This is a genomic window from Streptosporangium sp. NPDC000239 (genome assembly GCF_040300765.1).
Lineage (GTDB): Bacteria > Actinomycetota > Actinomycetes > Streptosporangiales > Streptosporangiaceae > Streptosporangium.
Map to the genome: position 1 here is coordinate 1,089,318 of NZ_JBEPEI010000001.1, position 55,685 is coordinate 1,145,002.

Sequence of the window (55,685 nt, forward strand, 5' to 3'; positions counted from 1 at the left end):
CGTCCTGGCGGGCGGCACCGCGATGGACTCCAGGATCAGTTCCCGGGGCCCCTCCTCAAGGGAGAGGTGGGAACGCAGGAGACGGCCCAGCATCGGGACCTCGATGATGCGGGCCTTCCAGTCGGAGGGGTGCAGCGGCGCCACGATGTCGTTCCACGACCACACCTCGTCGAACCGGGGACGCAGCGCGGCGAAGCCGGGGGCCTGGTCGAGGGAGGGGGTGATCTCCGGGATGGCCGCGTTGTTCGAGACCAGCAGGATCCTGCGGCCCGGGTGCGGGCCGAAGAGCCCCTCGTCGATCGCCGCCCCGAGCGTCATCGCGCCGAACAGCGTCGAGGCGTAGAACAGCTGTGTCATCGGGTCTCCAGCAGTGTCTGCAGGATCTGGTCGCGCTCCGGCTCCAGCCGGCCCGCGGCGAGCAGGTCGGAGGGCAACCGCCTGAGGGCGTCGGCGCCGCGCTTTTCGAAGCGGGCGCGCAGGTCGGGGGAGAAGCGGTCGGCCAGCTCCAGATGGTGGGCGAGGAGGGCGCAGAAGGTCCGCACCGCCTTCGGGGCGAACTCCTCCTCCAGGTCGGAGAGGACCAGGTCGAAGGCGTCGAAGAAGTGCAGCTGCCTGGCGTCGCCCACCTGGGTCAGCGAGCCGGCGACCATCCTGCGGTAGAACAGGCCCGCGAGCGAGACCACCGCGAACGAGCCCGCCTGCCGGTGCAGGCGCCAGATCCACGGCCGGTCCTCGGCGGTGTGCAGGTGCCCGGGGAAGGTCAGCAGCTCACCCAGGTCGCGACGGTAGATCCCGGCCCACGCGTAGGGGTAGTCGACCATCGTCTTCACCCCGGTGGGCAGGATGTGGTCGCGGGGCTTCAGCACCGTCTCCCGTACGGCGAGCGGCGCCCGGTGGATCACCCGTTTGCGCCCCTCGGCCTGGACGTGGTCCACCCGGACGAAGTCACATCCGAGCCGTTCGATCGCCCCGGTCAGTTCGGCGAGGTAGCCGGGCGCCAGCCAGTCGTCGCCGTCCATGAAGGTCAGGTAGCGCCCGGAGGCCAGCGAGGTCCCGAGGTTGCGGGCGTCGGCGAGCCCGACCGGCCTGTCGTTGTGCACTACGACCAGGCCGGGCAGCTCGTCGCGGAAGTCCTCGATGATCTGCCCGGTGGCGTCCGTCGATCCGTCGTCGACCACGATGAACTCGAAGTCCCTGCGCGCGTTCCTGACCAGGGAGGTCAACGCGTCGGAGATGTAGAGCTCGGCGTCCTTGACCGGGACGACGACGGACAACGTGATCAAGTTTTCCCTTTTCTGTTTTCTCTGGTGATTCGACCCCCACGCGGGGACTTCCCAAGCCCTACACGTGAGGTTTTTGATCTTGTGCTTTACCGGCCCCAAGCGTGAGGAGTTTCGGCTTGGGCGCGTCGGTGCTTGGACTGAGGAACGCAGGAGCGCAGCGACGGAGTGACGAGGGAAAGCACCGACTCGGGGCGCCCAAGCCCGCGACGCCGCCAGGCGGAGCAAAGGAACACAGTTCAGACCCGCACCCTCCGCAGCCGGGCCTTCGGGGCCTCCTCGCCGGGGAAGACGCGCTTGACGCCGTCGCCGAGGGCGGTCTCGATGATGCGGATGTCACGGACCAGGTGCTCCAGGCCCGAGGGTTCGAGCGAGGCGGCGTGGTCGGAGCCCCACATGGTGCGGTCCAGCGTGATGTGCCGCTCGACGGTCACCGCGCCCAGCGTCACCGCGGCCAGGGAGATCTGCAGGCCGCGCTCGTGGCCGGAGTAGCCGACGGGCACGCCGTAGCGCTCCTGGAGGGTGACGATCGTGCGGAGGTTGGCCTCCTCGGGCGGCAGGGGGTAGGTGGAGGTCGCGTGCATCAGCACCAGCTTGGAGGTGCCGAGGATCTCCACCGCCCTGTCGATCTCCTCAAGGGTGGACATGCCGGTCGAGAGGATGATCGGCTTGCCGGTCGCGGCCAGGGCCTGCAGCAGCTCCACGTCGGTGACGCTGGCCGAGGCGACCTTGTGCGTGACGACGTCCATGGCCTCGAGGAACTCGACCGAGGGCACGTCCCACGGCGAGGCGAACCAGTGCAGGCCGCGCTCCTGGCAGTACCTGGCGATCTCGGTGTACTCGTCGAGACCGAACTCGGTCCTGACCTTGTACTCCATGTAGGTCATCTCGCCCCACGGCGTCTGCCGGATCTGGTCGCGCTGCTCAAGCGGCACGCAGATCTCCGGGGTGCGCTTCTGGAACTTGACCGCCTGGCAGCCCGCCTCGGCGGCCACGTCGATGAGCCTGCGCGCGATGTCGATGTCGCCGTTGTGGTTGATGCCGATCTCGCCGATCACGTAGACCGGCTGGCCCGAGCCGACCAGCGCGTCGCCGATCTGGACCGGCTTGGCGACCGGGGAGAGCCGCAGCTCGGTCCTGGGGGCGGGGGTCACGGCCGTCTCCGTCGCGGGGCGCGCGGCCAGGACGCGGTCGCACAGTTCCCGTACGGCTCCGGCCCCGCCGGGCCTGGTCAGCACGGTCCTGGCCGCGGCGCGGACCTTGGGGTGGGCGTCGGGGACCGCGACGGGCCAGCCGACGTCGCCCATCGGGCCGAGGTCGTTGACGTCGTTGCCGACGTAGGCGACGCGGGAGGGGTCGATGCCCTCGATGGCCAGCCAGTCGCGCAGCACGGTCCGCTTGTCGGTCAGCCCCTGCAGGACGGGCACGCCGAGCTTGCGGGCACGGGCGGTGACCACCGGGTTCTGCTCGGTCGACATGATCATCAGCTTGACGCCCGCCCTGCGCAGCAGGGAGATGCCCATGCCGTCGGAGCGGCTGACCGCGACCGTCTCGTGGCCGTCCTGGTCCACGTAGGCGCGGTCGTCGGTGTGCACGCCGTCGAAGTCGGTGATCACCGCGTCCACGTCGATGGGCTCGGGCAGGTCGACGAACGGCGCGAGGGCCCTGACGATCTCCAGGTCCTCGGGAGAGTCGATCTCCAGGGCGTGCCTGGCGGGGACGGGCTGCACGGAGACGGCGCCGAAGAAGCGGTGACCGTGCTCGCGCAGGCCCTCGGTGCGCATCACGTAGAAGGCGCCGGTCTCGCGGTAGTCGGGCTCGCGGTCCTGGCGGCGCGGCCGGTGCGCGGGGTCGTGGTTGATGCCCGCGCCCGCCGAGCTCCACAGGAACTCGTGCGTCTCCAGCCCGGAGAACACCACGTCCGCGGTGCCGTCGAGGACCTTGACGATCGCGCCGTCCAGGTCGGCCGGGTCGATGAACGCGCTGGTGCACTGCACCAGGACGACCACGTCCGGCACGTCGGACAGGTGGTCGAGGACGTGCAGGACGGCCGACTCGCTTGAGGCGGTCGCGCCGCTCAGCTCCTCGGGGCGTTCGATCACGGTCGCCCCCGCCTCACGGGCCGCCTCGGCGATCCCCCTGTGGTCGGTGCTGACCACCACCTCGTCGATCAGTTCGGCCCGCAGGCAGGCCTTGACCGCGCGGGCGACCAGGGGAGTGCCGCCGACCGCGGCCAGGTTCTTCAGCGGGACGCCCGCTGATCCTCCACGGGCGGGGACAACGGCCAGGACTCGCAAGGTTGCTCCTCGTGACATGCGGCAAATGCCCCTGAGCTGGGGCGTTTTAGGAACGCTAGTCACGGGGGTGACCGGACAGGGGTGACTGAGCTGAACGCCCAGAGTCGGTCGTCTTAACTTTCCGGAGAGCCGGGGGCTCCAACACGGAGGGCAGTGTGGGGCATACCGGATGTGTCGCCGTGCGCGGTCAGGCGCTCGCGCCGATGGAGTCCATGAGCATGGGCAGCGCCCGTTCCAGGCTCTGCCGCCAGTACGGCCAGCTGTGGGTTCCGGGGCCGTAGAAGTCGGTCACGACCCGCGCGCCGTTCGCCTGGGCCCGGTTGACGAAGGTCTGCGCCTGACGCAGCAGAGTGGCCTCCCCGCGGTCGGGGGCGGTGCCCAGCGGGTCGAGAGACCCGGGTGTGCCGTCTCCGCAGGAGACGAAGAGCCGCACCCCGCGCAGCCCGGCGGTCAGGTCGGCCGGGTTGTGCGCGGCCCAGGCGGGGTCGCGGTGGCCGCCCCACAGGTCGGCGGAGTCCTCGCCGTACTCGTTGAGCAGCCAGTCGACGCCGTTGTTGCCGTCGAGGGTGTTCAGCACACCGGAGAAGGAGGCCGCCGCCCGGAACATCCCCGGGTGACGGGCCGCGTAGGACATCGCGCCGAGCCCGCCCATGGACAGCCCCGCCACCGCCCTGCGGTCCCCGGCGCCGTAGTCGCGCTCCAGGACGCGGCGGACCTCGGTGAGGTGGAAGGTCTCCCAGGCGGGGCCCTCCCGCCAGTCCGAGTAGAAGCCCACCTGGCCCCCCTCGGGGATGACCACGATCACCGGATAGGCCGAGGTGAGCCTGGCCGCCTCCCCCTGGGTCGTCCACGCGTCGTACTCGGACTGGCAGCACCCGTTGAGCAGGTACAGCACCGGCCACGGCCCCGATCCGGGGCGCCACCCGCCGGGCAGCAGCACCCGGACCATGCCCTCGCGTCCCAGCGCGGCCGAGCGGATCGTGAGCTCGTGGTCGCGCTCGCTCAGCCGGTTGACGTGGACGCTTCCCGGCCCGGAGCCGAGCGGGGACATCTCCGGGCCACGCGGTGTCCCGCCGGAGGAGAAGGGGGTCAGCAGCGCCAGGAGCACGGCCGCCACGGCCGCTCCGGCGAGCAGGAGGACTCCGAGGCGTGCGGCTGTGCGGTTCACGGGACCAATCCTGGCGAAACTTCGCGATCACCGGAAGTGCCGGGCGGCGGCGCGCCGTGACGTAATGGTTCGTCATGGCCTGCCGGGGTACGGCCGTTCCGCAGGGGTCGGGGACATCCGGGGGAGAGGGGACGGCGGATGCGCGGGCTGGTGTGGATGAAGGACGGGGGCGCCGAGTACGCCGAGGTGGACCTCGGGGCGGAGCTGACGGCGGTCGGGGTGGCGATCGGCACCGACCCCGTGCCCTACCGCCTTGAGTACACCCTGCGCACCTTGACCGGATACGTCACCGAACTGCTGTCGGTGCGGGTCCACGGAGCGGGCTGGCACCGGGCGCTCGACCTGCGCCGCTCCGTGCACGGAGCCTGGTCCTGCGAGACCAAGGAGGAGGGGAACCTGGGCGGGCCGTCCCCGGGCGGCGACGTGAACGCCCTGGGCGACGCGCTCGACTGCGACCTCGCGCTGTCTCCGCTGACCAACACCATGCCGATCCTGCGCCACGGCCTCGACGCCAACGACGGGCGGATCGACCTCGTCACCGCCTGGGTCGGGGTGCCCCACCTGCACGTGACCCGTCACCCGCAGCGCTACGTCCACCTGGCACAGGGCCGGGTGCGCTTCGAGGGAGAGGGCTTCGGCGCCGACCTCACCCTCGACGGGGACGGCGTCGTCGCCGACTACCCGGGGCTGGCCAGGCTGATGAGCGGGGACGCCTCCCCGGCCTGGTGACCCCTCTCAGGGCGCGGGCCGTACGAAGACGGCGACCGTGCGGGCGGGGACGCTCAGCGTGCCGGTCGCGGGGTCGAAGCCGGACCTCCGGACGACGGGGTCGCCGCCGCCTGCCTGGACGGGGTGCAGTTCCACCCGGGCGCCCGCCAGCGCCGCGACGGCCTGCGTCACGGTCCCCGGTGTCGCGTTGAAGACGACCGTCAGCGACGTCCGGTGCGGGTCGAGGCCGTCGGAGTCCAGATGCATGGTCACCACGCCGGGGATCTCCCGCGGCCCGGCGGCGGGGAAGGACAGGCGCGCCTGCACCTCGTCGAGGGAGCCGAGCGCGAAGGCGGGGGACGAGGCGCGGATCCTCAGCAACTCGCCGTACCTCGCCCTGGCCGAGCGGATCGCCGCGCGGCCCGGCCTGAGGGCGGGGTCGGCCAGCAGTGGCCTGGCGTACTCCCACCTGGCCTCGTTGCCCGCCCTCGGGGGGAGGCCCGCGCCGAACCCGTTGCCCAGCGCGGGGTCCCACAGCAGCCGGTTGAACCAGTCGCCCGAGTCGTAGGAGTTGCGGTCGAAGGACTTCGAGCGGAGCCGTTCGCTGCCCGCGTGCACGAACGCGAGGCCCTGCCCGAGCAGTACGGTGGCCAGCGAGAGCGTCTGCATCCGCACCCGGTCGGCCATCGTCGTCGACCTGGGCAGCTTGTAGGCCAGCGCGTCGAACAGCGTCTCGTTGTCGTGGGCGTCCACATAGGTGACGACCTCGCCGGGTGAGGCGGTGTACCCGGCGGGGGAGCCGTTGTAGCCGATCTCCGAGGCCCGCGTCCACCTGCCGTCCGAGGCGGTGAAGGCGTAGTCGCGCAGGTTGCCCGCGAGCCCCGCCTTGATCAGGTCCTGGTAGTACAGCAGCCGCCCCCGCCGCTGCTCGGGCGTGCCGTTCACGGGTGAGTCGTCGGGCGGTCCCGCCAGGCCGGAACCGAAGCCCCGCACCCTCGGGTCGGCGTCGAAGGGGCCGCCGCCGCGCACCGCGTCCCGCAGCCGGTCGCTGAAGGTGGCGATCCCGGTACCCGCCATGGCGGTCTGGGTCGCCTGCTCGAAACGGGCGCCGCCCGCGACCTCGCCGAAGTCCCAGCCCTCGCCGTACAGCAGGACCGAGGCGCCGTCCACGCCGTCGGCGCCGGGGGTGAGCCGGTCGAGGGCCTCGCGAACCGCCAGGAGGTTCGCCTTCGGGTGATGGCCCATCAGGTCGAACCTGAAGCCGTCCACCTTGTACTCGCGGGCCCAGGTGACGACGGAGTCGACGACGAGTCTGCCCATCATGAGGTGCTCGGGGGCGGTGTTCGCGCAGCAGGTCGAGGTGGCGACCGTGCCGTCGTCGAGCAGCCGGTGGTAGTAGCCGGGCACGAGCCGGTCGAGCACGGCCGAGGGGTGCTGACCGCAGGCGTAGGCGTGGTTGTAGACCACGTCCATGACCACCCGCAGCCCCATCCGGTTCAGTTCGGCGACCATCCGCCGCAACTCCACGATCCGTGCCGTCCCGTCGGGGTCGGAGGCGTAGGAACCCTCGGGCACCGTGTGGTGCAGCGGGTCGTAGCCCCAGTTGTAGGAGTCCCGCGCCGCGGTCAGGGCCACATGTTCCTGCTGCAGCTCGGAGTCCGGCGGCATCGAGGCCAGGTCGCCGTCCGGCTCGGTCCGCTCGGACCGGCGGTCCGGGACGGTGGCGAAGTCGAAGACCGGCAGCAGGTGCACGTGGGTCAGGCCGTCCCGGGCCAGGGAGCGCAGCTCCGCCGTCCCCGCCGAGTCCCGGGCGAAGGCGGCGTAGGTGCCCCGCTCCTCCTCGGGGACCGACGGGTCGCCGGCGGAGAAGTCGCGCACGTGCAGTTCGTGGATCACCGGCCGGTGCCGGGTGACGGGGGGCTTGCGCAGTTCGGCCCAGCCCTCCGGGGCCAGGGCGGGGTCGGCGAGGTCGGCGAACTGGCTGCGCGTGGAGCCGGCCGACAGCGACAGGCCGTAGGGGTCGGTGACCTCGTTGACGACGACCTTTCCCGCGGCCGGGGCGTAAACCGTGACCAGGAAGGTGTAGTAGCGCCCCCTCCACGACGGGTCGCCGGTGACCGACCAGACGCCCGTCCCGTCGTCGCGCCGCATCGGACGCACGGTACGGCCCGCCCCGGAGGGGGTGTCGTACAGCGCCAGCCGTACCCTCCCGGCGGTCGGGGCCCAGACCGAGACCCTGGGGACGCCGTCCTCCCAGACCGGGCCCAGCTCGGCGTCGGCCGCCGCCCGGTAGAGGTCGTCGAGCACCCCGGCGATCTGCACCCCGGTCGCGGCCAGCGGCGCCCCCGCCGGGTCCCGCCGCACGGCGACCACCTGGCCGCGCAGTGCCGAGGGGACCAGGCCCGCGTCACGCGGATCGACCGTGAAGGCCGTCCGCCCGGCCAGGTGAGGCCGTACGGCCAGCTGCGCGGCGGTGAGCGAGCCGGGGGACAGGCGGATGACCCCGAGGGCGCCGGTCAGGTCCCCGCCCGTGCGGGCGATGCCGCCCTCGCCGGACAGGAGCAGGCTGTGGCCGAACCCGGCCGGGTCCCCGTCCAGGTCCCAGACGACCGTCCCGCCGTCGATCCAGTGCGCCCACGCCCGGCCGGGATCGATGTCACCCCCTGCGCCGTCGTGCTCCGTTGCCTGGCTCACGTTCGCGGTCTCCTCGCCTCACGGGCACGCTTTCCTGACCTCCTCGTTCCCCGCGAGGCGACCGTGACGCAAGCGGTTACGGGGGTTTCATCGGAAGTCCTCGGTGCCTCCGGAGTGAGAAACATGCAGCTAGACGGATATATGGTGACTTTTCTGGTGGGCGCTCCGGGCCCTGTCTTGACATCTTCCTGTAACAAGTTTGCAGAAAGTTGCGGCAAATTCTTTCGCTTCGGCTTACCGCCGCGTAACGTCCGGCGTATCCTGCCCGGCCCGGTGGTCCGTCCCCGGCCGCGGCGGGGACCGCCATACCGTGGGCCCGCCGGGCGTCACGGTCTGACAGTCGTCTGATCGGGGGACCCCCATGACCGAACTCGCCCAATCCCACCGCCCCGGCGGAGCAGACGGGACGGCCACCCGCTGGTGGCGCGACGCGGTGATCTACCAGGTCTACGTGCGCAGCTTCGCCGACGGCAACGGGGACGGGATCGGTGACCTGCTCGGGGTGCGCGGGCGCCTGCCGTACCTCGCGGACCTGGGTGTCGACGCCCTCTGGCTGACCCCGTTCTACACCTCGCCGATGGCCGACTTCGGCTACGACGTGGCGGACTACCGGGACGTCGATCCGATCTTCGGGACGCTGGCCGACGCCGCCGCGCTCGTCGAGGAGGCGCATCGGTACGGGCTGAGGGTGATCGTGGACGTCGTGCCCAACCACACCTCCGACCGGCACGCCTGGTTCCGGGAGGCGCTTGAGGCGGGACCGGGCAGCCCGGAGCGGGAGCGCTACGTCTTCCGCGAGGGCAGAGGCGAGAACGGGGAGCTGCCGCCGAACGACTGGGAGTCGATCTTCGGGGGGCGCGCCTGGACCCGGCTGCCGGACGGCGAGTGGTACCTCCACCTGTTCGCCCCCGAGCAGCCCGACCTGAACTGGGAGAATCCCGAGGTCCACGCCGAGTTCGAGTCGGTCCTGCGCTTCTGGCTCGACCTGGGCGTCGACGGCTTCCGGGTGGACGTGGCGCACGGCATGGTCAAGGCGCCGGGGCTGCCCGACGTCGGCCATCCCGACCAGATCCGGATGATCGGCACCGACGTGGTGCCGTTCTTCGACCAGGACGGCGTCCACGACATCCACCGGGCCTGGCGCAGGCTCCTGGACTCCTACCCCGGCGAGCGGATCGGCGTCGCCGAGGCGTGGGCGCCCTCCCCGGGACGGCTGGCCCGTTACGTCCGCCCCGACGAGCTGCACCAGGCCTTCAACTTCCACTTCCTGGGCACCCCGTGGGAGGCGGCGGCCTTCCGCGCGGTGATCCAGGAGTCTCTGGACACCGCCGGGTCGGTTGGCGCCCCGACCACCTGGGTGCTGTCCAACCACGACGTCAAACGGCACGTCACCCGCTACGGCGGCGGCGGGACGGGCCTGCGCAGGGCCCGCGCCGCGGCGCTGCTGACGCTCGGCCTGCCCGGATCGGCCTACGTCTACCAGGGGGAGGAGCTCGGCCTGCCCGAGGTCCTCGACCTGCCGGAGGAGTTCCTGCACGACCCGCAGCGGCTGCGCGACCCGGAGGCGGGCAGGGACGGCTGCCGGGTGCCCCTGCCGTGGAACGAGGCCGAGCCGCACCTCGGCTTCGGCCTGCCGGGCGGCGAGGACCCCTGGCTGCCGATACCCGCTTCGTGGGGGCCGCTCAGCGTCGAGTCGCAGCTGGCCGACCCCTCCTCCACGCTCAACCTGTACCGGCGGGCCCTGGAGGTCAGGCGCGCCCGGGGCTCCTTCGGTGAGGACGCTCTGGCGTGGCTGCCCTCCCCGGAGGGGACGCTGGCCTTCGCCCGTGGCGAGGGGTTCGCCTGCACGGTCAACCTGACCGGTGAGCCGGTCGAACTGCCCGCGCCGGGACGTGTCCTGCTGGCCAGCGAGGAGCCGGTAATCGAGGGCGGCCTGGCGCGGCTCGCCCCCGACTCCGCTGTCTGGTGGGAGCGCGAAGGCGCGTGAGAGCGCCGTTCGCCGGGCAATGCCCACCTCAACGCCGGTGAAAGAGTTGTAACGGTTCGCTGGGTGCCTGCCGCCCCCGATGGTCCGGCGGGGGCTCCCTGTGCCAGGATCTCCGCTGACCGTCACTCAGCGATGGGACGTGCCTACATGGAGTCGATCATTCCGCGGTGGACCGTTCCCGCTCTCGCGGTGTTCACCGTGAGCGGTCTCCTCGTCGCGGTCCCCGGCCCCGCCCAGGCGCGGGCGGGCGGCGTCTACTACGTCGACTCCGAGAAGGGCGACGACGCGGCCGCGGGCACCTCGCCGGAGAAGGCGTGGCGTTCCCTGGGCAGGGTCAACGACGCCAGGTTGCGCCCCGGCGACGTGGTGCGGCTCAGTCGCGGCGGAGTGTGGCAGGGACCGCTGCGGCTTCGCGCGAAGGGCACCGCGGCGCGGCCCGTCGTGGTCGAGCCGTACGGCACGGGCTCGGCGCCGAAGGTCGGCGGCGAGGGCACGGAGAGCTGCGTGGTGCTCGGCGGCTCCCACCTGCGGGTGACCGGGGTGCGCGCGAGCGGCTGCCAGTGGGCGGGCTTCGAGGTGACCGGAGACGACAACGAGCTCGACGGCGTCCTGGCCGACCGCAACGCCAGCGGCGTCAACCTCGTCGGAGCGCGCAACGTCCTGAGGAACAGCGTGCTGACCCGCAACGACCGCATGAGCGTCAACGACAACGGCGGTGACAACGACTCCGGCGCCTTCGGTGTGCTGCTCAACGGCGACGACAACCTGGTCTCCGACAACGTCATCACCGGCAGCTACGCCGCCAGCCAGGACTACGGCACCGACGGCGCCGCGGTCGAGGTGTTCAACGGCGACCGCAACCGGGTGGTCAGGAACATCGCCCGCGACAACGAGACCTTCGCGGAGCTGGGCGCGCGCAAGGGCAGGACCGCGACCGGGAACGTGTTCGCCTTCAACGTGGTGACCTCCTCACGCAAACGCGGCTCCTTCCTGATCACCCGGGGCGCCGGTCATGTGGTCGGGCCGGTGCTCGGCACGGTGGCGGTGCAGAACTCGGTGTACCTCCCCGCCCGCGACACCATCGGCTGGTCGTGTCACGACGGCTGCTCCCCGGCCATCCTCAAACTGCGCAACAACGTCATCGTGGTCGGCGGCCAGATGGGCTACGAGGACGGTGCGGGGGCCGACGAGGGCGGCAGCGTCTACCGGGGCAGGTCCCGCGGGTTCAAGCTCGGCTCGCGGTCCGTCGTCGCCGATCCGCGCTTCAGGGGTGGGAACGACCTGCGCCTGAAGCCGGGCTCCCCGGCCCTCGGCCGGGGCCTCAAACTCAACCCTGCCTGGTACGGCGGCGCCTCCCAGGCCCGTGACCTGGCGGGGAAGGCCCCTTCGGTGGTTCCCGACGCGGGCGCCTACCAGCACTAAGCTTTCCGAATTTTTCGGATTTAAGGTCTTATCTTGGACATCTCCCCGGAACATCCGTGAAACCTGTCTAGGACACCCTGTGTTCGGAGAGGGGGGATCGACGATGATGTTGCGACTGCGGGTGTCCTTTCCCGACAGGCCGGGGGCCCTGGGCCAGGTGGCCCGGGTGCTCGGCACGCTGGGCGCCGACATCCTCCAGGTGACGGTGCTGGAACGTGAGGCGGGGCGGGTCGTCGACGACTTCACCGTCTCCTGGCCGGGACCGTTCGGCCCGGAGGGTGTCAGGGACCGGCTCTCCGCCGTGCCGGGCATCCGTGTCGAGGCCGTCTGGCGGACCAGGGAGATCCCCGGGACGTCCCCCGACTACGACCTGCTCAGGCACGTCGTCGCGGAGCCGGGGCGGGCCTTCGCCACCCTGGTCGACGCCATCCCGGACCTGGTGAGCGCCGAGTGGGCGGTCGTCGTCTCCTCCGAGAGCGGCGAACTCGTCCACCGAAGCTGGCAGGCGCCGGAGTCCCTCGACGAACGGGGAGGCCTGTCCGGGATCGGATCGGCCGACCTCACCGCCCTGCGCCCCTGCGCGCTCACCGGGGGACGTCACCGCTTCATGAGCGTGCCCGTCCCCGGCGCGGGACTCCATCTGGTCCTCGCACGTACGGAGGGACCTCCGTTCCACCGCGCCGAGCTGGACCGCGCGGTCCGTGTCGTGGAGATCGTCTCCATCATCGGCCGCAGCACCGCGCCGCAGACCCCTCAGGGCGTCTGAGGCCGTTCATCCGGGCCTTGCCGTGATCCGGGGCCCCCGGGTCCGCCCAGGGCGCGTCCGGTCCCGCTCAGCGACGGGGCGGGTCGATGCGCGAGCCGTCCACGGTGAAGAGCATCAACCGGCTGGCGTCCACGCCGACCCTGGCGGGCTCCCCCGCCCGCCAGACGGGACGAGCGCCGAGCCGGACGATGAGGTCGGCCCTGCGATGGGTCCCGCTCGCCTGCTCGTTTCCGTACTCGGTCTCGGCCTGTGCGGACCGGCCGGGCAGCAGCCTGCGGATGGCCGCCATCGCACGGCCACCGGAGGCGGCCATCGCGTGGGCGTTGTGGCGCGGGTCGGGCGGCTCGGGGACGGCGACGGACTGGATGCCGCTCTCGACGTAGGCGAGCCACTCGTGGCCGTGGTACTCAAGCGCCCTGACCCGGCCGAAGAAGACCGGGCCCTCGAACGTCTCCGGCACCGGGGCGAGGCAGTCGGGACGCAGGCCGACGATGATCTGACGGCCGACGTGCTGGGAGATCACGTACGCCCTGGGATCGGTCCAAGGAATGGTGATCTGGTGTGGCCCGAAGTCCAGCATGATGAACTGGTTCTGCGGGGTCTTGACCACGGCCGACAGCAGGTTGAGCTGCTGGGAGCTGAGGAAGGCCGCGGTGAAGGCGGTCGCCGGGTCGTTGTAGACCTGTCCCGGGGTGCCCAGGTCCTGGAGCACGCCGCGGTTCATGATGGCGATGCGGTCGGCCAGGGTCAGGGCCTCGACCTGGTCGTGGGTGACGTAGATGGTGGTCACGCCGAGGGAACGGACCAGCGAGGAGATCTCCATGCGCATCTCGGTGCGCATGCCCGCGTCGAGGTTGGACAGCGGCTCGTCCATCAGGAACAGCGAGGGCTGGCGGACGATCGCCCTGCCCATCGCGACACGCTGGCGCTGGCCACCGGAGAGCGTTCCAGGACGGCGGTCGAGGGTCTCGTCGATGTGCAGCGCCTTCGACAGCTCGGTCACCCGCTCGCGCACCAGGGCGGGGTCGGCCTTGGCGATCTCCAGGGGGAAGGCCATGTTGCCCCGCACGGTGCGGTGCGGGTAGAGCGCGCCGTTCTGGAAGACCATGGCGACGTCACGCTCACGCGGCGGCAGGTCGTTGGCGAGGGTGCCGCCGAGCCACAGGTCGCCCGAGGTGACCTCCTCAAGCCCGGCGATCATCCGTAGCAGCGTGGACTTACCGCATCCCGAGGGCCCCAGCAGGACAAGGAACTCCCCGTTCTCGGCGCGCAGGTTGATGCGGTCAACCGCGAGGTACCCGCCGGGGTAGACCTTGGTCACATTGTCGAGGACGACGGTACTCATGCGCGCTCGTTCCTCCCGGACTCCGCTGCCCGGATCCAGCCGTGTGATTGATGAGGTAGTACATCGCGACATTCACCTGTGTGTCCATAGATGTGGTTAGAAATCGCTTGCCTTCGGGCCACTTCCGGAGCCCGGCTCCGGGTGGCCGATGTCGCGACGACAAGGGTTCAGGTGCTGATCGTGATGACGGTCGCTGAATGTTACAGTTTGCGAAAAGTTGTGCGAACCCTTTCACGGGGGCCGGATGCCGTCTGGCTTGCGCCCCGCTCGGCCGCATGGTGGGGTGCTTGTGATGGACGGCGAACTCCCGCGGGTCCCCCGGCCCCGCCTCGACGGCGCGGGCGTCAGACTGGCCGACATCGCGGCGCGGGCGGGAGTGAGCGAGGCCACGGTCAGCCGGGTGCTCAACGGCAGGCCGGGTGTGGCGGTCACGACCAGGCAGGCGGTGCTGGCCGCGCTGGACGTGCTCGGCTACGAGCGCCCGCAGCGCCCGCGCGGGAGCAGCAACGGGGTGGTCGGCCTGGTGATCCCCGAGCTGGACAACCCGATCTTCCCCGCGTTCGCCCAGGCTCTCGGAAGAGAGCTGACCCAGCACGGCTACACCCCGGTGCTGTGCACCCAGCTTCCCGGCGGCGCCCCCGAGGACGAGTTCACCGAGATGCTGACGGAGCGGGGGGCCAGCGGCATCGTCTTCGTCTCCGGGCTGCACGCCGACACCACCGCCGACGTCGAGCGCTACACCCGACTGGTCGGCCGGGGCCTGCCGATCGTGCTGCTGGACGGCTACAGCGACCGGATCGAGGCCCCCTTCATCTCCCCCGACGACAGGGCGGCGGCGTGGCTGGCCGTGCAGCACCTGGTGGACCTCGGGCACGAGCGGATCGGCATGGCCCTCGGGCCGCGCCGGTACGTGCCGGTGATCCGCAAGATCGAGGGTTACCGCCAGGCGATGGCGCACCTGCTCGGCGCGGACGAGACCGACGAGCTGATCTCGCACTCGCTGTTCTCCGTCGAGGGCGGCCAGGCCGCCGCGGTCCGGCTGCTCGAACAGGGTTGCACCGGGATCGTCTGCGCCTCCGACCTGATGGCGCTCGGCGTGATCAGGGCCTGCCGGGAACGGGGGCTGTCCGTGCCCGAGGACGTCTCGGTGGTCGGCTTCGACGACTCGCCGCTGATCGCCTTCACCGACCCGCCGCTGACCACCGTCCGCAAGCCCGTCGCCGCGATGGCCGCGGCCGCCGTCGCGGCCCTCATCGAGGAGATCAGCGGCACCCGGGGCAGGAACGTCGAACTGGTCTTCCAGCCCGAGCTGGTCGTACGCCGCTCGACCGGCTCCGGCCCGCTGGTGAACCGTTAGACCCGCCGGATGCGGGCCGCCTCTCCGCACCGGGCGCCGTTGACCGGTGCGGAGGGTCTCGCGGCCCCGGCTCAGCCCCGTTCGGGGGAGCCGGGCCTGCGGCCGCCGGAAAGGCGGCCGAGAAGGGAGGCGGCGGAGGCCCGGTAGGCGGCCACGTTGCGCATCTTGACGTGCTCGTAACCGCGCACGACGTCCGGCAGTTCGGCCAGTTCCAGAACCGTCGCCGCGGTCTCGGGGGTCAGGTGGGACAGGGCCCGCCGCACGTCGCGGGTGTACTCCACGACCAGCGCCCGCTCGGTCCTGCGCACCCCGGCCATGCCGAACGGGTCCAGCCGGGTGCCGCGCAGCCCGCGCATGCCGTACAGCAGGCGGAAGGCGGGGTCGAACCAGGTGCCGAGGCGGATCTTGCGGTTCATGCCCATGGCACGCAGCACCGGCGGGTGCAGGTTGTAGGAGATCTTCGCACCCGGCCCGAACTCGGCGGCGATCCTGGCCCGCTCGGCCGGGTCGAGGTGCAGTCTGGCGACCTCGTACTCGTCCTTGTAGGCCATGAGCCGGTGCAGGTGACGTGCGTAGGCCTCGGTGATCGGCAGCGAGTCCCCGGAGGTCCCCCTGGAGGCCTTCTCCTCCTCGGCCTTGACCGCGCGCACCGCCTCGGCGTAACCGGCCGCGTAGCGCGGGTTCTGGTAGGCGGCCAGGTCGGGCACCCTGACCGTCAGAAGGCGGTGCAGTTCGGTGCCGGGCTCGGCGATCGAGCCGACGAGCCGGGCGAGCTCCGGGTCGGGACGGGAGGCGGGCGGCGCGGGCGGGCGGGCCGCCTCGGCGACGGCCTCGGGGGCGGCGACGACGGCCCTGCCCCAGTGGAAGGCGGCGAGCGTCAGGTCGGCGGTCTTGCCCCCGCTCTGCCGTACGGCCCGCTCGATCGACTCCAGGCTCAGCGGGATGAGCCCGCGCTGCCAGGCCGCGCCGACCACGATCGTGTTGGCCGGCATGTGGTCGCCGAACAGCGCCTGGGCCAGGTCCTCGGCGTCGAGGTAGACGTTCAGTTCGCTCCTGGTGCGCGACTCGAGCGCGCCGATCGGTGAGCCGAGTTCGGTGACGTGCCTGGACGGGTCGACGACCATGGAACCGGTGGGGACCAGGCTGGTCGAGACCACCGCGACGGTCCGCCCGGGGTCGGCGGCGCTCAGGTGCTTGGGGTCGGTTGCGCCGAGCAGGTCGAGCGCCAGGTAGGCGTCGACCGCGCCGGTGCCCGCCCGCGCGGAGCGGTCCTCGCCGTCCTCGAAGATCCGGACGTCGGAGACGACGGTGCCGCCCTTCTGGGCCAGGCCGGTCTGGTCGAGCCCGCGTGAGCGCTTGCCGTCCAGCATCGCCGCGGTGCCGAGCATCTGCGCCACGGAGACCACTCCGGTCCCGCCGATGCCGACCAGCCTGATCGTCGTCTCCCCGGCGCGCGGCTCGGGCGCGGGCAGCGCGGGCGGCACGGGTACGGCCCGGCGCCGCCGGGTGTCCTTGCCGGGCACGACGGTCACGAAGGACGGGCAGTCGCCCTCGACGCACGAGTAGTCCTTGTTGCACGAGGACTGGTGGATCTCGGTCTTGCGGCCGAACTCCGTCTCGACCGGGAGCACGGACAGGCACTCCGACTTCTGCCCGCAGTCGCCGCAGCCCTCGCACACCCGCTGGTTGATGGCCACCCGCCTGACCGGGTCGGGCAGCTCGCCCCGTTTGCGCAGCCGCCGCTTCTCCGCCGCGCACTGCTGGTCGTGGACCAGCACGGTCACGCCGGGGATCGAGGCCAGCTCCCGCTGCGCCTGTTCGAGCGCGCTCCGGTCGCGGACCTCGGCGATCCGGGAGAGCCTGACCCCCCGGTAACGCTCGGGCTCGTCGGTCGTGACGATCACCCTGCGCACGCCCTCGGTCTCCAGCCAGCGGGTCAGGTCGGCCACCGCGAGCGACGGGGTGATCGTCTGCCCGCCGGTCATCGCGACCGCGCTGTTGTAGAGCAGCTTGTAGGTGATGTTGACCCCCGCGCCGACGGCCGCCCGTACGGCCAGCGAGCCCGAGTGGTGGAAGGTGCCGTCTCCCAGGTTCTGGAAGATGTGCGGGGTGTCGGTGAAGGGCGCCTGCCCGATCCACTGCGCCCCCTCGCCGCCCATCTGGGTCAGGCCGGTCAGCGTGCCCTTGCCCTCGCGGTTGATCACGATCATCGTGTGGCAGCCGATCCCCGCGCCGACGGGGGCGCCGTCGGGCACCGCGGTCGAGCGGTTGTGCGGGCAGCCGGAACAGAAGAAGGGGGTGCGCTGCGGGCCGAGCAGCTTCAGCGGCGCCGGACGGGAGATCACCGCCAGCCCCCTGTCGACCCGGTCGCCGGCCGCCGGGTCGAGTCCGGCCCTGCGCAGCCGGAAGGCCAGCGCCTTCGCCGCCAGGTCGGCGTCGACGCCGCCGCTCCTCGGGATCAGCGGGGCGCCGTTCTCGTCGAGCTTGCCCAGCACGCGGGGGGCGTCGGCGGTGCCGTACAGGACGTCCTTGACCAGGCCCTCAAGCAGCGGGTCCTTCTCCTCGACGACGAGGATCTCCTTGAGCCCCCTGGCGAAGGTCCTGACGATCTCCGGTTCGAGCGGCCAGATCATGCCTATCTTGAGGACGCGGACGCCGAGCTCCGCCGGGTCGACGCCCAGCCTGCGGAAGGCCTCGCACACGTCGTAGTAGGCGGTGCCGGAGGCGACGACGCCGAGCCAGGCGTCCCGGGGGTCGACGGTGACGCGGTTGAGGCCGTTCTCCCTGGCGTAGGCACGGGCCAGGTCGAGGCGCGGGCCGGTGAGGGTCCGCTCCATCTCCAGTGACCACGGCGTGAGCAGGGTCGCGTCGGGCGTGTGCCGGTACGGCCTGCCCTGGTACTCGACGACGGGCGTGACCGGGACCACACGGCCGGGTCCCACCTCGACCGTGCCGCTGGCGTCGACGACGTCGGTCACCGTCTTGACGGCAACCCACAGGCCGCTGGCCCGGGAGGCGGCGATGGCGTGGCGGCCGAGGTCGAGCAACTCCTGGACGCTTCCCGGATGGACGATCGGCATGCCGAAGGAGGCCAGCGTGCTCTCCGTCGCCGAGGGGAGCGTGGAGGACTTGCAGATCGGGTCGTCCCCGCACAGGGCGATCAGGCCGCCGTCGGGGTGGGCGCCGACGAAGTTGCCGTGCCGCAGCGCGTCGGCGGCGCGGTCGACACCGGGGGCCTTGCCGTACCAGACGCCGAGGACGCCGGCCTTGCGCGGCCGGGGCAGGCCGGGGACGAGCTGGCTGCCCCAGACGGCCGTGGCGCCGAGCTCCTCGTTCTGGCCGGGACGGTGCACGACGTCCAGGGGCTCGGCGTGCCGCCGCGAGCGGGAGAGTTCGAGGTCGAAGCCCCCGAGGGGGGAACCGGGGTAGCCGGAGACCATGGCGCCGGTTTCGAGACCGGCCGCGCGGTCGGCGCGCATCTGGTCGAGGATCACGCGGACCAGGGCCTGCGTGCCGGTCATGAACACCTGGCCCTCTTCGAGGGCGTATCGGTCGTCGGGAGCCGTTGCGCGGGTTTCGGCGGAGATCGTCATGATCGGTGGTCCCGTCTTGCCGTGGTGCACTTTGGTTGCCGCAAGGTTATGTCAGGCTGTCCGAAATATGATGTCAATATTTATTGTCCACTGCTGAGTGGATAGCATCCGATGCCATGGATGCCACAGATCGCGCAATCATCGGCCTTCTCCAGGTGGAGGGCAGGCTCAGCAACCTCGAACTCGCCGAGCGGGTGAGGCTCACTCCCTCGCCCTGTCTGCGCCGGGTCCGCAACCTTGAGGAGTCGGGGGTGATCAGCGGTTACCGGGCCGTCATCGACCCGGCGGCCGTCGGGCGCGGCTTCCAGGTTCTGGCGTACGTGGAGCTTGAGGGCCAGGACGCGGAGACCGTCACCGCCTTCGAGGCCGCGGTCCTGGAGATCGAGGACGTGGTCGAGTGCCTGCGCATGTTCGGCCGCCCCGACTACGTGCTGCGGATCGCGGTGCCCGACATGGAGGCCTACAGCCAGCTGTGCCTCGAACGGCTCGGCAAACTGCCCGGCCTCGACAAGCTGACCTCCCAGATCGCCATGAAGGCCCTCAAACCCGGTGGCGTCCTACCGCTGTGACCTCCGCGGCGCGGCGGACGGGGCGGGAGCCCCGGAGGGCGACGGCTTGGACGACGGCTTGGACGACGGCCTGGGAGAGGGCGCGGGCGGGGGAGGGGGCGGCGTCCTGGGCAGGTCGATCAGCGCCTGCCTGGCCCGGGGCGCGCCGTCGAGGGAGAAGTAGGGGTTGATCCGCAACGCCCTGGCCAGGTGGGCGCGGGCGGCGGCCGTGTCGCCGAGGGCACGCGCGATCTCGCCCCGGTGGTAGGCGGCCTGCGCGTTCCGGGAGCCGGGGGGTTCGGCACGGGCGGCGTACCCGGCCGCCTCGGCGTCGTGGCCGGCCCGGTGCAGCGCCCACGCCAGGGCGTCGGCGACGTCCGCGCCGCCGTGCCCGTTCCACTCGGCCCGCAGGCGCCGTACGGCGGAGGCGGGGTCGCCGTGGTCGGCCTCGAACCGTCCCGCCCTCAGCGCGTCCACCCTCGCCAGGCCGTGGGAGGTGAACAGGGCGTACTGCCGCGCGGCCCGCTCCGGCCGCCCGAGGTACTCGTACAGCTCGCCGAGGTCGGCCGTGTAGCCGGGGTCGCGGGCCGCCGCGGCGCCGTAGTCGCGGATCGCCGCGCCGGTCCAGCCGAGCGCCGCCTCCGCCCTGGCCCGTCCCGCGTACGAGGGGGCGTGCTCGGGGTCGGCGGCGAGCGCCCTCCCGTAGGCGCGTACGGCCCGCCGCGGCCGTCCCAGACTCCATTCGAGCTCGCCGAGCCCGTGGGCCTGGCACGCCAGCTCCGCGGGGGAGGAGGCCGCGAACCCGGCCCTGCGGAGCACGGCCCTGGCCCGCCCGCTCTCACCGCGCAGCCGCAGCAGGTCGGCGGCCCGGGTGAGCGAGGCCACGTCCGGGGTGCCGCCGAGCATCCGCCTCAGGGCGAGGTCCGCCCTGTCGTACCGGCCGAGCCCGGTGTAGGCGTCGGCCAGCACCGTGTACAGCGGCCAGCGGCGCGGCGCGGTCCTGCGGGCCCGTGTTCCCCAAGCACGGGCGGCGCCGTGGTCGTGCCTGACGTTGGCGATCACCCCCATGCCGATCATCGCGTCGGCCTCGGGGGACAGGCTCAGCGAGTACCTGAAGGCCGAGCGCGCCAGGGCGTAGTGGGCCGGGTCGCCGGTGCGCCCCGCCGCGTCGAGATGGGCGTCGCCGAGCGCCGTCCAGGCCCGCGCGTCGGCGGGATGCTCACGCAGGCGGGCGCGCGCGTCCGCGACGGGGTCGGTCCGCGTCCGGGAGGTCCGTGAGCCTCCGGCGGAGGACCCGTCAGGTCCGGTCGAGGCTCCGGGCGGTGTTCCGGGACCGGGTGCCGGATCACCGGGGCCGAACAGGGCCAGCAGGACGCCGCCCGCCGTCAGGCAGCCGAGCAACGGCAGGAATCTGCGCACGCGTCTCGCCTCCGCGCTCTCAGAGGTGGCCGGGCCACGGCGGCCCGTCGTTCCGCGTGGAACGGTGGGGAACGGGAACCGGCCGGCGGCACATTATCCGGATTTTTCCGGAAATGATCTCTCGGGAAACGCGGCGAAACCGGGTCGAGTACTGCGTGAAACCCACGTTCGGCGTCCTTTTCGAAAAGCCCCCGTTCAGGTTCTCGATCATGAGAAAGCTAGCACCGCGGGCACGAGCCCCTCGGGGAGCAGCCGGTCAAGAAACCCCAAAAACGGGAGCGAAAAAGCACGAGGCCCCCGCCGGAGCGGGGGCCTCACGGACCTGTGTCAGACCACGCCGGTCTTGACACGCGTCAGGAAGTCGGCCCAAACCTGGGGGCTGAACAGCAGAGCCGGGCCATCGGGGTTCTTGCTGTCGCGAACCGCGATGACGCCGGGGAGGTTGTCGGCCACCTCCACGCACTCGCCGCCGTTTCCGTTGCTACGGCTGCTCTTGCGCCACTGTGCGCCGGTCAGGTCCATGAATGCATCCTTTTCTCGATGAAGGCCGCCGATGCGGCCTGGGGTAGGGCATATGAGCGCAGGGCGTCGAACTGGGCCGATAGAGGGTCGACCCGCGCTGGATCGATCAGAAGCTGTGCGGCTTCCGCGTTCTCCATGTACACGATGTCGGGGGCGCCTTTGAAGGACAGGACCAAGATGGGCCCTGCGAGCCCGGCATAGGCGCCCACGTCGAAGGGGATCACCTGGATGGTGATCCGCGGTCGCATCGTGGCATCCAGAAGGTGTTGCAACTGCGCGCGCATGACCGCGCCGCCACCGATGGGGCGGGTCAGCACGGCTTCGTCCAGCAGGACGAAGAGGATCGGCGGGTCCGGCCGGTCGAGCAGTCGCTGGCGTTGCATACGCACAGTAATCATCTCCTCAACCTCCTTCTCGGTGTCGAACGGCCTTCCCGCCCGGGTCAGCGCCCGTGCGTAGTCCTCGGTCTGTAGCAACCCGGGAACCACCGACAGCTGATAGTTACGCAGCGTCCTTGCCTCCCACTCCAGCTCGAACAGCGAGCGCACCCACGCGGGGGAGGACTCCCTGCCGATCAGCGGCCAGAGCTTGACGAGGGTGCCGCCGGTCTCCAGGACCTCATCGCATCTCTGTGCGAACTTCCTGGTGGGAGCACGTGCGGCGGTCTCGATCAAGCCGACCAGTGAGGTGGAGTACGAGGTCCGTCTGGCCAGCTCCTGCTGGCTCCAGCCCATCGCCTCGCGCAACCTGCGCAGCTCGGAACCCCAGTAAGCGCTGACGCTCGTGCTGGGGTCCAGCTCTTTGGGGGCGGGCATGGGGGGCTCCCGTCTTTCTGGGTCCTACAGGGGTCGGGGTGGAACCTACAGCCGACCCGAACCGAGGTGCATGTACCTCTTCGTAGTCGAACATCTACAGAAAGTAATCACTCCTGTTCACTCTGGGAAGTGGAAACGAAGAATCGCTTGCATCGATTACCGAGAGGAGGTGGACGGTGGTGACGATCGTCCACGGCACATCCGCCTGGACGCCCGCCGTGCGTGCCGCAGGTCTGCTCAATGACGAGCTGGCCAGTCGGGGAGTCAAGGGTGACGTCCACGGGGGTTACGGTCTGGCGCTGGTCTCCGTGCACGGAGACCTGGTGGTCTGGACGGACGGAACGGTCTACCGCTGGTGGGCCGGACACCTGTCGCGGCGGACGGGACGGCGGCTCTACGCCGTCTACGGGGTGGACAACCCCGCGACCGTCGCGCGTGGGGTGATGCTGCGTTACGTCGAGCTGGACGGCGGACAGGACGGTGAGTACGGCGGCGGGTACGGAGGCGAGCGCGGAGGCGATCACAGCGGCGAGCACGGCGACGGGCAGGCAGGGCGGCCGGGGGAACGCCGCCCCTCCTTCGCGCCTCCGCCGGACAGGACGGTGCCGCCGCCGGGCAGGGCGTTGCGAGGGCCGGTCACGGGGGACCGTCCTGAGGAGCCGCCTTCCCCCGCCCTGTCGCGGCCGCCGGCCGTGTCCGGGGTCATGCTCGCGGCCGGGGTCGCGCCGGGCGTGACGGACGGGAGCCGTCCACGCCCGGTACCCGTCCGGTAGGCCAGAAAGAGACGCCCCTTTCCGCCTGGTCCTGCCGGGCGGGGCGGAAAGGGGCGGACGGCGGTAGAGTCGTCCGCCCGGCCACCGAGTACGGCGGACCCGGGGCGTGGACCGTTCCGCGCGGCCCCGGATCCCACGGCGGGGCCGTACGCGCGGGCCCGGCCGTCGAAGGGATCTCTGGAACGTCATGGCGCAGCGGTTTCGGGGCGGGCTCGTCGCGGCCGCGGGCACACTGACCGCCCTCGTCCTCGCCGGGCACCAGCTGGTGCCGAACTGGCGGGGATGGGGCAACACGCTCGACAGCGCCCTGCCGTGGTTCGGTCTCGTGGTCCCGCTGCTGGCCGTGGCCGCTCTCGCCAGGAGGTCACGGCTCGCCACCGCGGGGGCGCTGGTTCCGGCCGTGACGTGGGGGGTGATGTTCGGGCCCGCGTTCGTGCCGGTCGTCCGGGCCGGGCAGCCGGACCTGCGCGTGGTCCACCAGAACGTCAACATGGCCAACCCCGACCTCGCCGGGACCGCGAGGGCTCTTCGCGCGGCGCGCCCCGACATCCTGGTGGCGGCCGAGCTCTACGACGACCCGGTCCTGATGAACGGGACGGTCGATCCCGCCTTCGCCGCGGAGATCGACCCCGGCCTGCCCTACCGGTTCCCCGACAACCCCGGCATCGCGGTGTGGAGCAGATATCCCTTCGTGGGCAGGCCCAAGTCGGTGCCCGGGGTGCCGCGCTCCCGGTGGGCGACCATCCGTACCCCGCACGGCCGGGTCAACCTCTACGCCGTGCACCTGGCGTCCTTCCGCCCGGGGGAGCGGTGGGTCATCGCCGAGCGCAACGCCCAGGTCGAGGCGCTGGCCGCGGCGATCAGGGCCGATCCGAGCCCCCGGATCATCGTCGTCGGCGACCTCAACACCGCCTCGACCGACCGGGAGCTGCGCGCGCTCACCGAGACGCTCTCACCCGCGGCCGAGCGGGCGGGCTCCGGCCTGCAGTTCACCTGGCCGGCCACGCTGCCCCTGGTGCGCCTCGACCACGTGCTCACCCGGGGGTTGGAGGTGCTCGACAGCCGGGTGCTGCCCAGGTCGGTCAGCGACCACCGGCCGATCCTGGCCGACCTGCGTTTCCCCTCCGGGAGGGAGGCCGGCGCGGGCCGGTGAAGCGGATCGCGCCGACCCGGTCCGCCGCCGGCCTGTCCAGCAGGGTCACACCCGCGGCGGGCGGCAGGGGGCCGCGCCGGGCCCGGCCGACCAGGTCCCGCCAGCGGCGGCGGTGCCTGGCGAAGGTCGTCGCGGTGACCGTGCGCCCCCGAGCGCGCTGCCCGGCCCGCGCCGTCTCCGGGTCGACGTCGAGCAGGACGAGGTGGACCTCGCCGCCTGCCCTGCGGGCCAGCCAGGCGAAGCCGTGCAGAATGTGCGGCCAGGTGCCCCGGGTGTGCGCGACCACGTCGTGCCCGCCGAGCACCGCCCGTGCGATCCGCCACACATGTGTGGCATGCACGAGCGGAGTGCGGGCCCGATGTGGGACCGGCCCGAGATAGCGGGCCCACCAGTTGCGTGACTGCCGTGAGTCGATCACCCGGGTACCACCGGCGGCGACCGGCTCCCGTTCGTCGCCGCTGAGGCCGTACAGCCGGTCGAGCAGAGTGCTCTTGCCCGCGCCGGGGAGACCCGCGAGCAGGACCAGGGAACCCGGCGGATAGGTCAGGACCGTCGCGGCCCCTCCCCCGAGAGGAAAGGAGGGCGTGTCGCCGGTGGGGGAGGGGAGGGTGGGCATGGCGACTCCTCGAATGACGCGGTCATCCGAGGTCTCCTTCACCCGCGCCGTGCGGGCGGCCGCCCGGGGACGCCGTGGGACGTCCGTACTGACCGGGTCGGCTCTTGGGAAGTACTCCCCTCGCCCCTACAGGGTAAAGGAACGGTGCTCCCGGCTCCACCCCGTGAACGCCGCTCAGCGGAGAGCGGCGGCCTCCGCGGCCAGTCGCTCGATGCGGGAGTAGTCACCGGAGGCCAGCGCGTCCGCCGGGGTGAGCCAGCTGCCGCCGACACACCCGACGTTGGGCAGCGCGAGGTAGGTCGCGGCCGTCGCGGGCTTGATGCCGCCCGTCGGGCAGAACCGCACCTCCGCCAGCGGTCCGGCCAGCGCCTTCAGGTACGGCAGCCCGCCCGCGGCCTCGGCGGGGAAGAACTTCATCTCGGTCAGGCCGCGCTCGGCCAGCGCCAGAACCTCGGAGGCGGTCGCGACACCCGGCAGGAACGGCACGCCGCTGTCCCGCATGGCGTCCAGCAGCGAGGGCGTGGAACCGGGGCTGACCAGGAACCGGGCACCGGCCTTGACGGCGGCGTCCACGTCCGCTCCGGTACGGACGGTCCCCGCGCCGATGACGGCCTCGGGCACCTCGGCGGCGATCCGCTCGACGGCCTCCAGCGCGCCCTCGGTGCGGAGGGTGACCTCGATCACGGGCAGGCCGCCCCGGACCAGGGCACGGGCCATGGGGACCGCGGTCTCCGGGTCGTCGATCACGACGACCGGGATCACCGGGGCGATGTCGAGCAGACTCATCGATACTCCATGTTGGACAGGCGCTGGCTCAGCCACGCCGCCGCGCCGACGAGCGCGGGCTGGGGCGCCACGATCAGGTTCGTGGCGATGCCGGAAAGGTAGTCGTTCAGCATGGGGGTGCTCTCGAACCGGCGGCGGAAGCCGCTGGAGAGAACCCGTCCCACCATACGGGGCAGCACGCCGCCGCCGAGATAGACGCCGCCCCTGGCGCCCAGGGTGAGCGCCACGTTCCCGGCGAAGGTGCCGAGCATGCAGCAGAACACCTCGACGGTCTCCGCGCACAGCGAGTCGTCCATCCTGGCCACGATGTCGGCGGCGGTCAGGCGCGGCGCGTCGGTCCCGCGCACCAGTGCCAGGGCACGGTGCAGCCGGGTCAGGCCGGGGCCGGACAGCAGGTGCTCGGCGATCACGTGTTCGAGCCCCTCGGAGCGCAGCGCGCGGACGATCTCGTGGTCGCGCTCGTCGAGGATCGGCACGGTGACGTGGCCGCCCTCGCTGGGGATCGGCACCCAGCCCTCGGCCGCGGGCGCCAGACCCCCGACGCCGAGGCCCGTTCCCGGCCCGAGCACGGCCTTGATGCCGTGCGAGGGCGCGGGGCCGCCGAGCGAGACCAGATCCTCCCCGCCCAGGTGGGGCAGGGAGGCGGCCAGGGCCTCGAAGTCGTTGAGCAGTTCGGCGTTGGGGATGCCGAGGGCGTGCACGGAGCCCGACCAGCCCGCGTTCGTGAGCCGGTAACGGTCTCCCTCGACGGGACCCGCGATCGCGATACAGGCCGCTCCCGGCTGAACTCCGCCCGCGTGTTCCGCGAGATAGGCGGCTACGGCTTCGGGAAGCCCTTCGTGATCGGCGCCGGCCAGCACGGCCACCGCCTCGGGGGCGCCGCCCGGCTCGGTGACCAGGCCGAAACGGGCGTTGGTTCCCCCGACGTCGGCGACAAGCCAGGGGAGCCAGGGCAGGCTCACCATCGCGCGTTCCTCATGCCCCGGCCTCAAGGCTCTCCGCGTGGCCGTTCAGGGCGAAGATCCCGGCGCCGCGTTCGGCGGGGCCCGCCGTACGGCGGAAGGCGGCGAACAGCTCACGTCCCGTGCCGACCCACCGGGCGTCGGTGAGCGGGGCGCCCTGCGGGGTGCGGGCCGCCAGCTCCTCGGCCGGGACGAGCAGCTCAAGGGTGCCTGCCGTCGAGTCGAGACGGATCGGGTCGCCGTCCCTGACCAGTGCGATCGGCCCGCCGTGCGCGGCCTCGGGCGACAGGTGGATGGCCGCGGGAACCTTGCCGGAGGCCCCGGACATGCGGCCGTCGGTGACGATGGCCACCCGCTGCCCCCGGTCGAGCAGCACCGCCAGCGGCGGGGTGAGCTTGTGCAGTTCGGGCATGCCGTTGGCGCTGGGTCCCTGGTAGCGGATGACGGCGACGAAGTCCTGGCCGTCGAGCTCGCCCGCCTCGAAGGCGCGCAGCAGTTCGAGCTGGTCGTCGAAGACCTTCGCCGGGGCCTCGACGACCAGGTGCTCCGGCTTGACCGCGGAGACCTTGCTGACCGCGCGGCCCAGGTTGCCGTCGAGCATGTGGATGCCGCCGTCGGGGGAGAAGGCCTCGGAGACGGGACGCAGCACGTCGGGGTCGGTGCTGCCCTCGGTGCGCTCCTCCCACAGCAGCTCGCCGTCCGCGCCGTCCTTGAGGACGGGGGCCGAGCGGTAGTGGTCGAGGCCGTGTCCGGCGACGGTCAGCACGTCGGCGTGGAGCAGCCCGGCGTCGAGCAGGTCGCCGATGAGCACCTGCATGCCGCCCGCGGCCTGGAAGTGGTTCACGTCGGCCTGGCCGTTGGGGTACATGCGGGTCAGCAGCGGCACCACCTTCGACAACGCGGCCAGGTCGTCCCAGAGCAGCTCGATGCCCGCTGCGGCGGCGATGGCCACCAGGTGCATCGTGTGGTTGGTCGAGCCGCCGGTGGCCAGCAGTGCCACACAGGCGTTGACGATCGCCTTCTCGTCGACGACCCGCCCCACGGGGGTGTACTCCTCGCCGTGCACGGTGATCTCGACCGCCCGCCTGCCCGCGGCCTTCGTCAGGGCCTCACGCAGCTCGGTGCGCGGGTTGACGAACGTCGAGCCCGGCAGGTGCAGGCCCATGACCTCGATCATGACCTGGTTGGAGTTGGCGGTGCCGTAGAAGGTGCAGGTGCCGGGCGAGTGGTAGGAGCGCGACTCGGCGTCGAGCAGTTCCTCCCTGCCGACCTTGCCCTCGGCGAAGAGCTGCCGGGTGCGTGCCTTGACCTTGTTGGGCAGGCCCGAGGTCATCGGGCCCGCGGGCACGAACACCGCGGGCAGGTGGCCGAAGTGCAGCGCGCCGATCAGCAGGCCCGGCACGATCTTGTCGCAGACGCCCAGCATGAGACCGGCGTCGAACATGTCGTGCGAGAGCGCGATCGCGGTGGACATCGCGATGACCTCGCGGCTGTAGAGCGACAGCTCCATTCCCGCGCGGCCCTGGGTGATGCCGTCGCACATGGCGGGCACGCCGCCGGCGAACTGCGCGACGCCGCCCGCCGCGCGCACGGCCGCCTTGAGGATCGGCGGATAGGTCTCGTACGGCTGGTGCGCCGACAGCATGTCGTTGTAGCTCGACACGATCGCGACGCCGGGCTTGACGTTGGCCATCAGGTCCGGCTTGTCCCTGCCGGCGGCGGCGAAGCCGTGGGCCAGGTTGGCGCAGCCGAGATGTCCGCGCGCGGGCCCGCGCTCGCGGGCCGTCCTCGCCTCGGCGTCGAGCCGGGCGAGGTAGGCGCCACGGCTGGCGCGGCTGCGCTCGGCCAGGCGGTCGGTGATCTCCTGGATGGCGGGGTTCATCCGGCCTCCTCGTCGGTCGTCGTGGTCTGCGGGCTCGTTCACTCCGAGGCCTCCTCGTGCCAGGTACGGCCGCTGCGGCCGAGGAGCTCGTGGGCCCCCGCGGGACCCGAGGTGCCCGCGGGGTACGGCTCGGGCAGGGTGCCGTGCGCCTCCCACTCGCCGAGGATCGGGTCGATCCACCGCCAGGCGGCCTCGACCTCGTCACGCCGCATGAACAGGGTGGGGTTGCCGGTCAGGACGTCCATGAGCAGCCGCTCGTAGGCCTCGGGCACCCGGGTGGTGAAGGTCTCGGCGAAGCTCAGGCTGAGCGGAACCGGCTTGAGGGCGACCTCGCCGGCGCCCGGCTCCTTGGCCATGATGTGCAGCTGGATGCCCTCGCTGGGCTGCAGCCGCAGCACCAGCCGGTTGGGCGCGCTGCCGGGGAAGATCGAGTGGGGCACGTCCTTGAACTGCACCACGATCTCCGAGTACCGGTGGGGCATGCGCTTGCCCGTGCGCAGGTAGAAGGGGACGCCCGCCCAGCGCCAGTTCTTCACCTCGGCGCGGATCGCGGCGAAGGTCTCCACCCGGCGCGAGGTCTCGGTCGGCGCGGTGCCGTCCGGCTCGTCGAGGTATCCGGGGACCTGCTCGCCGCCGGACTCGCCCGCGGTGTACTGGCCGCGGACGGTGAACCGGTCGACCTCGCCGCCGACGATGGGCCGCAGCGCCTGCAGGACCTTGACCTTCTCGTCGCGGATGGCCTCGCGGTCGTTGCGCGAGGGGGGCTCCATCGCGACCAGGCACAGGAGCTGGAGCAGATGGTTCTGTACCATGTCACGCAGCGCGCCCGCGTGGTCGTAGTAGCCGCGCCTGCCGGGGGTGCCGACGGTCTCCGAGGCGGTGATCTGGACGTGGTCGATCCACAGGGAGTTCCAGATCGGCTCAAGGAAGGCGTTGGCGAAGCGGAGCACGAGCAGGTTCTGCACGGTCTCCTTGCCCAGGTAGTGGTCGATGCGGTGGATCTGGCGCTCGTCGAAGATGGCGCCGACCTCGTCGTTGATGCGCCGCGCGCTGGCCAGGTCGCGGCCGAGCGGCTTTTCGAGCACCACCCGGGAGGCGGGGGTGACCAGCCCCACACGTTCGAGCTGCCTGCAGAAGGGGCCGAACGTCATGGGCGGGCTGGCCAGGTAGAACACCCGGGTCCGCTGCTCGTGCCCGGCGAGCATGGCGCCGAGCCGCTCCCAGCCGGCCGTGTCCTCGCCGCCGATGTCGACCGAGACGTGGTGCAGCCTGCCGAGGAAGCGTTCCCAGACGTTCAGGTCGTCGATCGGTACCGCGCCGCGGACCTGGGCGTCCACCTTGCCGCGGAAGTCGGCGTCGTCGAGTCCGCCCCGGGACATCGCGATGATGCGGGTCTCGGGGGAGAGACGGCCGTCACGGTCGCAGTGGTACAGCGCGGGGAGAAGTTTCCGCATGGAGAGGTCGCCTGTACCGCCGAAGACGATCAGGTCGGCGGACTGCGGGAGCTCGGACATGGGGAGTACTCCGTGGTGATCTACCGGAATTAGGGATAGATCGGACACTATCCGGATCTTGCGCTCTACACAAGCGGAGTTTTGTCATCTTAGATGAGAAAGTTTGAACTTTTCATTTCCTAAGCGGGTGTGGTTCACTTAGCGGATGCCTCGTCGTCCCGCTGCCGCGCTCGCCACCAGCGGTGAGGTTCTGCGCCTCATTCGCACCGGTGAGGCGATCACGCGCGCGGACATCGGCCGGGTCACCGGCCTGTCCCGGCCCGCCGTCTCGCTTCGGGTCACCGAGCTGCTGGACCGCCGCCTCGTCATCGAGGACAGCGACGGCCCCTCCACCGGAGGCCGCCCGCCGACCCGCCTGGTCTTCAACGCCTCGGGCGGCGTCGTGCTGGTCGGCTCCCTCGGGGCGAGCAAGACACAGATCGCCGTGTGCGACCTCGCGGGCGGAGAGCTGGCCCGCGCCGACCTCGCCATCGACGTCGAGGAGGGGCCGGACGTCGTCCTCCCCCTGGTCATGCGGACCTGGGGCGAACTGCTCGGCGACCGGCCCGTCTCCCAGGTGCGCGGGGTCGGCCTCGGGGTGCCCGCGACGGTCGAGTTCGCGGCGGGCCGTACCGAGAGCGCCCGCATCATGGCGAGCTGGACCGGTGTCACGATCCCGCCGATCATCGCGGACCGTTTCCCCGCCCCGGTCTTCCTCGACAACGACGTCAACGTCATCGCGATCGGCGAGCACCGGGCCGTCTACGCCGGGCAGGCCGACGACCTGCTGTTCATCAAGGTCTCGACCCGGATCGGCTCCGGCATCATCGCGGGCGGCGAGATCCTGCGCGGCGCGCTCGGCGCCGCCGGGGAGATCGGGCACATCCCGGTCCGCGACGGCGGCGGGGTGCTCTGCCGGTGCGGCAACGTCGACTGCGTCGACTCCGTCGCCAGCGGCACCGCGATCCTGCGTGACCTGCGCGCCAGGGGCCACGAGGTGAGAACCCTTGCGGACGTGGTGAGCCTGGTGCGGGCGGGCGACGCCGAGACCATGACCGTCGTCCGCAACGCGGCCAGGATGCTCGGCGAGGTCGTCGCCACCGCCGTCAACCTGCTCAACCCCGCCGTGGTCGTGCTGGGCGGGGACGTGGCCGAGACCTTCCAGCCGCTGCTCGCCGGGGTGCGCGAGGTCGTCCACCGGCGCTCGACGGCCCTGTCGACCCGTAACCTGCGGATCGAGCGGAGCAGACTCGGCCCCGGCGCGGGCATCGTCGGCTGCGCGCACATGGTCCTGGACCACATCCTGTCGCCCGAGGCCGTGGACGCCCCCTCCTGAGGGCCGGTGCCCGGCCGCGCCCACGGGGAGCCTTTACTCCCGAGGGCCGTGCCTGCGGGCGGCGGTCCTCCAGGAAGGGCGCTCAGCCCGCCTCGGTCGTCGTGCCCTTCCTGGCGTGCGACTGGCGGCGGACCGCCAGGGCGATGTCGACGACCGCGACGACGACCGCCAGTGCCATCACCACGGTCAGCCAGGTCAGACCCGCCACGAAGCCGAGCACACCGATGCCGACGGCCGCGATCAACGCGAACGAGCCGAGCCTGATGTGGACCACGTCGCGGGGTGTCGCGCCGACCATGGGCTTGCCGTCCGCGGACATCCGCTCCGGCTGTTCCTCGGGTGTCATCGTCTCCTCCTTCGGGCGGGGTTCTCCGGCGGGTGTGGCCCCGCGCTCAGTCCTCCCAGGGCGGTGTCTCGTGCATCTTGGAGTAGTACCTGGCCAGATGGGACTTGATCGGCCCGACGTCGCCACCGGGGACGTCGACCCCGCCTCTGGCCCCTTCGACGACGCCCGCGGCGGCGTGCAGCGCGCGCGGGACGGCCTTGAGCTCACCGTCGACCACGTCGGCGAAGGGCAGTTTGTAGCTTCCGAACTCGTCGGGCTCGCCGCCGTCGTACCAGAGGTGGGCCTCGCGGTACTTGGCGTTCGGCCTGTGCTGTGCCCCCGCCCAGGCGCGTACGCGTCTCTCGGCGGCCTCCTTGTTCCAGCGTCGCCTGGAGTCGGCCAGCGGCAGGTCATGGAACCGCGTCACCGTCATGCCGGTCCCCCTTCCTCGCGGACCTCGGGTCTCGCCGGGCCTCGTACGGCACGGCGAGACCGGTGGAATCAGTCCTTGAAGGCGTCCTTGACCTTCTCGGCGCCGTCCTTCAGCTTCTCGCCCGCCTGCTTGAGGTGGCTCTTGCTCTGGTCGGCGCGACCTTCGGCCTCAAGCCGTTCGTCGTCGGTGAGGCGCCCGGCGCCCTCCTTGACCTTGCCCCCGAGCTCCTCGGCCTTGTTGGAGACCTTGTCTTCCGCACCCACGAGTGATTCATCCCCTTACATCCTCTATGTGGAGTTTCCCCGCACAGGGATATCCAGTGTCCGAGGACGAGGGAGATAAACATGGGCCTGCGGGAAAGGGGCTACGCGGGGGTGATGAGCCGTTCCATGGAGAGCATGCGGAAGGAGCGGTGGTCCTCGCGCTCGACCTCGGTGTAGCCGAGACGGCGGTAGAGGCCGATGACCTGGTGGCGCTGGGGCATGACGTCGAGGACCAGCCGGGCGAAACCCCGCTGCTCGGCATGTCTGTGCGCGTGCTCCATCAGCAGTTTGCCCGTCCCGCCACGGTGGCCGGGACGCGCGTAGAGACGGCTCACCTGGACGGCGTCCGTCCCGGGGAGGGGCTTGAGACCCACGCCGCCGATCGGCCTGTCGTCGTGGCAGGCGACGAGGAACACGCCGGGGTCGCGGTAGACGGACCCGGGGTCGCGGCATTCGTTCTGCATGCGGGCGGGCAGCTCGTCGAGGGAGACCGGGACGGGGAGACCGAGCTCCGCCTGGGTCGCTCCCATGTACTCGAAGATCAACGCTCCGACGTCCGCCCAGCGGTTCGTGGTGTGGGCGTCCAGGACACGGATGGGGGAGTTCATGACACGCTCCGACGGTCGCGCTCCGGGCGGGTTCGCCCGCCCCGGCGTTCGGGTGAGATCGGTCGCATCCCCATATCTTGAACGATGCCTTGATCCTTTGATGAGGCAGGGGTGGAGGTTTGTCTGTCACCCATGGGAGCCGCTCCCAGGTGCGCTGTGAGCGGAAAGCGCTCACAGCGAACGGCGCGGGAACACCGGCCCGGGAGCGTTATGGTCGCGATGAATCGTCATTCGTAAATTCAGCTCCGGGGTGGGTGAAAGAGATGACCAATTCGCGGCCCGTCGCCGAGGATCAGCTCTACCAGCGGCTTTTGCGTAAACGGATCGTCGTCCTCGGCACGGAGGTGAACGACGAGGTGGCCAACAGGATCTGCGCCGAGCTGCTCCTGCTGTCCGCGGACGACGACCGGCGTGACATCTGGCTCTACATCAACTCGCCGGGCGGCTCGGTCTCGGCGGGCATGGCCATCTACGACGTCATGCAGTACATCCCCAACGACGTCGCCACGGTCGCGATGGGCATCGCGGGCTCCATGGGGCAGTTCCTGCTGTGCGCGGGGGCGCCGGGCAAGCGCTACGTGCTGCCGCACGCCAGGATCATCATGCACCAGCCCTCGGGAGGCCTGGGCGGCACCGCAACCGACATCGCCATTCAGGCCGAGCAGATGCTGTACACCAAGCAGCTCATGCGTGAGCGGATCGCCTTCCACACCGGCCAGACGCTGGAACAGATCGAGGAGGACTGGGACCGCGACCGCTGGTTCACCGCGACCGAGGCCAGGGACTACGGGCTCGTCGACGAGGTCATCCGTACCACCAGGGAGGTCGTCCCCGAGAGCTGAGACAACCCCTCTCCCCGCGCGTCCCGTGAACGGACAGGGGCGCGGCCGGGGAGAACGGGAGCAGGCCGGGCTCGTCAGCGGTGACAGAGCAGGCAGCGCAGGGCGCGCTCAAGGGACCCGGCGTCGGAGACGGGGACGGGCCAGGGCAGACGGATCAGCGTCGGCTCGTCGACGCCTGAGCGGACGGTCGCGCCGAACCTGTCGAGCTCCCAGAGCCATACGTCGGGGACGGGCCCGTCGAGCAGGCAGGCCAGCGCCGTCTCAAGCTGGTCGCGGTGCGTGCCGTTGACATGGCCGAGCAGGCGTTCGGCGACGTCCATCAGGGGGTCGGGGCGGGCGCCGAGATACTCCTCACCGTCGAGCACCCCCGACTCCGGGCCGGTGAGATAGATCACCTGGCCGACGTCGATCCGCAGCAGCCGGGGGCCACGGCCCTCAAGAGCCTCGAACAGCGCCTCGTCGGGGCAGCGTTCGGCGATCGCGATCGCGGCCTGCCGCGCCTCCCCATCGGGTACGGCCTGCGCCCACCCCTGCACCTTGAGCAGGCCGCGCGAGGCCTGGACGGCTCCGAGACTGCGGCTGGCCGTCAGGTCGACGGTCACCACGGGTTCGTCGAGCGCGTCGTGGAGCGGATCTCCCGGCATGACCAGCAGCACCGGGCGGCCCCGGTCGTCGACGCCTCCCCTGGCGGGCGAGGCGGGTAGGCGGGTCCCGGTCAGGGACACGTGGGTCGGGACGGCCGTGGCGGCGAGGGTGCGGACCCGTTCGGGGATCGGGGGAGCGGTGACGGGCTGCATGAACAGGCTCTCCTTGAGATCGGGGGATCCTTGACCTAAGGTAAGGCTTACCTCACTAAGGCAAACCTAATCACAGAGGAGTGACCGTGCGCTACACCGGGCCCAAGGTGCGGCTGTCCCGCAGGGCGGGCGTCCCGCTGACCCGCAAGGCCGTGCGCTACTTCGAGGAGCGGCCGTACCCTCCGGGCGAGCACGGGCGCAAGACGAACAGGCGGCAGACCGGTGACTACGGCCTGCGGCTGATGGAGAAGCAGAAGCTGCGCTGGTACTACGACGTCTCCGAGCGGCAGATGCGCCGCTACTGGGACATGGCGCTGCGTGGCACCGGCCGTTCGGGAGCCGAGCTGGTCGTGCTGCTGGAGAGCCGTCTGGCCTCCCTGGTCCTGCGGGCGGGTCTCGCCCCGTCGATCTACGCGGCCCGTCAGTACATCTCCCACGGCCACATCACCGTGGACGGCCGCAAGGTCGACATCCCCAGCTACCTGGTCAAGCCCGGCCAGGTCATCGCGGTCCGTCAGAGGTCCAGGACGATGCAGCCGTTCGTCGCGGCTGCGGAGGGCGTCTACGCCGACGACCGGATCGCCGCCTACCTCGACGTCAGCCACACCGACCTGAGGTTCACCCTCGTCGGCCGCCCGCTGCGCGAGCAGATCGTGATCCCGGTCGACGAGCAGCTCGTCGTGGAGTTCTACTCCCGCTGAGGGCTCACCGCTGGCGCCCGCCCACCGGTCAGCGGCCGGCGGGCGTCACCGGGACCCGGTCCCGCAACTCGCGGATCTCCGCCCTGAGCGCGGTCAGCTCCGCGAGCACCGCCTCGTTCGTCTCCCTGACCGTCAGGGCCTCCTGGGCCGCGGCCTCGGCCGACTGCTCGGCGTGCTCGTCCTCCATGGCCCTGACCACGACGGCGATGAAGAGGTTCAGCACCACGAAGGTGCACACCAGCATGAAGGCCACGAAGAAGATCCAGGCCGCCGGGTGCTCGTCCATGACCTCCCGGGTGATGTCCGACCATCCGTCCCCGGTCATCATCTGGAACAGGGTGAACAGCGAGGTCGGCAGGTCCCCGAAGTAGTCCGGCGCGGTGTCGTGATAGAGCTTGGCGCCCATCACCGCCGCCACGTAGAGCACCAGGCCGAGCAACAGCACGATCGACGTCATCCCGGGCACCGCGTTGAGCAGCGCCGTCACCACCCTGCGCAGACTCGGCACGACCGAGATCAGGCGCAGCGCCCGCAGGATGCGCAACGCCCGCAGCACCGAAAGGCCACTGGCGACGGGCAACAGGGAGATCGTCACGATCGAGGTGTCGAACAGGTTCCACGGGTCGGCGAAGAACCGGCCCCGGTAGACGTAGACCTTGGCAAGCAACTCGGCGACGAAGACGTAGAGCGCGGCGTGGTCGATGACGGTCAGGGCCGTGCCGTACCGCTCGACCGCCACCTCGGAGGTCTCCAGTCCCAGGGTCGCGGCGTTGACCAGAATGATCGCGATGACGGCCTGCTGGAAGCGCGGAGCCTCCAGGACGGCGCGGGCACGCTCGCGCAGCGGCACGAATGACTCCCCGTGGGTCGTTGGCCGGGTGAACTGAGGGAAGATCATATCGCTCGGGGATCATCCGCCCCGCCCGGAAGTCGGCCTCCTCAGGCCAGGGACCGGCCCGCCCTGCCGCAGGGGGGTCGTTCGCCCGCTCCCGCATCCGGGACGCGCGCCGAGGCCGGGGCGGCGCGGGCCGCCCCGAGCACGGTCGCCGCGGGCGCGGCGGCGACGGTCACGCGTGCCGTCTTCGGCGATCGGGTTCCACCGAACCTGCCCACACCGCTTTTCCTGAAATTTGGTGATAAATCCGACAGTGTGGACTCGGCGCGCACGGAGGTCGGCGGACCGAGAGGACGGCGGATGGAACGGAACGCGGGAACGCGTGGTCAGAGGCAGGTCAGGTCGGGGTTGGGCACCGGCCCGCAGGGGCCCTTGTTGCCGCCGCCGTCGACGACCTGACCCGCGGGAGCCCAGATGAGGTAGCCGCCGTTGAACCTGCCGACGTTGCCGGACAGGTTGATCCGGGACTCGGGGACGGTGCGGACGTGGACGCCGCCCGCGACCGGGTTGCCGTCACGATCCTTGACCCCGCTGGGCCGCAGGCCGTTGCCGGTGAACACGTTGCCGGAGATCCACTCCGAGTTCGCGCGCCTGATGTCGTTGTCGACGAGGACGCCCGCGGTGCGGTTGGAGGTGAACCGGTTGCCCTTGATGGTGAAACCGGTGACGTCATCGGCCTCGAAGCCGATGTCGTTGTTCCTGATGTCGTTGTCCTGGATCGTGTTGGTGACGTTCGGCGACTGCGGCATGGCCGTGTAGAAGGCGCTTTCCGCGTTCTTCAGGACGTTGCCGGTGAACACGTTCTCGCGGGACATGTCGTAGAGGAGCACGGTGAAGTCGTCGAAGACGTTGTTCTCGTAGCGCCCCCTGCTGGACTGCTCAAGCCGCAGGGAGCCGGAGGTCAGTTTGCTCGCGCGCACGGTGCCCGTCGACTGGCGCAGATACAGCTGGTCGCGCGCCTCGCAGCCGTCGAGCGTCACCCAGGAGTCCTGGGCCCTGATCCCGTTGACCGTGCAGCCGCCGGAACCCTGACCGAGGACGGCGGAGGCGTTGGTCAGCTTCGTCTGCGCCCCGAGCCGGATTCCCGAGACCGTCAGCGGGATCGGCGAGATCAGCTGGGAACCGGCGGCGGTGAGCGACTGGGAGCCGGTGAGCGTGCCGTTGACCAGCGTCGTGCCCCTGCGGTCGGGGATCTGGACGGCGGGCGCCCCGCTGACGGTGTGGCCCGCGAGGTCGACGGTGACGTTGTCCGCGCCGATGGTCAGCCCGGTGCCCTGGCACACCAGGTCGGCGGTCAGGACGAGGTTCGCCGTCACCACGTCACCGCACTGCGCGGCCGCGGCCGTGGCGGGAGCGGGAGCGGGAGCGGGGGCTGGGACGGGCAGGGCCACTCCGGGTCCGGCCGTGGCCAGGACGGCGGACAGGGCCCCGACGAGTACGGCGGCCGTGCGAACCGCCCCCGGTAATCGTGCCGGGCCGTAATCGCTCTTCCTCTCGGGCATTTCCCCTCCATGGTCACGGTGAATGATTTCCCCGGCGCCGGGATAAGGGGGCCGACGCCGGGTTCCACGGACCAAGGGTGCACGAGGATCAGGGAGCGGAAAAGGCGGGAAAACGGCCGCCACCTGTTCCGGAAATGCCTCCGGAAGGCTACGTGACAGAAAAGGAGATACGGTTTTCCGGTTGTTCTTCTTTTTTCGGCCGGGCCTTTTCGTGTTTCCCCGCCGGCGCTCGGCCTAGCGCGGCGGGCCGTACGGCTCGATGCGGGGGTCGGAGTGGGGGCCCGTGCCTCCGAAGGCGACCGGGGAGATCCGGTCGGCGGCGGCCTCGGTCACGCGCAGGCCGTACAGGCCCCTGCGGGGATCGATGAGCACCAGGTCGTAGCCCAGGTCGACCTCCTCGTCCCTGAGGCCGAGGCGGTGCGTGGCCTGTTCGAGCGTGGCCTGCGGCGGCAGCCGTACGGTGATGAGGACCATGACCGTGCCGCCGCTACGCCGCACGCCGGTCTCTGCGCCGCAGCGCGGCGAGAACCCCCGCGACGTCCAGCAGGCCGTAGCCGTAGTCGTAGTCGTAGCCGACACCGCCCCGGTCGTCCGCGGTGCGGTGCAGCAGGGTGCGCAGCTGCGAGGGGGACAGCGCGGCGGCGGGCCAGCGGGTGCGGATGGCCGCGACCAGACCGGCGGCGACGGGGCAGGCCGCGGAGGTGCCCGAGTCGGGCGAGCCCTCGCCGAAGGCCCCGGAGCCGGAGAAGTGGGTGTAGGAGCAGATGTCGGGCTTGCGCTGGGCGAGACGGCCGGGCCCCTGGGAGGAGTAGCCGACCCGCTCGCCCTCGGTGTCCGCACCGGCGACGGACAGCACGCTCGGGTGCGAGTTGGCGCCGCCGATCGGGCGGTCGGGGTAGGCGCACCGGCGGTCCCTGCAGTCGCGCCCGCAGTTGCCCGCGGCGAACAGCACGTCGGCGCCCGCCTGCTCAAGGCTGGAGACGATCAGGTTGAACGGGTGGGCCGCGTTGTCGGAGTAGTTGCCGGGGTGGCCGACGGGGAAGTCCCACTCGGGGGAGAAGGAGCCCCAGCTGTTGCTGACGACCAGCGACCGGGTCGCGGCGGGCAGGGAGTCGAGCACGGTGCGCAGGTGGGCGAAGGCGGCGACGGCGTCGGAGAGCAGGCCGTCGATCTCCGAGCCGCCGGGACGCCGGGAGAGCAGCACGGGAATGTCGATCAACGACGCCTTCGAGGCGCTGATCAGCGCGTCGAAGGCGCACATCGTGCCGTGGTCGACCTCGAACCGGCCCGCGGTCCCGGAGACGCCGGAGGGGTTCCAGCTGTGGGCGGAGTCGATGATCGGGGCGTGCCCGATGCGCTGGGCGACGTGTGCGGCGTTGATGCCGGTGTCCACGATGGCCAGGGGGACGCCGGAGCCGTCCAGCCCCTCCGACCTGAGCTCGGCGACGCGCAGCAGCCGCTCCACGTCGTGCCAGTCGCCGACGGGGGCGTCGCCGCCGCAGACGATGCTCGACCCGATCACCGGGTCGGCGTGCACCCCGATGACGTCGGAGCGGGTGTTGGGCAGCAGCGTGACCCTGGTGGAGAGTTCGTCGTCGGAGATCTCGCCGCGGACCAGGACCGAGGCGTGCTCGGCGGCGAAGGAGAAGGTCAGTGCCTGGTTCAGGGACAGCGGGTCGCCCCCGGCCGCCGGTACCGGGCGGGGCACCGCGACCGGGACGAAGGAGTGGTCGAGGACGACCCCGGGCAGGCCGTCGGACACGTCGGCCGTGGTCGTGGCGACACCCGGGTCGGCCACGGCCGCGACGATGTCGGGGGTTGGGCGGAGCTGGATCAGGACTCGCATGGCGCACCACCGGATTCGAGGGGATCGAACTCTCCCCACGTTCCTGCATTTCCGGCGGCCCCGTCCAGCCGTGAAAAATGCCTCTGACCAGGCCTTATGTCACCAATCCCAGCAAAACGCCAGGGTTGATTTCCTTCCCCGGAAGGTCGCCGATCACTGTCCCGGCGGACATGATCGCGGCACCGGGGACCGCTCCGGCCTGCCACCGGACCCCTGGGCGGGCGGGCGCAGAACCGGGGCCCGCCCGCCCAGGACGAGTGGGTCAGAAGCCGCAGATCTCGCTCAGCGACTTGGCGGTGGCGCCGTTCTGGGTGGGCGTCTCGCGCGGTGTCTGCGGCGCCGTCCGGTGCGGCGTGGGCCGCGTGGTCGAGGGGGTCGCCGCGGGCGTGCCGTCGCCGCCCGTGGGGGAGGCCGTTGCCCCGCTCACGCCCGGCGAGGCCGTCACCCCGGCGGCCTGGGCCCGGCGGGCGGGCCGCTCGGACTGGCGCAGCGCCCTGACGGTCGCGGCACGGATCTTCCGCCAGTCGGGGGAGCCGGAGTAGAACTCCGGCGGCACGAACTGCAGGCTGGTGATCCTGGCGTTCTTGACCTTGAGGGCCAGCTCGGTCAGCGGGTCGAGCAGCTCACGGGGGATGTCGGTCTTGGCCATCTTCTTGGCGACGTTCGCGATCTTGACGAAGTTGGTGAGCACGACCGAGGGGGTCGCCTGCTGGGCGAAGGCGCCGATGACGCAGCGCTGGCGGCTCATCCGGGAGAAGTCGTCGCTGCCGACACGGGAGCGGCCGTACCAGAGGGCCTCCTCACCCGACAGCGTCCGGTAGCCGGCCCTGATCGTGCCGGCGGTGCCGTAGAGGCCGCCCCACGGGACGTCCCTGTCCACCCGGATCTTCAGACCGCCGATGGCGTCGACCAGGTGGGCGAAGCCGAACATGTTGATCAGCGCGTAGTAGTCGATCCTCAGGTTGAGGGTGTAGCCGATCGCCTCCATGAGAGCCCTGGGCCCGCGCTGACCGTCCTTGCCCTGGACGACCTCGGGGTGCTCCTCGCCGTACTGCCACACCTCGTTGAGCAGGCCGCCGTTGGGCAGTTCGCGCATGAAGCCGTTGGGGAACTGCCTGCCGAGCGTGCCGTCCGGCGGGAAGCGGACGTGCTGCAGGTTGCGGGGCAGGCTGAACATGACCGTGTTGCCGGTCGAGACCTGCACGCTGGCCACGGTCATGCTGTCGGTCCTGATGCCGTCCCTGTTGCCCGCGCCGTCGCCGCCGACGAGCAGGAAGTTCACCCGGTCGCGTCCGTTCCACGGATCCTCGTGCTTGACGGGGACCACGGCCGGGTTGTCGGTCGAGCTCTGGAAGATGGCGTTGGCCGTGTTCTTGGCGGTCAGCACGGTGTTCGCCACCAGGGCGAACGGCGACATCACCCCGACGCACAGCAGGCCGATCGCGACGCCGGAGACGATCTGTCCCCTGCCGCTGAGCCTTCTCGGACGCAGGGAGATGTAGGAGGAGAGCACGATCAGGAACCAGGCGAGGGCTCCGGCGCCGGCCAGGGCCACCGCGCTCGTCAGCGTGCTGTCCCTGGTCAGGAAGCCCACGTTGCCGGGAAGGACGACGAACGCGACGACCGCCGCGGCGACCAGGAGCGCGGCGAAGACGCCCAGCAGCGCGTAGCCGGTACGGCGGTGTCCCGCGCGCAGGTGGGCCGCGCCGGGCAGGACCACCGAGAGCCCGGTCCAGCCGACGAGCGAGGCGGTCGTCAGCGGCTTGGCGAACCTGGGCCGTTTCCCTGCCGGTCGCGCCACGGGAGGCGGGCCCTGTGCGAGGTCTCCCGGGCCCTGTGGGATCCGGGCGTCCTCTCCCGGGGGCCGGGCGGTCTCCCCGGCCCCCTCGCCGGCCCCGGCGGAGGGAGGACCGGGGGCGCCGAGAACACCGGGGGCGTCGGGGGTTCCCGGAGCGCCGGGAACGTCGGCGGGGGCGCCGGGGGTGACCCCCGGGTCCTGCTCAGGGGCGTGCCGTTTCCCGTCATCGCCGGAAGAGTCCCCCGGGCCCTGCCCATGGCGCATGATCACACCGCTTCCTACTGCGTCCTACCCCGGTCCACCTGGCAAAACAGCCGAGGTCCCCCGATTACATGGAATTGGCAGGATTCTAGCCCCATACATGGACATGGCAGACAGACAACCAAACTTCGGTTAATGAGTATTTAAGCTATGACGTCGAGGAGGAGGAGGCCAGCCAGGTGTTGCACTGGAAGGTCTTGTTCTTCTCGTAGCCCTGGCGGAACCAGCGGTTGTTGTTCGCCGGGGTCCCGTGGTCCCGGGGGTAACCGGGCCAGTCCCCGACCCGCGAGTAGAAGTAGTAGAGCGTGTTGCGCCTGGCCGGGGTGACCGGGTAGGTGCTCGCGACCGAACGCATGAACATCCCGCCGAAGCAGGTGGCCTGGAGCTCGAACCTGCGGCTCAGCGCGAGCCTGCCGCTCCTGCTCGACGAGCGTTGCGTCTTCTGCCACCAGCTGTCGGACAGGCCGGTCAGCTGCTGCACGTGGTGGCCGTACTCATGGGCCATCATGCTGATGATCGCGCCGTGCCAGCCGACGATCTGACCGTATCCGAGGCTGTTGCCCGATCCCTTGGCCATGGCGCCGGTCGAGGCGTAGATGGTGTGGTTGCGCGGGCAGTAGTACGGCACGATGCTGCCGATCTGGGGGAAGTCCCCGCACGCCCCGCGTCCCCGGCCCGAGACGATGGCGTAGCCGGGCGGGCTCCAGTCGATGCCCTGCTCGCCGAGGATCCGCGACCACCCCTTGTCCAGGCACTTGGAGGTCTTCAGGATCAGCCCCTTGAGCTGGCTGTGGCTGTAGATGCTCGGCGAGCCCGCGGAACAGCTCACCGTGGGCAGGCCACCGGTCCGGTAGAGGGTGTTGCCCTCCAGGGTGGTGTTGCGGACGACCTCCTTCGAGGGGCTGGGCACGTCCGTCGGCTTCGTCTCCTGTGGCGTCTCCGTCGGTGTGGGTGTGGGCGTGTCCTCGGTGGCCGGCCGCGAGGTCTCCAAGGGGGAGGGCGTGTAGGTGGGCACGGCGAAGTGCGGGGCCGAGTCCCGGTAACGGTTCTTGATGACCGACCCGGCGACCACGAGCCCGATGAAGAGCAGCGCGATCACACCGAAGACGCTCACCACGATCACTCCGGCGCCTCCCGAGCGCCGCTGCGGCGGCTGCCACGGAGCGGGCGGGACGGGAGGCGGTGGCGGGATCGGCGCGCCGTACGGCGGCTGCCCCTGGGGCGCCCCGGGGTAGGGCGGCTGCCCCTGGGGCGCCCCGGGGTAGGGCGGCTGCCCCTGGGGCCCGGGCCGCGGGTAGCCCTGCGCGGGCGGCGGCGGGTACCCCTGGCCCGCGGGCGGGTAGCCCTGCGGTCCCGGGTTCTGAGGCGGATAACCCTGCGGCGGGGCGGGTGGCGGGGCGGGCGGGTGACCGTATCCCTGGTTGGGGCCGGGTCTTGGGCCCGCCTGACCGGGCGGCGGATAGCCGTAACCCGGAGGAAAACCCTGCCCGGGAGGAGGCTGCGGCGCGGACGGGTACGGCTGTCCGGGCACCCCCTGCGGCGGCGGACCGGGAGGCGGTCCCTGAGGCGGCCCCTGTGGTGGTCCCTGAGGCGGCGCGGCGGGCCAGGCGGGAGGAGGCGGTGCGGGACGGGGGTGCCCCTGGGGCCCCTGAGGCCCTTGGGGCCACGGTGGTTGTGGAGGGTTGTGCCCGTTGCCTGTCACGCTGTCTCCCCGTTAACCCGAGTGTCCGGCCGTCCACGAATGACCGGACTTTTATCGAATTTGGGGCGTAAGCATACTGATTTATCATCCGTCACGGATGTCGCTATATACGGTTACATTCTGAAATCGTCAAAGGTGATCTCTGCAATGTCCGGGACCGACCCCGGGCCCGTGTCCTAGCGTCGAAGCCATGAATCTGCAGCAGCTCCGCTACGTGGTCGCGACGGCGGAGCACCGCACCATGACAGATGCGGCCAGGTCGCTGTACATCGCGCAGCCCGCGCTTTCCCGCGCGATCAGAGACCTTGAGCGAGAGTTGGGAATGACGTTGTTCGCCCGTTCCGGGCGCGGCGTGGTCGTCACGGCGCAGGGGCGCCGGGTGGTCAAGCTGGCCCGGGAGGCGCTCGACGCAGTCAGGGAGATCGAGGCACTGTCCGCCCACGGCCACCAGGCCGACGCGGAACTGCGCATCGCCTCGACCCCCAGCCTCGAACCGGGGCTGGCCGGGCGACTCCTTCCCGCCTACGCCGCCGAGCATCCAGGGGTGCGCGTGCACATCGTCCGTTGCGACGGCCGGGACGGCGTGGTCAACGCCATCAGGGACCAGCGGGCCGATCTCGGCCTGACGGACCTGCCCGTCCCTGCCGACCTGGTCAGCCATCCGCTGGAACGCCAGGAGATCGTGCTGATCTCCCCGTCCGGCCTGGACCTGCCCGACCCGGTCCCGATGAACAGGCTCAACGGCATGCGGCTGGTCATGCCCGTCCCCGGCAGTGCCCGGCGCAGGGAGTTCGACGCCCTGTTCACCAAGTACGGCATCGCTCCCGTGCCCGCCGTACAGCTCGACGAGCGCGGCAACTGGCTCAACACGGTCCGCTCGGGAGCGGCCTCCCTGCTGTGGTACCGGGGCATGGCCGAGCAGGCGGCCAGGGCCGGGCTGGTGGTCCGCTCCCTCGACCCCTCGGTCCGCAGGGTGATCGCCCTCGTCCACGCGCGGCGGCGGCTGCCCTCCGTCGCCCAGGACTTCGTCACGGTGGCCGAGGGTGGGTCGGCCGCCTGACCTCCACGTGAGGCACGGTTTCCCCAACCCCCGGAGGCGGCGCAGGTGGGAGCGCCCGCCTCTCCGGTACCGGCCCGATAGGCTCGGTATCGATGACTATCTTGCGCCTGCGAGGCCGTGAGTTCCGGCCCGGCGAATTCGCGATCATGGCGGTGGTCAACCGCACCCCCGACTCCTTCTACGACAGGGGCAGGACCTACGGCTTCGAGGCCGCGCTCAAGGCCGTCGACGGGGCCGTCGAGGGCGGCGCGGACATCGTGGACATCGGCGGTGTCAAGGCGGGACCGGGCGACGAGGTGGACCCCGCGGAGGAGATCCGCCGGGTGGCCGGCCTGGTCGCGGCGGTCAGGGACCGTCACCCCGATCTGGTCATCAGCGTCGACACCTGGCGCGCCGAGGTCGGCGAGGTCGTCGCCGAGGCCGGCGCCGACCTGCTCAACGACACCTGGGGTGGAGTCGATCCCGGCCTGGCCGACGTCGCGGCCAGGCACGGCATCGGGCTGGTGTGCGCGCACGCGGGGGGCGTGACCCCGCGCACCCGCCCGCACCGCATCGCCTACGACGACGTGGTCGCCGACGTCGTCGATCACACCGTCGGCCTCGCCGAGCGGGCGGCCGCCGCCGGGGTCGCCAGAGAGTCGATCCTCATCGACCCGGCGCACGACTTCGGCAAGAACACCCGGCACTCCCTGGAGATCAGCCGTCGCCTCGGCGAGATGGTCGGCACCGGCTGGCCGGTGCTCGTCGCGGTCTCCAACAAGGACTTCGTCGGCGAGACCCTCGGCGGGCTGCCTGTCGACGAGCGGCACGCCGGGACCATCGCCACCCTCGCGGTCTCCGCCTGGCAGGGCGCCCGGGTCTTCCGGGTCCACGACGCCGCCTCCGCCCGTGACGCCCTCGCCGTCGTCTCCGGACTGCGCGGATCGGGTCTCTGAGAGGACCGGAATGGGATCGGGCCACCCGTGGGGGGAACGGGTGGCCCGATCGCGAGGCGGGGGCGCACCTCGCCTTTCGATGGGTCCTGTCCGCGGGCGGTCCCGCGACGGCGGCAGACGGTCCGTCCCGCAGGCCTGGGAACACATGCCTGGCTCGTGCTGACGGTCTCGCCCGCCGGGGTGCCCCGGCGCCCCGGAAGAGGCACAAGTGAGCGTCCCCATCGTGAACCCGCGACGGGTTTACCGCAATATCCTGACCGGGGTAAATCGATTTGTTATCTGGTCCGTCGCGTACCGTCCGCCGGAGGGAACCGAAGGTCACGGCCCTGACTCACGACCGAGGCGGGTCACCCGGCAGGCCGAGGGCGTGGTGCACCACGTCGTGCATGTAGGCGCGGAAGCGGCGCAGGATCTCCGGGTCGCCGGGGCTCCAGTGGTTGCCCTCCTCGTCGAGGACCCCGCCACGGGAGAAGGCGTGCGCCGACCACGTCACCGTCCAGACCGCGAACATCACGTCGGCGGACGGCGAGGCCAGGGACCGCAGGGTCTCGCTGATGCGCCGGACCACCGGCTGGACGTACTGCCGTTCCGGCTCGGTGACGTCGCTGGCGTCGGACAGCCAGCGGTGCATCCACAACGCGGCGATGTCGGGGTTCCTGACGCAGAAGTCGATGTAGCTGTCGAGCAGGCGGTGCACGGCCCCCGAGGGCTCCCCGAGGGGGTCTCCCGGAGGCGCGGCGGCGATCTGCGCGATCGTCCCCTCAAGATCGGCGAGCTCGGTCAGGTGGGCGCGCTCCATGACCGCGAGGTACAGCTCCCGCTTGCCGCCGAAGTGCTCGTTGAGCGTGGCGACGTCGACCCCGGCGGCCTCGGTGATCTGGCTGGTCGAGGTTCCGTCGTAGCCAAGGGCGGCGAAGAGCCGCGTCGCGACCCGCAGGATCAGCTCCCGCTCGCCGCCGTCAGCGGAAGTCATGAAAGTGACGCTAGGTCTCCGGGCCCTTCCCGGCCAAGCACATGATGGACAAGCGTCGGTCAAGATAGCGGAAGTCGTACAACTGCCCGTAAACCAGGCGAGGCATCCTCCAGGTGCACCGCGCCGCCGTGGGCGTTGACCGTCTCCCTGACGATCGCCAGGCCGAGCCCGGAACCGCCCTCGTCACGGCTGCGCGCGCTGTCCAGCCGGGTGAAACGGTCGAAGACCCGTTCCCTGTCCGGTTCGGGGACGCCGGGGCCGTCGTCGGTGACGGTCAGCACCGCGTCCGCGCCCTCGACGCGCAACTCGACCACCACCGGGGCCGAGGTGTACCGCAGCGCGTTGTCCACGAGGTTGACCAGCACCCGCCCCAGGTCGAGAGCGTCGCCCGTCACCACGGCCGCCCCCGTGGGGAAGTCGCCCGCCGGGGCGGGCAGCCGTACCGTGACGGCCTCGCCATAGCGCTCGACGGTCTGCTGGATGAGCTGCTCCAGTTCGACGGGCTCCCTGCGGGCGGGGCCGCCCCGCTCGTCGAGCCTGGCCAGGGCGAGCAGGTCCTCGGCCAGCCTGGACAGGCGCATGGTGTCCTCAAGCACGCCCTCGGCCGTCTCCCGCCAGTCCTGCCCCTCGGGATGGCCGAGCGCGACCTCAAGCTGGAGACGGATACTGGCCAGCGGGCTGCGCAGCTCGTGCGCCGCGTCGGAGACCAGGGACCGCTGCCGCGCGTCGGCCTGTTCGAGCCTGGTCAGCATGTCGTTGAGGGTGGTGGCGAGGCTGTGCACCTCGTCCCTGGCCTCGGGCACCGGCAGCCGCCTGGAACGCGCGGTGTCGGTGATCTCGTCCGCGCCCCTGCGCAGCGCGGCGATGGGACGCAGCGTCCTGCCGATGATCACCCAGCTGGCGCCGGCGAGCAGCACGAGCAGCAGCGGCGTGCCGACGACCAGCACGTGACCGGCCGTACTGAGGCTGGTCTCCACCTCACGGAACGAGCGCGCCGAGATCACACTCTGCCCCCGGTCCGCGCTGAGCACCCGTACCCGAAGCAGATGCGGGATGCCGTACGGCTCGCCGTTGACGAACCGCGCCCTTCCCTTGGTGATCGCGGCGGCCCGCTCGGACGCGCTCAGCAGCGGCACCAGCCGGTCGGTGCCGGTGGTCGCGTGGGTGATCCGCCCCCGGCCGTCGATCACCTGCAGCAGCGTGCCGTCCGAGGTGGTCAGCTCGTCCGGCAGCCGCCCGGCGTCGGCAAGCGAGACCGTGTCTCGCGCCCGCTGGTAGATCGCGTCGTCGATGGTGGTGATCAGCGCCTGGCCCAGCACGCCGACCATCACGTACGCCGAGACGACCAGCGCGAGCGCGAGCACGGCGGAGGCGACCGCGGTCAGCCGGAAACGCAGGCTCTTGCGCCGCCACCAACCGGCCGTACGGCGCCCGCCCCGCGTGCGCGGGTCAGCCGCCATCGCCCGCGAGCCGGTACCCGGCCCCCCTGACGGTCTGCAGCGCGTTCCTGGAGAACGGCGCGTCGACCTTGCGGCGCAGGTAGCCCACGTAGACCTCGACCACGTTGGGGTCGGTGTCGAAGGTGTCCCACACATGTTCCAGGATCTCGGACTTGGAGACCACCTCGTCGTGGTGGCGCATGAGGTACTCCAGGAGGGCGAACTCCCTGGGCGTCAGCTCGATCGGCTGCTGCCCCCTGGAGACACGGCGCCGCGCGGGGTCCAGGGTCAGGTCACCGGCCCGCAGCACGGCGGGGCGCCGGTTCGCGCCCCGGCGCAGCAGCGCCCTGAGCCTGGCGACCAGCACGACGTAGGAGAACGGCTTGGTCAGGTAGTCGTCGGCGCCCAGATCGAGGCCGTCGGCCATGTCGTACTCGCCGTCCTTCGCCGACAGCATCAGGATCGGCACCCAGTTCTCCTCGGCCCGCAACTGCTTGCAGACGTTGTAGCCGGAGATCCTCGGCAGCATGATGTCCAGCACGACCACGTCGTAGTCGCCGACCCTGGCCAGGTGCAGTCCCTCCTCGCCGTCATGCGCGAGGTCGACCGCGAACCCCTCGGCCTGCAGCCCGCGCTGGAGCGCCGCGGCCATCCGCCGCTCGTCCTCAACGACGAGAACCCGCATCCCCCACCACCTCCGCCTTCGCCCCCATCTTCGGCCAGCGGCACTGAGAGACCGCTGAGAACCTGTGAGACCTCTCAGTCTGTCTCAGCTCCGGCACAGGAACGGTCACGCAAGCTGCCTTCAGAAACGATCGACGCACTACCGTAAAGGAGTGACATGTCTGAACGAACAAGGCGAAGCCGCGTGACGAGATGGGGTGTGCCGGTCGCTGCGATCGCGGTGGTAGCCGCGGCCATCGGAGCGGGCCCGGTCATCGCAGCCGTCCAGGGGGAGCCCACACTCCCCGCGCGTACGGCGCAGCAGCTGCTCGCCGACGCCGCCACGGCCTCCCGGTCCGGCATGAAGCCCATGTCGGGCACCGTCATTCAGACAGCCTCCCTGGGACTTCCCGGCCTGCCGGAGATCTCGGGCATGGGCGGCTCCTCACCCGCCGCCCTGCTGGCGGGCTCACACGAGCTCAAGGTCTGGTACGGCGGCGCGGACCGGCTCAGGCTGGCTCTTCCGGGCAAGATGAGCGAGACCGACCTGATCGTCAACGGCGACCAGGTCTGGCTGTGGCGCAGCGAGGACAACGAGGCCACCCGGATCAACGGGGTGGACCCCGAGGCGCAGGACAAGCACGCCACCGCGCTTCCCTCCGCGACCACTCCGCAGCAGGCCGCGCAGCAGGTGCTGAGCAGGGCGGCCACGGACACCGTGGTGAGCGTGAGCAACACCGAGCGGGTCGCCGACCGCCCCGCCTACCAGCTCGTCCTGGCTCCCAAGGACGGCGCGTCCCTGGTCAAGGAGGTCAAGCTGGCGCTCGACGGGGAGACCTTCGTCCCCCTGCGGGTGCAGGTCTACGCCAAGAGCGCCGCCGAACCGGCCTTCGAGGTCGGTTTCACCTCGGTCACGTTCACCCCGCCCGCCGCGGAGAACTTCACCTTCACCCCGCCCGCGGGGGCGAAGGTGACCGAGCGGGCCGCCGACGAGTTCAGCGAGCAGGACCGGGCCAGGCAGGAACGGGAACGGGCGCTGAAGGGCAGGGCCAAGGTCGTCGGGCAGGGCTGGACCTCGGTCGCGGTGCTCCCCTTCTCCGTCAAGGACCTCGGCGCGAACCGGTCCCAGGACGCGGACGGCCCGGCGGGGAACGCGAACGCCCTCGCGGACGCCCTGCTGAGGTCGGCCAAGCAGGTCAGCGGGCCGTGGGGCAGCGGCAGGGTCATCCAGAGCAAGCTGCTCTCGGCGCTGCTGACCGACGACGGCCGCCTGCTGGTCGGCGCGGTCACCCCGGAGAGGCTGCAGGAAGCGGCGGCGAGCTGACGAACGGGACGCCGGGAGGGTCATGACTCCCGGCGGCCGGCCCCGGGGGACGCGCCCACGTCTCCCGGGGCCGGGACCGGGACTCCGGCGGGGCGGAGCGGGGCCGTACCCGCCCTCCGGCCCGCCGGGCCACGCCCCAGGAACGACGCCGCGAGCGGAGGGCCGTCGCGCTCGAAGGCGGAGACGACACAGGCGACGATGGGAGAGCCATGCTGACCGTCCAGGAGGACAGATCCTCCTCCGCTTCCTCCGCTGTGCCTCCCGAGGCCCGCACGGAGGACTACTCGATCGTCACCCGCGGACTGACCAAACGCTTCAGGGGCGGACAGGTGGCCGTCGACCACCTGGACCTTGCCGTGCCGAAGGGAAGCGTCTTCGGGTTCCTCGGCCCCAACGGCTCGGGAAAGACCACGACGATCCGTATGCTCCTCGGCCTGGTCGCCCCCTCGGAGGGCGGCTGGGAACTGCTCGGCACCGCCATGCCGGACGGCCTGCGGACGGCGCTGCCGAAGGTGGGCGCGCTGGTGGAGGGGCCGTCCTTCTATCCCTACCTGTCCGGTGAGGCCAACCTGCGCCGCTACGACGCGGCCGACCTCACGGTCGATCCCCGTACCGCCTCGGCCAGGATCGGTGAGGCCCTCGAAAGGGTCGGGCTCACGGCCGCCGCCCGCAAGCGTTACCGCGCCTACTCCCTCGGCATGCGTCAGCGCCTGGCGATCGCCGCCGCGTTGCTGCGGCCCAGGGAACTGCTGATCCTCGACGAGCCGACCAACGGCCTCGACCCGCAGGGCACCAGGGAGGTGCGCGGCCTGGTCAAGGAGATCGCGGCGGAGGGCACGACCGTGTTCGTCTCCTCCCACCTGCTGGCCGAGATCGAGCAGATGTGCTCCCACGTGGCCGTGATGCGGGCCGGACGGCTGGCCGCCCAGGGTCCTCTGGCCACCCTCAGAGCCGCGGAGGCGGTCAGGATCAGCGTCGAGACACCGGACGTCGCGGCCGCGGCGGCCGTGCTGGCGGACCTGGGCCTGGCGGGAGTACGGCTCGGCGAGGACCGCGAGGACGAGGTGAGCGCGGAACTGGGTGAGAAGGCCGCCGAGCGGATCTGCGCCGAACTGGTCACCGCCGGTGTCGCGGTGCGCGGCCTGGCCGTACGCCGCCCAAGTCTTGAGGACGTGTTCGTCGGCCTGACCGGAGAGGGTTTCGATGTCGCCGGCTGAGAAGGGTTCCCCGAACCAGACAATGACCGCCCCCCAGAACACCCGAGAGAAGGACACCCCGCCCTCCGAAACCGACGCCTTAGAAGGCCCCACCCCCGGCCTGACCCGCACCAAGGAAGACAGCGCGAAGGACTCCGGCTTGGGCGCGTCGGCGCTTGGACTGAGGAGTGAGGGAGCGCAGCGGACGAACGACGAGGGAAAGCGCCGACCCGAAAGCGCCCAAGCCCGCGACGCCGAAGGCGTCGCAAAGAGGCGCGGTCTCATGCGCTTCCTCTTCTCCGAGGTCGGGCTGACCTTCCGCAGGCCGAGGAACCTCGCCATGCTGGGGGTGCTCGTCCTGGTGCCGGTGCTGCTCGGCGTCGCGCTCAGGGCGTTCGGCGGACCCGAGCCCGGTGACGGCGCTCCCGGCGTCTTCACCCAGATCACCGGCAACGGGCTGTTCCTCACCTTCGCCGCGCTCTCCCTGCTGGTGCAGTTGCTGCTGCCGGTCTCGGTCGCGGTGGTCGCCGGGGACTCGATCGCGGGGGAGGCGGGCATCGGCACGCTGCGCTACCTGCTGGCGGTTCCGGTGGGCCGCACCAGGCTGCTGGTGGTCAAGTACGCCAACGCGGTGATCTTCTGCCTGGCGGCCGTGGCGGCGGTCGCGTCGTCGGCGCTGCTCACCGGGCTGCTGTTGTTCCCGGCGGGGCCGATCACCCTGCTGTCCGGCGGGACGATCCCCATGGCCGAGGGGCTGCTGAGGATCGGGCTCGTCGTGCTGTACGTCGCGGCGGGAATGGCGGCGCTGGCGGCGATCTCGCTGGCGTTCTCGACGCTGACGGAGATCGCCATCGGCGCCATCGCCGCGACCGTGGTGCTGGTCATCGTCGCCCAGGTGCTCGGGGTCATCCCGCAGTTGTCCGGGCTGCGGCCGTACCTGCTGTCGAGCTGGTGGAGCGGTTTCGACGGGGTGTTGCGAGACCCGGTCGCCACCGGGGAGATGGGACAGGGGCTGCTGGTGTTCGGCGCCTACATCGTGATCTTCGGTTCGATCGCGTGGGCCAGGTTCAGCGGCAAGGACATCAGCGGCTGACCCGGTCTGGGGAGACGGAGGCGGGGGCCCGCGGAATCGATCCGCGGGCCCCCGCCGTCTGTTCTCGTCTCCGCCGAGGCCTCTCCGCGGAAGCCTCTCCACGAGCCTCCCGCCGGAGCGCCTCACCGGCGGGTCAGGAGGCGCGTCCTCCACGGCGCAGGCCGAGCACGCCGACCACGACGCCCACGACTCCGGCCAGCAGGCCGGCCCCGCCCAGCAGCCGTGCGGTGCCGTCCGAGGAGGACGCCTGCGCGGCGGGCTTGGCGGCCTCGGACTCGTGGGCGGCCACGGTGGCCGTGGCGGACGGGCTGGCCGCTCCGGCGCCGTGCTCGTCACCCCCGGTCGAGGGGGTGAGCCTCAGGGTCGGGACCGGGCGGTCGGCCTCGGAGCCGTCGGCCTTGGGCGGGTCGGCCCACTTGACGACCTCACCACCGGTGTAGGTCTGGGTGGTGGGGAAGGTGAGCTGGTCGGTGTCCTTGGGGAGCATCCCCATGGAGACCTCGAACTCCTGGAACTGGCTGGGGCCGATCTTCCCGCCCGACCAGGTGACCTTCGTGACGGCCTCGGTGATCTCGCCGTACTCGGTCGTCACCGGCTTGGGAAGCTTGCCGGTTACCACCTTGACGTCCCAGCCGGGTACCGGCTTGACCGAGACGAACGGCAGCGGGTGGTCGGTGGGGAACTCCACCTCCACCTTCTCGGTTGAGGCGTTGTCACGCTCGTTCGGCACCCGGAAGGCGACCTTGGTGAACCCGCCCTGTTCCGCGGTTCCCGGGTTGATGCTCACGTGCGCGAGGGCGGGCAGCGCCAGGCCGATGGTGAGCGCGACGGCGCCGGCGGTCACGGCGGCGGCACGGCGGCACACTGAGGAAAGGGACATGCTTGGAGACTCCACTTCGATACTTCGTGTTCTGTTCCGGCGGTGACAGGTGACACAGGTGTCAGGTGATCTCAGACGGCGGGAAGTGGAGGACCGCGTCTGCTGACGGTATGGCGGAGCAGCCGCCCGGCGGGGACGGGGGCGACGGTGGCGGGCACCGTGCGCGCAGGAGCGGGGATCGAGGGCAGCGGGAGCAGGCGCAGGGCCGCGCCGAGCCGCCGTCCGGCGGCGCGCAGCAGCGCCCACAGGGCGGCCTCGCCGCGTGACAGCCACCAGCCGGTGATCAGCGTCGCGGTGAGGTGCGCGATGATCATGCCGAGGCCCTCGCCCAGCCTGCCGCCGTGGCCGTGTACGGCCAGCGAGATCCCCGAGGGGTCGTCGAAGGCGAACAGTTCGTGTAGGAACAGTTGCATGCCGGACAGGGTCACGCCGATCGTCGTCGCCGACCGTTCACGACCGGCCAGCGCCGCCGTCAACGCCATGACCGTGGCGCCACCGGCCGCGACCGCCCACGACTCGGGCCCCGAGCCGCCCGCGGCCAGATGGCCGAGCACGGCGAGCGTCACGCAGACGGCCGAGAAGGCGGCCGTGCGCATGAGGCGTAACGGGAGGCGGGCATGCATGACGCCCATATGCTCTCACGCTCCGGCCTCCCCCGCCGTTCCGGGCTCACGGCCGGGCACGGACGCGAAAGCCGGGGCGCGGACGGCCCGGGGAAGATCTTTCCGGACTCTGCCCGGAATATGGCGCCGTGGGCGTCGGATGCGCCGGAACTCCTCTTTACACACCCGTTGCGTAACTGTACGTTGTTTACCGATCACCCTACGTGCTCGCGAGACAGAGGTGAGGCATGCCCGACAACGGCACCGAGCGTCGCCCCGACCCCCGGGTGGCGTTCGCCGGAGAGACGGGATCGCGCGTCGGTGAGACCGACGCGCGCCCGGGCGCCGCCGAGGGCGTCACCGCCACGACGGGCGCCGGTGGCCACCTGCCCCCGCTGGCCGAGGAGCGGCCGGACGGCAGGCCGCTGACCCAGCGCTTCGCGGAGCCGGAGGGATAGGTCATGGAGCTGCACTTCCGCAACCGCTACACCGCCAGGGCATGGATCGCGATCATGTTCTACAGCCCGGACGACTGCCGCGACCAGGGACAGTGGGGCACCCGGGGCTGGTGGGCCGTCGACCCGGGAGGTGAGGCCTACGTCCTCAACACGGGCAACCGCTATGCCGCCTTCTACGCCGAGGCCGCCGACGGCGCGGTGTGGACCGGCTCCCACGGCCCGTTCTACGTCTACCGGGACGCCTTCGACTCCTGCCTGAACGTCGGCAGCACCGCCGCGCGGCGGGTCGGCGCCCGCCTGGTCGATCTGAACGGTTACTCCAGCTACTACGTCAATCTCACGGCCTGACCCCGGACCCACCCCTCCAGCCCGGCGTGCGCTCCCATCCCCCTGACCGCTGGGGCGCGCGCGTCGGGCGTCGCCCGCGGTGACGGACGTCCCCGGCTCCGCGCCGGTGCCTGCGCCCCGGCGTCCCGCTCCCCGGCGGCGTCCAGCCGCGGGCCGGTGACCGGCCCGTTCCCAGAGCGGGCCGGTCACCGTCCCCGCGACGACGCTCAGCCGGACGGTTCCGCGGCCGGCGCGGTTCCGCCGGTGTAGAGACGGGCGACCACGTCCTCGATGGACTTCTCCTCGGGAACGGTCGCGCGCAGGTCGTCGAGGGTGCCGTCGAACGTCAGGCGGCCGTGGTCGATGAGCATCACCCGGCGGCAGAGCCGCTCGATGTCGCCCAGGTCGTGGGTGGTGAGCAGGACGGTGGTGCCGTGCTCGGCGTTGCGGCGGCTCAGGAAATCCCGCATGGCGGCCTTGCTGACCACGTCCAGGCCGATGGTCGGCTCGTCGAGCACGAGCACGGCGGGGTCGTGCAGCAGGGCCGCGGTGACGTCACCGCGCATGCGCTGCCCCAGGCTGAGCTGGCGGACCGGGGTGGTCATGAAGGACTCCAGGCCGAGCAGGCAGGACAACTCCTCAAGCCTCTCCCGGAAGGCAACGCGATCTACTTTGTAAAGGTGCCGGATCAGTTCGAAGCTGTCCCGCAGCGGCAGGTCCCACCACAGGGTGGTCCGCTGGCCGAAGACCACGCCGATCCTGCGCGCGAGAGCCGTACGACGCCGGGCCGGGTCGAACCCGGCCACCTCGATGCGGCCCGCGGTCGGCGCGAGAATGCCGGTGAGCATCTTGATGGTGGTCGACTTGCCCGCGCCGTTCGGCCCGAGATAGCCGACGAACTCCCCGGCCCCGACCGTGAACGACAGGTCCCGTACGGCGTGCACCGTCTTACGCGCGCTGCGGCGGCCGACGGTGAACGAGCGGCCGACTCCCTGAACCTCGATCATGTCGTGTCAGCTCCCTGTCGAGCGGTAGCGGCGGACGCCCGCCCGCCAGGCGAACGCGGCGACGGCGGCCAGCGTCAGCGCGGCGAGCGGGGAGGCGAAACGCAGCCAGTACGGCAGGCCGAGCGGGTCGGGCCGGTCCAGCACGAACAGTGTGGGCTGCCAGTTCACGAAGGCCAGTGGCACGACGAAGGTGACTCCTCTGACGAGGTCGCGGCTGTAGACGTTCAGCGGGTACTGGGTGAGCGCGTTGCCGCCGTAGGTGAAGGCGTTGGCCACCTCGGGCGCGTCGGTCAGCAGGAACTGCGCCGCGCCGGCCAGGGCGAAGAGAGAGGAGAAGATGACGATTCCGCACAGGATCATCGGCGGGATCGCCCAGGCCCTGTTCCAGGGCAGGCCGAGTCCCGGCAGGGCGATGGCGAGCACGACCGCGGCCTGGGTGACCCTGCCGAAGCGGTGCACACTGAAGCGGTCGACGGCCATCTGGACGAAGGCGCTCGCCGGACGGATGAGCATGGTGTCGAACCCGCCCGTCCTGATGTGCTGGCTGAGCCGGTCCAGGTTGCCGAAGAGCATGTCGCTCACCCCGAAGGCCAGGCTCGACGTGCCGTACAGGAACATGACCTCGGACAGGCCGAATCCGGCGAGCGAGGGGGTGTGTTCGAAGATCACCCAGATCGCCAGGACGTCGAGCATGTTGATGGCGAACGAGCTCACGGCCATCGTGATCAGCGGCCCCGGATACTGGGCGGAGGCCCGCAGCCAGGTCCAGGCGAGCAGGAGATAGGTCCTGACCATGTCAACCACCCTGGATCACGACCTTGCGGCGGGCGGCG

General features: G+C 71.3%; 53 protein-coding genes (2 of these 53 cut by a window edge). 18 read left to right on the top strand and 35 right to left on the bottom strand.

The genetic code is table 11. The annotated features are described in order from the left end of the window. The 4 genes from ABT340_RS05010 to ABT340_RS05025 form a co-directional block, all read right to left on the bottom strand. Positions 1–357, bottom strand: the start of a protein-coding gene (locus ABT340_RS05010; protein WP_352009334.1) for a polysialyltransferase family glycosyltransferase. 933 nt of this gene lie to the left of the window's left edge; 357 of the gene's 1,290 nt are visible here — the first part of the coding sequence; it begins with the start codon at positions 355–357; the stop codon falls past the left edge of the window. Further along, on the bottom strand, positions 354–1,283 hold the full coding sequence (locus ABT340_RS05015) for a glycosyltransferase family 2 protein (RefSeq protein WP_352009335.1): 930 nt from the start codon (positions 1,281–1,283) through the stop codon (positions 354–356). The genes ABT340_RS05010 and ABT340_RS05015 overlap by 4 nt, the downstream gene beginning before the upstream one ends. Before the next feature lie 236 nt (positions 1,284–1,519). Further along, a complete protein-coding gene (locus tag ABT340_RS05020) occupies positions 1,520–3,577 on the bottom strand; it encodes an N-acetylneuraminate synthase family protein (protein WP_352009336.1) in 2,058 nt (685 codons plus the stop codon). Positions 3,578–3,764: 187 nt separating this feature from the next. Next, complete coding sequence (locus tag ABT340_RS05025) at positions 3,765–4,745, bottom strand: alpha/beta hydrolase (protein ID WP_352009337.1); 981 nt, start codon at positions 4,743–4,745, stop codon at positions 3,765–3,767. Positions 4,746–4,883: 138 nt separating this feature from the next. Here ABT340_RS05025 and ABT340_RS05030 point away from each other — a divergent pair, with 138 nt between their 5' ends. Beyond that, complete coding sequence (locus ABT340_RS05030; protein ID WP_352009338.1) at positions 4,884–5,474, top strand: putative glycolipid-binding domain-containing protein; 591 nt, start codon at positions 4,884–4,886, stop codon at positions 5,472–5,474. Positions 5,475–5,480: 6 nt separating this feature from the next. Here the strand turns inward: ABT340_RS05030 and pulA are convergent, their stop codons facing one another. Continuing rightward, positions 5,481–8,147, bottom strand: coding sequence for a pullulanase-type alpha-1,6-glucosidase (gene pulA / locus ABT340_RS05035; RefSeq protein ID WP_352009339.1), 2,667 nt, complete (start codon positions 8,145–8,147; stop codon positions 5,481–5,483). Positions 8,148–8,508: 361 nt separating this feature from the next. Between pulA and ABT340_RS05040 the strand changes: the two genes are divergently transcribed. The 3 genes from ABT340_RS05040 to ABT340_RS05050 all read left to right on the top strand — a co-directional run bounded on the left by ABT340_RS05040 (position 8,509) and on the right by ABT340_RS05050 (position 12,322). After that, the gene (locus ABT340_RS05040) at positions 8,509–10,134 is read left to right on the top strand and encodes a glycoside hydrolase family 13 protein (RefSeq protein ID WP_352009340.1); all 1,626 of its coding nucleotides are present in this window, start codon (positions 8,509–8,511) and stop codon (positions 10,132–10,134) included. Positions 10,135–10,281: 147 nt separating this feature from the next. Further along, entirely contained in the window at positions 10,282–11,556 is a 1,275-nt protein-coding gene (locus ABT340_RS05045; RefSeq protein WP_352009341.1) for a right-handed parallel beta-helix repeat-containing protein, read from the top strand. Between the two features lie 103 nt (positions 11,557–11,659). Then, on the top strand, positions 11,660–12,322 hold the full coding sequence (locus tag ABT340_RS05050) for an ACT domain-containing protein (protein ID WP_352009342.1): 663 nt from the start codon (positions 11,660–11,662) through the stop codon (positions 12,320–12,322). 67 nt (positions 12,323–12,389) lie between these two features. Here ABT340_RS05050 and ABT340_RS05055 read toward each other — a convergent pair whose 3' ends face one another. Continuing rightward, complete coding sequence (locus tag ABT340_RS05055; RefSeq protein WP_352009343.1) at positions 12,390–13,667, bottom strand: ABC transporter ATP-binding protein; 1,278 nt, start codon at positions 13,665–13,667, stop codon at positions 12,390–12,392. Between the two features lie 292 nt (positions 13,668–13,959). Here ABT340_RS05055 and ABT340_RS05060 point away from each other — a divergent pair, with 292 nt between their 5' ends. Beyond that, a complete protein-coding gene (locus tag ABT340_RS05060) occupies positions 13,960–15,024 on the top strand; it encodes a LacI family DNA-binding transcriptional regulator (protein ID WP_352009344.1) in 1,065 nt (354 codons plus the stop codon). Between the two features lie 71 nt (positions 15,025–15,095). Here the strand turns inward: ABT340_RS05060 and ABT340_RS05065 are convergent, their stop codons facing one another. Continuing rightward, on the bottom strand, positions 15,096–18,617 hold the full coding sequence (locus ABT340_RS05065; protein ID WP_352009345.1) for an indolepyruvate ferredoxin oxidoreductase family protein: 3,522 nt from the start codon (positions 18,615–18,617) through the stop codon (positions 15,096–15,098). A 116-nt stretch (positions 18,618–18,733) separates the two neighbouring features. Between ABT340_RS05065 and ABT340_RS05070 the strand changes: the two genes are divergently transcribed. Continuing rightward, the gene (locus ABT340_RS05070; RefSeq protein ID WP_352009346.1) at positions 18,734–19,186 is read left to right on the top strand and encodes an Lrp/AsnC family transcriptional regulator; all 453 of its coding nucleotides are present in this window, start codon (positions 18,734–18,736) and stop codon (positions 19,184–19,186) included. On the opposite strand, the gene ABT340_RS05075 is transcribed toward ABT340_RS05070, so the two are convergent. The 3 genes from ABT340_RS05075 to ABT340_RS05085 all read right to left on the bottom strand — a co-directional run bounded on the left by ABT340_RS05075 (position 19,175) and on the right by ABT340_RS05085 (position 21,921). Further along, positions 19,175–20,584, bottom strand: a complete 1,410-nt coding sequence (locus ABT340_RS05075; RefSeq protein ID WP_352009347.1) for a tetratricopeptide repeat protein — start codon at positions 20,582–20,584, stop codon at positions 19,175–19,177. The two genes, ABT340_RS05070 and ABT340_RS05075, sit on opposite strands and share 12 nt — an antisense overlap. A 327-nt stretch (positions 20,585–20,911) precedes the next feature. Next, positions 20,912–21,106: a DUF397 domain-containing protein gene (locus tag ABT340_RS05080; RefSeq protein ID WP_352009348.1), complete on the bottom strand. Its 195-nt coding sequence runs from the start codon at positions 21,104–21,106 to the stop codon at positions 20,912–20,914. Next, the gene (locus tag ABT340_RS05085; protein WP_352009349.1) at positions 21,097–21,921 is read right to left on the bottom strand and encodes a helix-turn-helix domain-containing protein; all 825 of its coding nucleotides are present in this window, start codon (positions 21,919–21,921) and stop codon (positions 21,097–21,099) included. The genes ABT340_RS05080 and ABT340_RS05085 overlap by 10 nt, the downstream gene beginning before the upstream one ends. Before the next feature lie 176 nt (positions 21,922–22,097). Here ABT340_RS05085 and ABT340_RS05090 point away from each other — a divergent pair, with 176 nt between their 5' ends. Continuing rightward, complete coding sequence (locus ABT340_RS05090; RefSeq protein WP_352009350.1) at positions 22,098–22,694, top strand: hypothetical protein; 597 nt, start codon at positions 22,098–22,100, stop codon at positions 22,692–22,694. A gap of 187 nt (positions 22,695–22,881) precedes the next feature. Further along, positions 22,882–23,847, top strand: coding sequence for an endonuclease/exonuclease/phosphatase family protein (locus ABT340_RS05095; protein ID WP_352009351.1), 966 nt, complete (start codon positions 22,882–22,884; stop codon positions 23,845–23,847). Here ABT340_RS05095 and ABT340_RS05100 read toward each other — a convergent pair. The 5 genes from ABT340_RS05100 to zwf all read right to left on the bottom strand — a co-directional run bounded on the left by ABT340_RS05100 (position 23,777) and on the right by zwf (position 29,607). Further along, the gene (locus tag ABT340_RS05100) at positions 23,777–24,463 is read right to left on the bottom strand and encodes an AAA family ATPase (protein ID WP_352009352.1); all 687 of its coding nucleotides are present in this window, start codon (positions 24,461–24,463) and stop codon (positions 23,777–23,779) included. The genes ABT340_RS05095 and ABT340_RS05100 overlap by 71 nt on opposite strands. A gap of 174 nt (positions 24,464–24,637) precedes the next feature. Beyond that, positions 24,638–25,249, bottom strand: coding sequence for a bifunctional 4-hydroxy-2-oxoglutarate aldolase/2-dehydro-3-deoxy-phosphogluconate aldolase (gene eda, locus ABT340_RS05105; RefSeq protein ID WP_352009353.1), 612 nt, complete (start codon positions 25,247–25,249; stop codon positions 24,638–24,640). After that, positions 25,246–26,214, bottom strand: coding sequence for a glucokinase (locus tag ABT340_RS05110; protein WP_352009354.1), 969 nt, complete (start codon positions 26,212–26,214; stop codon positions 25,246–25,248). Before ABT340_RS05110 ends, eda begins: the two co-directional genes overlap by 4 nt. A 10-nt stretch (positions 26,215–26,224) precedes the next feature. After that, positions 26,225–28,093 carry a phosphogluconate dehydratase gene (gene edd / locus ABT340_RS05115; protein WP_352009355.1) on the bottom strand — a complete coding sequence of 623 codons (1,869 nt, stop codon included), beginning with the start codon at positions 28,091–28,093 and terminating at the stop codon, positions 26,225–26,227. A 38-nt stretch (positions 28,094–28,131) separates the two neighbouring features. After that, positions 28,132–29,607, bottom strand: a complete 1,476-nt coding sequence (zwf, locus tag ABT340_RS05120) for a glucose-6-phosphate dehydrogenase (RefSeq protein WP_352009356.1) — start codon at positions 29,605–29,607, stop codon at positions 28,132–28,134. Positions 29,608–29,752: 145 nt separating this feature from the next. Between zwf and ABT340_RS05125 the strand changes: the two genes are divergently transcribed. After that, positions 29,753–30,922, top strand: a complete 1,170-nt coding sequence (locus tag ABT340_RS05125) for an ROK family transcriptional regulator (protein ID WP_352009357.1) — start codon at positions 29,753–29,755, stop codon at positions 30,920–30,922. 82 nt (positions 30,923–31,004) lie between these two features. Here the strand turns inward: ABT340_RS05125 and ABT340_RS05130 are convergent, their stop codons facing one another. The 4 genes from ABT340_RS05130 to ABT340_RS05145 all read right to left on the bottom strand — a co-directional run bounded on the left by ABT340_RS05130 (position 31,005) and on the right by ABT340_RS05145 (position 32,551). Then, entirely contained in the window at positions 31,005–31,268 is a 264-nt protein-coding gene (locus ABT340_RS05130; RefSeq protein WP_352009358.1) for a hypothetical protein, read from the bottom strand. A 46-nt stretch (positions 31,269–31,314) separates the two neighbouring features. Next, positions 31,315–31,680 (bottom strand): hypothetical protein, encoded by a 366-nt coding sequence (locus tag ABT340_RS05135; protein WP_352009359.1) that lies wholly within the window; start codon positions 31,678–31,680, stop codon positions 31,315–31,317. A gap of 68 nt (positions 31,681–31,748) precedes the next feature. After that, positions 31,749–31,943, bottom strand: a complete 195-nt coding sequence (locus tag ABT340_RS05140; RefSeq protein ID WP_352009360.1) for a CsbD family protein — start codon at positions 31,941–31,943, stop codon at positions 31,749–31,751. 101 nt (positions 31,944–32,044) lie between these two features. After that, positions 32,045–32,551, bottom strand: a complete 507-nt coding sequence (locus ABT340_RS05145) for a GNAT family N-acetyltransferase (RefSeq protein ID WP_352009361.1) — start codon at positions 32,549–32,551, stop codon at positions 32,045–32,047. Positions 32,552–32,814: 263 nt separating this feature from the next. Between ABT340_RS05145 and ABT340_RS05150 the strand changes: the two genes are divergently transcribed. Next, positions 32,815–33,393 (top strand): ClpP family protease, encoded by a 579-nt coding sequence (locus ABT340_RS05150; protein ID WP_352009362.1) that lies wholly within the window; start codon positions 32,815–32,817, stop codon positions 33,391–33,393. 74 nt (positions 33,394–33,467) lie between these two features. Here ABT340_RS05150 and ABT340_RS05155 read toward each other — a convergent pair whose 3' ends face one another. Then, entirely contained in the window at positions 33,468–34,190 is a 723-nt protein-coding gene (locus ABT340_RS05155) for a DUF2470 domain-containing protein (RefSeq protein ID WP_352009363.1), read from the bottom strand. A gap of 86 nt (positions 34,191–34,276) precedes the next feature. Between ABT340_RS05155 and rpsD the strand changes: the two genes are divergently transcribed. Next, positions 34,277–34,891: a 30S ribosomal protein S4 gene (gene rpsD / locus ABT340_RS05160; protein WP_352009364.1), complete on the top strand. Its 615-nt coding sequence runs from the start codon at positions 34,277–34,279 to the stop codon at positions 34,889–34,891. 28 nt (positions 34,892–34,919) lie between these two features. On the opposite strand, the gene ABT340_RS05165 is transcribed toward rpsD, so the two are convergent. The 7 genes from ABT340_RS05165 to ABT340_RS05195 form a co-directional block, all read right to left on the bottom strand. Then, positions 34,920–35,741 (bottom strand): ion transporter, encoded by an 822-nt coding sequence (locus ABT340_RS05165; protein WP_352009365.1) that lies wholly within the window; start codon positions 35,739–35,741, stop codon positions 34,920–34,922. 89 nt (positions 35,742–35,830) lie between these two features. Further along, complete coding sequence (locus ABT340_RS05170) at positions 35,831–36,004, bottom strand: hypothetical protein (RefSeq protein ID WP_352009366.1); 174 nt, start codon at positions 36,002–36,004, stop codon at positions 35,831–35,833. Between the two features lie 108 nt (positions 36,005–36,112). Further along, complete coding sequence (locus ABT340_RS05175; RefSeq protein ID WP_352009367.1) at positions 36,113–37,288, bottom strand: right-handed parallel beta-helix repeat-containing protein; 1,176 nt, start codon at positions 37,286–37,288, stop codon at positions 36,113–36,115. Between the two features lie 234 nt (positions 37,289–37,522). Continuing rightward, entirely contained in the window at positions 37,523–37,786 is a 264-nt protein-coding gene (locus tag ABT340_RS05180; RefSeq protein WP_352009368.1) for a hypothetical protein, read from the bottom strand. Beyond that, complete coding sequence (locus ABT340_RS05185; RefSeq protein WP_352009369.1) at positions 37,776–39,134, bottom strand: S8 family serine peptidase; 1,359 nt, start codon at positions 39,132–39,134, stop codon at positions 37,776–37,778. Before ABT340_RS05185 ends, ABT340_RS05180 begins: the two co-directional genes overlap by 11 nt. 262 nt (positions 39,135–39,396) lie before the next feature. Continuing rightward, positions 39,397–41,196 carry an LCP family protein gene (locus ABT340_RS05190; protein ID WP_352009370.1) on the bottom strand — a complete coding sequence of 600 codons (1,800 nt, stop codon included), beginning with the start codon at positions 41,194–41,196 and terminating at the stop codon, positions 39,397–39,399. 145 nt (positions 41,197–41,341) lie between these two features. Beyond that, a complete protein-coding gene (locus tag ABT340_RS05195; protein ID WP_352009371.1) occupies positions 41,342–42,724 on the bottom strand; it encodes a neutral zinc metallopeptidase in 1,383 nt (460 codons plus the stop codon). Between the two features lie 361 nt (positions 42,725–43,085). Between ABT340_RS05195 and ABT340_RS05200 the strand changes: the two genes are divergently transcribed. Together ABT340_RS05200 and folP are read left to right on the top strand one after the other, a co-directional pair. Beyond that, positions 43,086–43,955 carry a LysR family transcriptional regulator gene (locus ABT340_RS05200; protein WP_352009372.1) on the top strand — a complete coding sequence of 290 codons (870 nt, stop codon included), beginning with the start codon at positions 43,086–43,088 and terminating at the stop codon, positions 43,953–43,955. A gap of 92 nt (positions 43,956–44,047) precedes the next feature. Next, positions 44,048–44,890: a dihydropteroate synthase gene (folP, locus tag ABT340_RS05205; protein WP_352009373.1), complete on the top strand. Its 843-nt coding sequence runs from the start codon at positions 44,048–44,050 to the stop codon at positions 44,888–44,890. A 331-nt stretch (positions 44,891–45,221) separates the two neighbouring features. Here folP and ABT340_RS05210 read toward each other — a convergent pair whose 3' ends face one another. Genes ABT340_RS05210 through ABT340_RS05220 form a run of 3 tightly spaced genes read right to left on the bottom strand, consistent with a single transcriptional unit; the run spans position 45,222 to position 47,987 of the window. After that, the gene (locus ABT340_RS05210) at positions 45,222–45,863 is read right to left on the bottom strand and encodes a TetR/AcrR family transcriptional regulator (protein ID WP_352009374.1); all 642 of its coding nucleotides are present in this window, start codon (positions 45,861–45,863) and stop codon (positions 45,222–45,224) included. A 59-nt stretch (positions 45,864–45,922) separates the two neighbouring features. Further along, positions 45,923–47,323 carry a sensor histidine kinase gene (locus tag ABT340_RS05215; protein ID WP_352009375.1) on the bottom strand — a complete coding sequence of 467 codons (1,401 nt, stop codon included), beginning with the start codon at positions 47,321–47,323 and terminating at the stop codon, positions 45,923–45,925. Then, a complete protein-coding gene (locus ABT340_RS05220; RefSeq protein ID WP_352009376.1) occupies positions 47,313–47,987 on the bottom strand; it encodes a response regulator transcription factor in 675 nt (224 codons plus the stop codon). The genes ABT340_RS05215 and ABT340_RS05220 overlap by 11 nt, the downstream gene beginning before the upstream one ends. 183 nt (positions 47,988–48,170) lie before the next feature. Here ABT340_RS05220 and ABT340_RS05225 point away from each other — a divergent pair, with 183 nt between their 5' ends. The 3 genes from ABT340_RS05225 to ABT340_RS05235 all read left to right on the top strand — a co-directional run bounded on the left by ABT340_RS05225 (position 48,171) and on the right by ABT340_RS05235 (position 51,578). Continuing rightward, on the top strand, positions 48,171–49,289 hold the full coding sequence (locus ABT340_RS05225; RefSeq protein WP_352009377.1) for a LolA family protein: 1,119 nt from the start codon (positions 48,171–48,173) through the stop codon (positions 49,287–49,289). Positions 49,290–49,498: 209 nt separating this feature from the next. Next, a complete protein-coding gene (locus ABT340_RS05230; RefSeq protein WP_352009378.1) occupies positions 49,499–50,506 on the top strand; it encodes an ABC transporter ATP-binding protein in 1,008 nt (335 codons plus the stop codon). 262 nt (positions 50,507–50,768) lie between these two features. Beyond that, positions 50,769–51,578 (top strand): DUF2705 family protein, encoded by an 810-nt coding sequence (locus ABT340_RS05235; RefSeq protein ID WP_352009379.1) that lies wholly within the window; start codon positions 50,769–50,771, stop codon positions 51,576–51,578. Positions 51,579–51,711: 133 nt separating this feature from the next. On the opposite strand, the gene ABT340_RS05240 is transcribed toward ABT340_RS05235, so the two are convergent. Together ABT340_RS05240 and ABT340_RS05245 are read right to left on the bottom strand one after the other, a co-directional pair. Then, entirely contained in the window at positions 51,712–52,458 is a 747-nt protein-coding gene (locus ABT340_RS05240) for a YcnI family copper-binding membrane protein (protein WP_352009380.1), read from the bottom strand. A 71-nt stretch (positions 52,459–52,529) separates the two neighbouring features. Further along, positions 52,530–53,054: an MFS transporter gene (locus ABT340_RS05245; protein WP_352009381.1), complete on the bottom strand. Its 525-nt coding sequence runs from the start codon at positions 53,052–53,054 to the stop codon at positions 52,530–52,532. Between the two features lie 254 nt (positions 53,055–53,308). Between ABT340_RS05245 and ABT340_RS05250 the strand changes: the two genes are divergently transcribed. Then, positions 53,309–53,518 (top strand): hypothetical protein, encoded by a 210-nt coding sequence (locus ABT340_RS05250; RefSeq protein WP_352009382.1) that lies wholly within the window; start codon positions 53,309–53,311, stop codon positions 53,516–53,518. A gap of 3 nt (positions 53,519–53,521) precedes the next feature. Then, entirely contained in the window at positions 53,522–53,866 is a 345-nt protein-coding gene (locus tag ABT340_RS05255) for a DUF1036 domain-containing protein (RefSeq protein ID WP_352009383.1), read from the top strand. Between the two features lie 206 nt (positions 53,867–54,072). On the opposite strand, the gene ABT340_RS05260 is transcribed toward ABT340_RS05255, so the two are convergent. The 3 genes in view from ABT340_RS05260 to ABT340_RS05270 are tightly spaced (at most 6 nt apart) and all read right to left on the bottom strand, a layout consistent with a single transcriptional unit that may run on beyond the window. Continuing rightward, positions 54,073–54,852: an ABC transporter ATP-binding protein gene (locus ABT340_RS05260; protein ID WP_352009384.1), complete on the bottom strand. Its 780-nt coding sequence runs from the start codon at positions 54,850–54,852 to the stop codon at positions 54,073–54,075. A 6-nt stretch (positions 54,853–54,858) separates the two neighbouring features. Further along, complete coding sequence (locus ABT340_RS05265) at positions 54,859–55,647, bottom strand: ABC transporter permease (RefSeq protein ID WP_352009385.1); 789 nt, start codon at positions 55,645–55,647, stop codon at positions 54,859–54,861. Position 55,648: 1 nt separating this feature from the next. After that, on the bottom strand, positions 55,649–55,685 hold the 3' end of the coding sequence (locus tag ABT340_RS05270; RefSeq protein WP_352009386.1) for an ABC transporter permease. It continues 839 nt past the right edge of the window; 37 of the gene's 876 nt are visible here — the last part of the coding sequence; its start codon lies beyond the right edge, outside the window; the stop codon is at positions 55,649–55,651.

Excerpts from the sequence above, each read along its gene's own strand:
- ABT340_RS05030 (WP_352009338.1), top strand. The coding sequence starts at position 4,884 with ATGCGCGGGCTGGTGTGGATGAAGGACGGGGGCGCCGAGTACGCCGAG.
- ABT340_RS05040 (WP_352009340.1), top strand. The coding sequence starts at position 8,509 with ATGACCGAACTCGCCCAATCCCACCGCCCCGGCGGAGCAGACGGGACG.
- ABT340_RS05045 (WP_352009341.1), top strand. The coding sequence starts at position 10,282 with ATGGAGTCGATCATTCCGCGGTGGACCGTTCCCGCTCTCGCGGTGTTC.
- ABT340_RS05050 (WP_352009342.1), top strand. The coding sequence starts at position 11,660 with ATGATGTTGCGACTGCGGGTGTCCTTTCCCGACAGGCCGGGGGCCCTG.
- ABT340_RS05055 (WP_352009343.1), bottom strand. The coding sequence starts at position 13,667 with ATGAGTACCGTCGTCCTCGACAATGTGACCAAGGTCTACCCCGGCGGG.
- ABT340_RS05060 (WP_352009344.1), top strand. The coding sequence starts at position 13,960 with ATGGACGGCGAACTCCCGCGGGTCCCCCGGCCCCGCCTCGACGGCGCG.
- ABT340_RS05065 (WP_352009345.1), bottom strand. The coding sequence starts at position 18,617 with ATGACGATCTCCGCCGAAACCCGCGCAACGGCTCCCGACGACCGATAC.
- ABT340_RS05070 (WP_352009346.1), top strand. The coding sequence starts at position 18,734 with ATGGATGCCACAGATCGCGCAATCATCGGCCTTCTCCAGGTGGAGGGC.
- ABT340_RS05080 (WP_352009348.1), bottom strand. The coding sequence starts at position 21,106 with ATGGACCTGACCGGCGCACAGTGGCGCAAGAGCAGCCGTAGCAACGGA.
- ABT340_RS05085 (WP_352009349.1), bottom strand. The coding sequence starts at position 21,921 with ATGCCCGCCCCCAAAGAGCTGGACCCCAGCACGAGCGTCAGCGCTTAC.
- ABT340_RS05095 (WP_352009351.1), top strand. The coding sequence starts at position 22,882 with ATGGCGCAGCGGTTTCGGGGCGGGCTCGTCGCGGCCGCGGGCACACTG.
- ABT340_RS05100 (WP_352009352.1), bottom strand. The coding sequence starts at position 24,463 with ATGCCCACCCTCCCCTCCCCCACCGGCGACACGCCCTCCTTTCCTCTC.
- eda (WP_352009353.1), bottom strand. The coding sequence starts at position 25,249 with ATGAGTCTGCTCGACATCGCCCCGGTGATCCCGGTCGTCGTGATCGAC.
- ABT340_RS05110 (WP_352009354.1), bottom strand. The coding sequence starts at position 26,214 with ATGGTGAGCCTGCCCTGGCTCCCCTGGCTTGTCGCCGACGTCGGGGGA.
- edd (WP_352009355.1), bottom strand. The coding sequence starts at position 28,093 with ATGAACCCCGCCATCCAGGAGATCACCGACCGCCTGGCCGAGCGCAGC.
- zwf (WP_352009356.1), bottom strand. The coding sequence starts at position 29,607 with ATGTCCGAGCTCCCGCAGTCCGCCGACCTGATCGTCTTCGGCGGTACA.
- ABT340_RS05125 (WP_352009357.1), top strand. The coding sequence starts at position 29,753 with ATGCCTCGTCGTCCCGCTGCCGCGCTCGCCACCAGCGGTGAGGTTCTG.
- ABT340_RS05130 (WP_352009358.1), bottom strand. The coding sequence starts at position 31,268 with ATGACACCCGAGGAACAGCCGGAGCGGATGTCCGCGGACGGCAAGCCC.
- ABT340_RS05135 (WP_352009359.1), bottom strand. The coding sequence starts at position 31,680 with ATGACGGTGACGCGGTTCCATGACCTGCCGCTGGCCGACTCCAGGCGA.
- ABT340_RS05145 (WP_352009361.1), bottom strand. The coding sequence starts at position 32,551 with ATGAACTCCCCCATCCGTGTCCTGGACGCCCACACCACGAACCGCTGG.
- ABT340_RS05150 (WP_352009362.1), top strand. The coding sequence starts at position 32,815 with ATGACCAATTCGCGGCCCGTCGCCGAGGATCAGCTCTACCAGCGGCTT.
- ABT340_RS05155 (WP_352009363.1), bottom strand. The coding sequence starts at position 34,190 with ATGCAGCCCGTCACCGCTCCCCCGATCCCCGAACGGGTCCGCACCCTC.
- ABT340_RS05175 (WP_352009367.1), bottom strand. The coding sequence starts at position 37,288 with ATGCCCGAGAGGAAGAGCGATTACGGCCCGGCACGATTACCGGGGGCG.
- ABT340_RS05185 (WP_352009369.1), bottom strand. The coding sequence starts at position 39,134 with ATGCGAGTCCTGATCCAGCTCCGCCCAACCCCCGACATCGTCGCGGCC.
- ABT340_RS05190 (WP_352009370.1), bottom strand. The coding sequence starts at position 41,196 with ATGCGCCATGGGCAGGGCCCGGGGGACTCTTCCGGCGATGACGGGAAA.
- ABT340_RS05200 (WP_352009372.1), top strand. The coding sequence starts at position 43,086 with ATGAATCTGCAGCAGCTCCGCTACGTGGTCGCGACGGCGGAGCACCGC.
- folP (WP_352009373.1), top strand. The coding sequence starts at position 44,048 with ATGACTATCTTGCGCCTGCGAGGCCGTGAGTTCCGGCCCGGCGAATTC.
- ABT340_RS05210 (WP_352009374.1), bottom strand. The coding sequence starts at position 45,863 with ATGACTTCCGCTGACGGCGGCGAGCGGGAGCTGATCCTGCGGGTCGCG.
- ABT340_RS05215 (WP_352009375.1), bottom strand. The coding sequence starts at position 47,323 with ATGGCGGCTGACCCGCGCACGCGGGGCGGGCGCCGTACGGCCGGTTGG.
- ABT340_RS05220 (WP_352009376.1), bottom strand. The coding sequence starts at position 47,987 with ATGCGGGTTCTCGTCGTTGAGGACGAGCGGCGGATGGCCGCGGCGCTC.
- ABT340_RS05230 (WP_352009378.1), top strand. The coding sequence starts at position 49,499 with ATGCTGACCGTCCAGGAGGACAGATCCTCCTCCGCTTCCTCCGCTGTG.
- ABT340_RS05235 (WP_352009379.1), top strand. The coding sequence starts at position 50,769 with ATGCGCTTCCTCTTCTCCGAGGTCGGGCTGACCTTCCGCAGGCCGAGG.
- ABT340_RS05240 (WP_352009380.1), bottom strand. The coding sequence starts at position 52,458 with ATGTCCCTTTCCTCAGTGTGCCGCCGTGCCGCCGCCGTGACCGCCGGC.
- ABT340_RS05245 (WP_352009381.1), bottom strand. The coding sequence starts at position 53,054 with ATGCGCACGGCCGCCTTCTCGGCCGTCTGCGTGACGCTCGCCGTGCTC.
- ABT340_RS05250 (WP_352009382.1), top strand. The coding sequence starts at position 53,309 with ATGCCCGACAACGGCACCGAGCGTCGCCCCGACCCCCGGGTGGCGTTC.
- ABT340_RS05255 (WP_352009383.1), top strand. The coding sequence starts at position 53,522 with ATGGAGCTGCACTTCCGCAACCGCTACACCGCCAGGGCATGGATCGCG.
- ABT340_RS05260 (WP_352009384.1), bottom strand. The coding sequence starts at position 54,852 with ATGATCGAGGTTCAGGGAGTCGGCCGCTCGTTCACCGTCGGCCGCCGC.
- ABT340_RS05265 (WP_352009385.1), bottom strand. The coding sequence starts at position 55,647 with ATGGTCAGGACCTATCTCCTGCTCGCCTGGACCTGGCTGCGGGCCTCC.